This is a genomic window from Nonomuraea sp. NPDC049725 (genome assembly GCF_040674795.1).
Taxonomy (GTDB): Bacteria; Actinomycetota; Actinomycetes; order Streptosporangiales; family Streptosporangiaceae; genus Nonomuraea; species Nonomuraea ceibae.
In genome coordinates this window covers 56,457-111,805 of the sequence record NZ_JBFANJ010000020.1, presented here as the reverse complement: position 1 = coordinate 111,805, position 55,349 = coordinate 56,457, and the positions used below count along the sequence as shown (strand labels likewise).

Annotated in this window: 56 protein-coding genes (2 of these 56 cut by a window edge); 33 read left to right on the top strand and 23 right to left on the bottom strand. The window is 74.1% G+C overall.

The window, feature by feature from the left end; translation table 11 throughout:
* The 3 genes from AB0J53_RS38105 to AB0J53_RS38095 all read right to left on the bottom strand — a co-directional run.
* Positions 1-472 carry the 5' portion of a prephenate dehydrogenase gene (locus tag AB0J53_RS38105; RefSeq protein ID WP_364181445.1) on the bottom strand. It extends 500 nt beyond the left edge of the window, so 472 of the gene's 972 nt are visible here — the first part of the coding sequence; its start codon is at positions 470-472; the stop codon falls past the left edge of the window.
* A 120-nt stretch (positions 473-592) separates the two neighbouring features.
* Entirely contained in the window at positions 593-1,525 is a 933-nt protein-coding gene (locus tag AB0J53_RS38100; RefSeq protein WP_364181443.1) for a hypothetical protein, read from the bottom strand.
* Between the two features lie 93 nt (positions 1,526-1,618).
* The gene (locus AB0J53_RS38095) at positions 1,619-2,164 is read right to left on the bottom strand and encodes a hypothetical protein (protein WP_364181440.1); all 546 of its coding nucleotides are present in this window, start codon (positions 2,162-2,164) and stop codon (positions 1,619-1,621) included.
* 142 nt (positions 2,165-2,306) lie between these two features.
* Here AB0J53_RS38095 and AB0J53_RS38090 point away from each other — a divergent pair, with 142 nt between their 5' ends.
* A complete protein-coding gene (locus tag AB0J53_RS38090; RefSeq protein ID WP_364181437.1) occupies positions 2,307-3,551 on the top strand; it encodes a histidine kinase in 1,245 nt (414 codons plus the stop codon).
* Positions 3,548-4,150: a response regulator transcription factor gene (locus tag AB0J53_RS38085; protein ID WP_364181434.1), complete on the top strand. Its 603-nt coding sequence runs from the start codon at positions 3,548-3,550 to the stop codon at positions 4,148-4,150. The genes AB0J53_RS38090 and AB0J53_RS38085 overlap by 4 nt, the downstream gene beginning before the upstream one ends.
* Here the strand turns inward: AB0J53_RS38085 and AB0J53_RS38080 are convergent.
* Positions 4,147-5,505, bottom strand: coding sequence for an MFS transporter (locus AB0J53_RS38080; protein ID WP_364181432.1), 1,359 nt, complete (start codon positions 5,503-5,505; stop codon positions 4,147-4,149). The two genes, AB0J53_RS38085 and AB0J53_RS38080, sit on opposite strands and share 4 nt — an antisense overlap.
* 355 nt (positions 5,506-5,860) lie before the next feature.
* On the opposite strand from AB0J53_RS38080, the gene AB0J53_RS38075 reads away from it, so the two are divergent.
* The 11 genes from AB0J53_RS38075 (at position 5,861) to AB0J53_RS38025 (ending at position 15,169) form a co-directional block, all read left to right on the top strand.
* Positions 5,861-7,339, top strand: a complete 1,479-nt coding sequence (locus tag AB0J53_RS38075) for a hypothetical protein (RefSeq protein WP_364181429.1) — start codon at positions 5,861-5,863, stop codon at positions 7,337-7,339.
* A complete protein-coding gene (locus AB0J53_RS38070; protein ID WP_219515334.1) occupies positions 7,336-7,779 on the top strand; it encodes a roadblock/LC7 domain-containing protein in 444 nt (147 codons plus the stop codon). The genes AB0J53_RS38075 and AB0J53_RS38070 overlap by 4 nt, the downstream gene beginning before the upstream one ends.
* Complete coding sequence (locus AB0J53_RS38065) at positions 7,776-8,135, top strand: DUF742 domain-containing protein (protein WP_219515336.1); 360 nt, start codon at positions 7,776-7,778, stop codon at positions 8,133-8,135. Before AB0J53_RS38070 ends, AB0J53_RS38065 begins: the two co-directional genes overlap by 4 nt.
* Complete coding sequence (locus AB0J53_RS38060) at positions 8,122-8,709, top strand: ATP/GTP-binding protein (protein ID WP_219515339.1); 588 nt, start codon at positions 8,122-8,124, stop codon at positions 8,707-8,709. The genes AB0J53_RS38065 and AB0J53_RS38060 overlap by 14 nt, the downstream gene beginning before the upstream one ends.
* The gene (locus AB0J53_RS38055) at positions 8,706-9,980 is read left to right on the top strand and encodes a cytochrome P450 (RefSeq protein ID WP_364181424.1); all 1,275 of its coding nucleotides are present in this window, start codon (positions 8,706-8,708) and stop codon (positions 9,978-9,980) included. Before AB0J53_RS38060 ends, AB0J53_RS38055 begins: the two co-directional genes overlap by 4 nt.
* Positions 9,931-11,136: a cytochrome P450 gene (locus AB0J53_RS38050; RefSeq protein WP_364181421.1), complete on the top strand. Its 1,206-nt coding sequence runs from the start codon at positions 9,931-9,933 to the stop codon at positions 11,134-11,136. Before AB0J53_RS38055 ends, AB0J53_RS38050 begins: the two co-directional genes overlap by 50 nt.
* A gap of 33 nt (positions 11,137-11,169) precedes the next feature.
* Positions 11,170-11,655 (top strand): Rrf2 family transcriptional regulator, encoded by a 486-nt coding sequence (locus AB0J53_RS38045; protein ID WP_364181418.1) that lies wholly within the window; start codon positions 11,170-11,172, stop codon positions 11,653-11,655.
* A gap of 90 nt (positions 11,656-11,745) precedes the next feature.
* On the top strand, positions 11,746-12,180 hold the full coding sequence (locus AB0J53_RS38040) for a carboxymuconolactone decarboxylase family protein (RefSeq protein WP_364181415.1): 435 nt from the start codon (positions 11,746-11,748) through the stop codon (positions 12,178-12,180).
* Between the two features lie 70 nt (positions 12,181-12,250).
* A complete protein-coding gene (locus AB0J53_RS38035; RefSeq protein WP_364181413.1) occupies positions 12,251-14,017 on the top strand; it encodes a thiamine pyrophosphate-dependent enzyme in 1,767 nt (588 codons plus the stop codon).
* A gap of 61 nt (positions 14,018-14,078) precedes the next feature.
* A complete protein-coding gene (locus AB0J53_RS38030; protein WP_364181410.1) occupies positions 14,079-14,579 on the top strand; it encodes a hypothetical protein in 501 nt (166 codons plus the stop codon).
* Positions 14,576-15,169, top strand: coding sequence for a hypothetical protein (locus AB0J53_RS38025; protein ID WP_364181407.1), 594 nt, complete (start codon positions 14,576-14,578; stop codon positions 15,167-15,169). The genes AB0J53_RS38030 and AB0J53_RS38025 overlap by 4 nt, the downstream gene beginning before the upstream one ends.
* A gap of 16 nt (positions 15,170-15,185) precedes the next feature.
* On the opposite strand, the gene AB0J53_RS38020 is transcribed toward AB0J53_RS38025, so the two are convergent.
* Together AB0J53_RS38020 and AB0J53_RS38015 are read right to left on the bottom strand one after the other, a co-directional pair.
* The gene (locus AB0J53_RS38020) at positions 15,186-16,880 is read right to left on the bottom strand and encodes a DJ-1/PfpI family protein (RefSeq protein ID WP_364181404.1); all 1,695 of its coding nucleotides are present in this window, start codon (positions 16,878-16,880) and stop codon (positions 15,186-15,188) included.
* A 64-nt stretch (positions 16,881-16,944) separates the two neighbouring features.
* Entirely contained in the window at positions 16,945-19,722 is a 2,778-nt protein-coding gene (locus AB0J53_RS38015) for an AAA family ATPase (RefSeq protein WP_364181401.1), read from the bottom strand.
* Positions 19,723-19,842: 120 nt separating this feature from the next.
* Here AB0J53_RS38015 and AB0J53_RS38010 point away from each other — a divergent pair, with 120 nt between their 5' ends.
* The 7 genes from AB0J53_RS38010 to AB0J53_RS37980 all read left to right on the top strand — a co-directional run bounded on the left by AB0J53_RS38010 (position 19,843) and on the right by AB0J53_RS37980 (position 25,227).
* Positions 19,843-20,457, top strand: coding sequence for an SDR family NAD(P)-dependent oxidoreductase (locus AB0J53_RS38010; RefSeq protein ID WP_219515407.1), 615 nt, complete (start codon positions 19,843-19,845; stop codon positions 20,455-20,457).
* Positions 20,417-20,761 (top strand): VOC family protein, encoded by a 345-nt coding sequence (locus AB0J53_RS38005; RefSeq protein ID WP_364181397.1) that lies wholly within the window; start codon positions 20,417-20,419, stop codon positions 20,759-20,761. The genes AB0J53_RS38010 and AB0J53_RS38005 overlap by 41 nt, the downstream gene beginning before the upstream one ends.
* A 108-nt stretch (positions 20,762-20,869) precedes the next feature.
* The gene (locus tag AB0J53_RS38000; RefSeq protein WP_219515414.1) at positions 20,870-21,403 is read left to right on the top strand and encodes a 2,4'-dihydroxyacetophenone dioxygenase family protein; all 534 of its coding nucleotides are present in this window, start codon (positions 20,870-20,872) and stop codon (positions 21,401-21,403) included.
* 12 nt (positions 21,404-21,415) lie between these two features.
* Positions 21,416-22,687: an MFS transporter gene (locus AB0J53_RS37995; RefSeq protein WP_364181393.1), complete on the top strand. Its 1,272-nt coding sequence runs from the start codon at positions 21,416-21,418 to the stop codon at positions 22,685-22,687.
* A complete protein-coding gene (locus tag AB0J53_RS37990; RefSeq protein WP_364181391.1) occupies positions 22,684-23,760 on the top strand; it encodes a 2,3-butanediol dehydrogenase in 1,077 nt (358 codons plus the stop codon). Before AB0J53_RS37995 ends, AB0J53_RS37990 begins: the two co-directional genes overlap by 4 nt.
* Positions 23,761-23,812: 52 nt before the next feature.
* Entirely contained in the window at positions 23,813-24,784 is a 972-nt protein-coding gene (locus AB0J53_RS37985) for a helix-turn-helix domain-containing protein (protein ID WP_364181388.1), read from the top strand.
* A 212-nt stretch (positions 24,785-24,996) separates the two neighbouring features.
* Entirely contained in the window at positions 24,997-25,227 is a 231-nt protein-coding gene (locus tag AB0J53_RS37980) for a hypothetical protein (RefSeq protein WP_364181385.1), read from the top strand.
* Here AB0J53_RS37980 and AB0J53_RS37975 read toward each other — a convergent pair.
* The 6 genes from AB0J53_RS37975 to AB0J53_RS37950 all read right to left on the bottom strand — a co-directional run bounded on the left by AB0J53_RS37975 (position 25,222) and on the right by AB0J53_RS37950 (position 31,004).
* Positions 25,222-25,665, bottom strand: coding sequence for a proteasome activator (locus tag AB0J53_RS37975; protein WP_357592396.1), 444 nt, complete (start codon positions 25,663-25,665; stop codon positions 25,222-25,224). The genes AB0J53_RS37980 and AB0J53_RS37975 overlap by 6 nt on opposite strands.
* A 67-nt stretch (positions 25,666-25,732) precedes the next feature.
* Positions 25,733-26,878 carry an FAD-dependent monooxygenase gene (locus AB0J53_RS37970; protein ID WP_364181382.1) on the bottom strand — a complete coding sequence of 382 codons (1,146 nt, stop codon included), beginning with the start codon at positions 26,876-26,878 and terminating at the stop codon, positions 25,733-25,735.
* Between the two features lie 121 nt (positions 26,879-26,999).
* Complete coding sequence (locus AB0J53_RS37965) at positions 27,000-27,938, bottom strand: AfsR/SARP family transcriptional regulator (RefSeq protein WP_364181380.1); 939 nt, start codon at positions 27,936-27,938, stop codon at positions 27,000-27,002.
* Positions 27,939-28,078: 140 nt separating this feature from the next.
* Complete coding sequence (locus AB0J53_RS37960) at positions 28,079-28,750, bottom strand: response regulator transcription factor (RefSeq protein WP_364181377.1); 672 nt, start codon at positions 28,748-28,750, stop codon at positions 28,079-28,081.
* The gene (locus AB0J53_RS37955) at positions 28,732-29,853 is read right to left on the bottom strand and encodes a hypothetical protein (protein WP_364181374.1); all 1,122 of its coding nucleotides are present in this window, start codon (positions 29,851-29,853) and stop codon (positions 28,732-28,734) included. The genes AB0J53_RS37960 and AB0J53_RS37955 overlap by 19 nt, the downstream gene beginning before the upstream one ends.
* Positions 29,850-31,004, bottom strand: a complete 1,155-nt coding sequence (locus AB0J53_RS37950) for an ATP-binding protein (protein ID WP_364181371.1) — start codon at positions 31,002-31,004, stop codon at positions 29,850-29,852. Before AB0J53_RS37950 ends, AB0J53_RS37955 begins: the two co-directional genes overlap by 4 nt.
* A gap of 127 nt (positions 31,005-31,131) precedes the next feature.
* Between AB0J53_RS37950 and AB0J53_RS37945 the strand changes: the two genes are divergently transcribed.
* Positions 31,132-32,166 carry a hypothetical protein gene (locus AB0J53_RS37945; protein WP_364181369.1) on the top strand — a complete coding sequence of 345 codons (1,035 nt, stop codon included), beginning with the start codon at positions 31,132-31,134 and terminating at the stop codon, positions 32,164-32,166.
* Here AB0J53_RS37945 and AB0J53_RS37940 read toward each other — a convergent pair.
* A complete protein-coding gene (locus tag AB0J53_RS37940) occupies positions 32,138-33,088 on the bottom strand; it encodes a TauD/TfdA family dioxygenase (RefSeq protein WP_364181366.1) in 951 nt (316 codons plus the stop codon). The genes AB0J53_RS37945 and AB0J53_RS37940 overlap by 29 nt on opposite strands.
* A gap of 199 nt (positions 33,089-33,287) precedes the next feature.
* On the opposite strand from AB0J53_RS37940, the gene AB0J53_RS37935 reads away from it, so the two are divergent.
* From AB0J53_RS37935 to AB0J53_RS37905, 7 genes are all read left to right on the top strand, one after another.
* Complete coding sequence (locus AB0J53_RS37935; protein ID WP_364181363.1) at positions 33,288-34,037, top strand: GntR family transcriptional regulator; 750 nt, start codon at positions 33,288-33,290, stop codon at positions 34,035-34,037.
* Positions 34,028-34,255 (top strand): ferredoxin family protein, encoded by a 228-nt coding sequence (locus tag AB0J53_RS37930; protein ID WP_219510645.1) that lies wholly within the window; start codon positions 34,028-34,030, stop codon positions 34,253-34,255. Before AB0J53_RS37935 ends, AB0J53_RS37930 begins: the two co-directional genes overlap by 10 nt.
* An 8-nt stretch (positions 34,256-34,263) precedes the next feature.
* The gene (locus AB0J53_RS37925) at positions 34,264-35,652 is read left to right on the top strand and encodes an ABC transporter substrate-binding protein (protein WP_364181360.1); all 1,389 of its coding nucleotides are present in this window, start codon (positions 34,264-34,266) and stop codon (positions 35,650-35,652) included.
* Positions 35,649-36,425 (top strand): ABC transporter permease, encoded by a 777-nt coding sequence (locus AB0J53_RS37920; RefSeq protein WP_219510647.1) that lies wholly within the window; start codon positions 35,649-35,651, stop codon positions 36,423-36,425. The genes AB0J53_RS37925 and AB0J53_RS37920 overlap by 4 nt, the downstream gene beginning before the upstream one ends.
* The gene (locus AB0J53_RS37915) at positions 36,422-37,171 is read left to right on the top strand and encodes an ABC transporter ATP-binding protein (protein WP_364181356.1); all 750 of its coding nucleotides are present in this window, start codon (positions 36,422-36,424) and stop codon (positions 37,169-37,171) included. The genes AB0J53_RS37920 and AB0J53_RS37915 overlap by 4 nt, the downstream gene beginning before the upstream one ends.
* Positions 37,172-39,847 (top strand): fumarate reductase/succinate dehydrogenase flavoprotein subunit, encoded by a 2,676-nt coding sequence (locus tag AB0J53_RS37910; RefSeq protein WP_364181353.1) that lies wholly within the window; start codon positions 37,172-37,174, stop codon positions 39,845-39,847. It abuts the gene before it with no gap.
* A 163-nt stretch (positions 39,848-40,010) separates the two neighbouring features.
* Positions 40,011-40,919 (top strand): hypothetical protein, encoded by a 909-nt coding sequence (locus AB0J53_RS37905; RefSeq protein ID WP_364181350.1) that lies wholly within the window; start codon positions 40,011-40,013, stop codon positions 40,917-40,919.
* A 15-nt stretch (positions 40,920-40,934) separates the two neighbouring features.
* Here AB0J53_RS37905 and AB0J53_RS37900 read toward each other — a convergent pair whose 3' ends face one another.
* The 3 genes from AB0J53_RS37900 to AB0J53_RS37890 form a co-directional block, all read right to left on the bottom strand.
* Positions 40,935-41,885 (bottom strand): sulfotransferase, encoded by a 951-nt coding sequence (locus AB0J53_RS37900; RefSeq protein ID WP_364181347.1) that lies wholly within the window; start codon positions 41,883-41,885, stop codon positions 40,935-40,937.
* 104 nt (positions 41,886-41,989) lie between these two features.
* Positions 41,990-42,163, bottom strand: coding sequence for a CstA-like transporter-associated (seleno)protein (locus tag AB0J53_RS37895; RefSeq protein WP_364181345.1), 174 nt, complete (start codon positions 42,161-42,163; stop codon positions 41,990-41,992).
* On the bottom strand, positions 42,160-44,262 hold the full coding sequence (locus AB0J53_RS37890; RefSeq protein ID WP_364181342.1) for a carbon starvation CstA family protein: 2,103 nt from the start codon (positions 44,260-44,262) through the stop codon (positions 42,160-42,162). Before AB0J53_RS37890 ends, AB0J53_RS37895 begins: the two co-directional genes overlap by 4 nt.
* A gap of 165 nt (positions 44,263-44,427) precedes the next feature.
* On the opposite strand from AB0J53_RS37890, the gene AB0J53_RS37885 reads away from it, so the two are divergent.
* On the top strand, positions 44,428-45,168 hold the full coding sequence (locus AB0J53_RS37885; RefSeq protein ID WP_364181339.1) for a class I SAM-dependent methyltransferase: 741 nt from the start codon (positions 44,428-44,430) through the stop codon (positions 45,166-45,168).
* On the opposite strand, the gene AB0J53_RS37880 is transcribed toward AB0J53_RS37885, so the two are convergent.
* The 7 genes from AB0J53_RS37880 to AB0J53_RS37850 all read right to left on the bottom strand — a co-directional run bounded on the left by AB0J53_RS37880 (position 45,147) and on the right by AB0J53_RS37850 (position 51,951).
* Entirely contained in the window at positions 45,147-45,950 is an 804-nt protein-coding gene (locus tag AB0J53_RS37880) for an ABC transporter permease (RefSeq protein ID WP_364181336.1), read from the bottom strand. The genes AB0J53_RS37885 and AB0J53_RS37880 overlap by 22 nt on opposite strands.
* Positions 45,947-46,876: an ABC transporter permease gene (locus tag AB0J53_RS37875; RefSeq protein WP_364181333.1), complete on the bottom strand. Its 930-nt coding sequence runs from the start codon at positions 46,874-46,876 to the stop codon at positions 45,947-45,949. Before AB0J53_RS37875 ends, AB0J53_RS37880 begins: the two co-directional genes overlap by 4 nt.
* Complete coding sequence (locus AB0J53_RS37870) at positions 46,873-48,414, bottom strand: ABC transporter substrate-binding protein (RefSeq protein WP_364181330.1); 1,542 nt, start codon at positions 48,412-48,414, stop codon at positions 46,873-46,875. Before AB0J53_RS37870 ends, AB0J53_RS37875 begins: the two co-directional genes overlap by 4 nt.
* A gap of 61 nt (positions 48,415-48,475) precedes the next feature.
* Positions 48,476-49,126: a hypothetical protein gene (locus AB0J53_RS37865; protein ID WP_357592354.1), complete on the bottom strand. Its 651-nt coding sequence runs from the start codon at positions 49,124-49,126 to the stop codon at positions 48,476-48,478.
* On the bottom strand, positions 49,123-49,917 hold the full coding sequence (locus AB0J53_RS37860; protein WP_364181326.1) for a hypothetical protein: 795 nt from the start codon (positions 49,915-49,917) through the stop codon (positions 49,123-49,125). The genes AB0J53_RS37865 and AB0J53_RS37860 overlap by 4 nt, the downstream gene beginning before the upstream one ends.
* Positions 49,907-51,025: an ATP-grasp domain-containing protein gene (locus AB0J53_RS37855; RefSeq protein WP_364181323.1), complete on the bottom strand. Its 1,119-nt coding sequence runs from the start codon at positions 51,023-51,025 to the stop codon at positions 49,907-49,909. Before AB0J53_RS37855 ends, AB0J53_RS37860 begins: the two co-directional genes overlap by 11 nt.
* On the bottom strand, positions 51,022-51,951 hold the full coding sequence (locus AB0J53_RS37850; protein WP_219510663.1) for an NAD-dependent epimerase/dehydratase family protein: 930 nt from the start codon (positions 51,949-51,951) through the stop codon (positions 51,022-51,024). Before AB0J53_RS37850 ends, AB0J53_RS37855 begins: the two co-directional genes overlap by 4 nt.
* Positions 51,952-52,115: 164 nt before the next feature.
* Here AB0J53_RS37850 and AB0J53_RS37845 point away from each other — a divergent pair, with 164 nt between their 5' ends.
* The 4 genes in view from AB0J53_RS37845 to AB0J53_RS37830 are tightly spaced (at most 11 nt apart) and all read left to right on the top strand, a layout consistent with a single transcriptional unit that may run on beyond the window.
* On the top strand, positions 52,116-53,120 hold the full coding sequence (locus AB0J53_RS37845; protein ID WP_364181319.1) for a GNAT family N-acetyltransferase: 1,005 nt from the start codon (positions 52,116-52,118) through the stop codon (positions 53,118-53,120).
* On the top strand, positions 53,117-54,106 hold the full coding sequence (locus tag AB0J53_RS37840) for a hypothetical protein (protein WP_364181316.1): 990 nt from the start codon (positions 53,117-53,119) through the stop codon (positions 54,104-54,106). The genes AB0J53_RS37845 and AB0J53_RS37840 overlap by 4 nt, the downstream gene beginning before the upstream one ends.
* An 11-nt stretch (positions 54,107-54,117) precedes the next feature.
* On the top strand, positions 54,118-54,909 hold the full coding sequence (locus AB0J53_RS37835; protein ID WP_364181313.1) for a hypothetical protein: 792 nt from the start codon (positions 54,118-54,120) through the stop codon (positions 54,907-54,909).
* Positions 54,906-55,349 carry the 5' portion of a hypothetical protein gene (locus tag AB0J53_RS37830; RefSeq protein ID WP_364181310.1) on the top strand. It continues 732 nt past the right edge of the window, so 444 of the gene's 1,176 nt are visible here — the first part of the coding sequence; the start codon lies at positions 54,906-54,908; the stop codon falls past the right edge of the window. Before AB0J53_RS37835 ends, AB0J53_RS37830 begins: the two co-directional genes overlap by 4 nt.

The following is a 55,349-nucleotide window of genomic DNA, read 5'->3' as shown; positions in this document are numbered from 1 at the left end:
TGGCCGGGCACGGGCACAGCGCCCACTTGCGGCCGGTGAACAGGCCGGCGCGGGCGGCGGCCGCCCCCGGCGCCTCACGCCCGGCCATCGGGTGGCCGGGGACGTACCGGCTCAGGTCGCACCCGGCCAGCTCGGCGGTCGCCAGGATCCGCGCCTTGGTGCTGGCCACGTCGGTGTAGACGGCTCCCAGCTCTCTGGCCTGCGCGTCGCGCAGCACCTGGGGCACGGCGGACGGCGGGGTCGCGATGACCACGACGTCCGCGGGCGGCTCGTCGACGGTCAGCGGCGCGCCCGCCCCCAGGCGCACCGCCTCGGCCAGCGCACGCGGGTCGTGGTCGGCGAGCCGCACGCGGATCCCCTCGGCACGCAGCGCGAGCGCCACGGAGGTGCCGATCAGCCCGCACCCGATCACCGTGACCCGGCGGAGGGTGGATCGCGTGGTCCCGCTCGTCGTGGACGTCAAGATGGCCATGGTGACCGGTCCTTCCTCAGCATCGGTGCTTCCACTGCCATGCTGCGCCGGACCAGGGCCGAAAAGGGGGCGAGGTGACGTCCGCTTACTGCCGACGGGCAGCACGTTCCTGCCAGCGGGTCACGTCCACGGCGCCACCGGGTACCACGGGATGATCTCCCGCCGGGCCAGGAGCCTGACGTCCCAGTACAGGAACGTGAACACGCCGGCGACGATGAGCGCCGAGGCGGTCAGCACGGCGATCCGGTGCGGCTTGGCGGCCAGCCACCGGTGCACCCGCCCGCCGAACACCACGGCGGTGACCACCAGCAGCACCGCGAGCAGCACGATGTTGCCGATCGACTGCAGCGTGAACGCCGCGGCCCCGTACAGCGGGTTGCCGCTCTCGGCCGCGTCGCGGAACATCGCCCGGAACAGCCCGAACGGGCGGCCGATCAGGAAGCCGCCGATCAGCGCGCCCATGAAGACCGTGCGCGCGCCGGGCCGCCGCTCGAACGGGTCGGGCACCAGCCTGAGCGCGGCCAGCCCCAGGTAGAGCATCGCCAGCCCGACGATCCCGAACACCACCATCGACTGGATGCTGCGCGGCGACAGCCCGCCGGCGACGTTGGCCGCCGTGGAGAACTGCGGCATGCTCGTGCCGACGATCCCGACGAGCGCCCCGTACAGGGCGGAGACGGGGATCATGCCGGCGGCGAGCAGCCCGAGCGGCCGCAGCGCCGCCCGGAACCGCTCGCGGCGCCCGGCGCCGTCGCCGACCAGGGGAGCCAGCGCGCCGAACACCGCGATGTTGCACGCGGTGAACGTGCCGGCCATGCCGGTCACGAACGCGAACACGACCCCCGCCGCGATGCCCGCGATCGGCGCCTCCGCGGCGTCGTGCCCCAGCAGGGTGTCGGCGACGGTGCCGCCGATCGTCTCGTCCACGAACCGGGCCGACCACACGACCGTCAGCAGGAACCCGATCACCGCGCTGACCAGGACGACCCGGCCGCGCCGCACGGTCCGCAGCTCACCGTCGCGCGCCTGCCGGCCGCTCAACGTGTTCGCCATCACCCACCACCGTTCACTCGGAGTGTCACGTACGGTCAGGATGAACGGCGATCTTGGGGGCGATTTCTCCGAGAATGCTTAGTTTGTGGCCATTCATTGCCATACAGTCATTGCCACCAGCGCCACGCCGACCAGCGAGTCCAGCACGAAGCAGAACTCCGCCAGCGACCGCGCCACCACCTTCCCCGTGCGATGGTGGTGGACGTCCCACGCGGCGTGACCGAGCATCCCCGCCGCCACCAGGTACGCGCCCGCGTCCCCGCCGACCGCCAGCGTGACGACCGCGACCAGCCCGAAACCCGCCATCGCCAGCACCTGGCGCGACAGTCCCGCCGCCCGCGTGACCAGCCCGTACGCCGCCAGCCCGGCGGCCACGCCGAGCATCGGCCAGGTCGGGTCGACGCCCGGGAGCAGCGCCTTGGAGACGGCGATGACGGCGAAGCTCACCCCGAACAGCGGCCACGCCGCCGACGGCCGGCCCAGCGCGGCGGCGCCCAGGTAGATCATCCCCGAGGCGGCCAGGACCGGCGCGACCTCCTCCCCGCCCGCCAGCCCGTACACCATCAGCCCGGCCAGCACGATCCCGGCCATGGTGGGCCAGTGGCGCAGCGTCGAGACCCGTTCGGTCGTGTCGTTCACGGCGTCCTCCTTCGGTGAGGGCTCCAGCCTCGCCACCGGCGCTCGCCGCCAGTAGTGCCGGATGCGCACGGGCGCGCGTGGACGTGTCACATGATCGGGTGACATCTGTCATCCGCGCGTGCCTTGCTGCGACAATGGCCGCGTGCCTGACCTCCCGATCGACGAGGACGCCGGCCTGGGCCGCTTCCGCCGGGGCACCTGGTGGAGCGTGACCGCGACGACCGGGTTCTTCCTCGTCTTCGTCGCCGGGGCCTGGGTCCTCGACCCCGCCGTGGCCCTGTGGGCCCGCGTCACGGGCGCCGCCGCCCTGGCCGCCACGGGCCTGTCCGGCATGGCACTCCTCACCCGCCGCATGACCCCCTCCCCGGAAACCCCCGCGCCCCCGCCCCCGGACGCGCCTTCGCCTGCGTCCGTGCCTTCGGTCGTCCGGCTGCCTGTGGGGTGGACGGTCGCCGGGGGCGCGGGGGCGGCGGTGCTCGGCGGGCTCATGCTGGCCCACGGGGACGACGGGCGCTGGTCGCTGCCGGCCGCGCTCGTGGTGTCGATCGCCGCGACGTTCCTGCGCCCGGCGCCCCGGTGGGGGCTCATCGGGGCGGCGGCGCTGGCCGCCTCGGGCGTCGGCGCGCTCTCCGGAGCGCCGCTGCCCGGCGCCGCCGTGCTGCCGCCCGCCGTGGTGCTGGTCACCGCGTGGACGACCCTGGCCATGCTGTGGGGCTGGGACGTGGCCAAGCGGCTCAACGACGTGCGCAGGCTCGCCGCCGAGCTGGCGGTCAAGGAGGAGCGGCTGCGCTTCGCCGCCGACCTGCACGACATCCAGGGCCACCACCTCCAGGTGATCGCGCTCAAGAGCGAGCTGGCCGCCCGGCTCGCCGAGGCGGACCCGGCGCGCGCCGCCGCGGAGATGCACGAGGTGCGCCGCCTGGCCGCCGACGCGCTCTCCGACACCAGGGCGGTCGTGCAGGGCTACCGCCGCACCACGCTCGACGCGGAGATCGCCAACGCGACGGGCGTGCTGGCCGCCGCCGGCATCGACGCCCGGATGAGCGTGGAGCCCGCCGACGCCCGCCGTCTCCCCGAGGCCGGACGCCACCTGCTGGGCCTGGTCATGCGGGAGGCGACCACCAACGTGCTGCGCCATAGCCGGGCCCGGCACGCCGAGGTCGACTACCGGGTGACCGGCGACCTCGCCCGCCTGCGCGTGACCAACGACGGCGCCGGCGGGCAGCCCAGCGACCAGCACAGCGACCAGCCCAGCGCGGGCGGGACCGGGCTGCGCACGCTCGCCGAGCGGCTGGCGTCCGCGGGCGGCGAGCTGACCTGGGACCACGACGACGACCGCTTCGCCGTGGTGGCCCGCCTGCCCGCCCGAAGCGCGGAGGACCGATGATCCGGTTGCTGATAGCCGACGACGAGGACCTGCTCAGGGGCGCCCTGGCGGCGCTGCTCGGGCTGGAGGAGGACCTCGCCGTCGTGGCCGAGGCCGCCACCTCCACCGACGCGGTCCGCCTGGCCAGGGAGCACCGCCCCGACATCGCGGTGCTGGACCTGGAGATGCCGCCCGCCGACGGCCTGCGCGCGGCCGAGACGATCCGGGCGGAGCTGCACACCCGGATCGTCCTGGTCACCCGGCACGCCAGGCCGGGCGTGCTGCGCCGGGCGCTCGCGGCGGGCGTCAGCGGCTTCGTGCCGAAGACGACGCCCGCGACGAAGCTGGCCGAGATCATCCGGGCCGTCGCCGCCGGCCGCCGCTACGTGGACCCCGACATCGCCGCCTCCGCGCTGACCGAGGACGCCTGCCCGCTCACCGACCGGGAGCTGGAGGTGCTGCGGGCGTCGCGGACCGGCGCGTCGGTCAACGAGATCGCCGAGCGGGTGCATCTCGCGCCGGGCACCGTCCGCAACTACCTGTCGTCGGCGATGGCCAAGCTGGGCGCCGGCTCGCGGCACGCCGCCGCCCACCGGGCCTGGGAGGAGGGCTGGATCTAGAGGTCGCGGGCCTCGTCCAGGACCTTGGCCGACTCGCGCTCGTACGAGCCCCTGGCCGACAGCACGAGCAGGCCGCCGAGGACCATCGGGACGATGAGCGCGTACATGGCGGTGACGAGCGAGCCGGTGGCGTCGGAGGTGATGCCGACGATGAGCGGCCCGAACGCCGCGCCGAGCGTGAGCAGGAACTGCAGCACGGCGAAGCCGAGGCCGCGCGAGCGCGCGCCGACGACGTCGGCGACGGAGGCCGTGCAGGTGGGGATGGCGGTCGCCGACACCGTGACGGCCAGCAGCACACAGAGGATCATGGCGGTGGCCGACCCCATGAGCAGGGCGCCGCCGAGCAGCAGTGAGCCTGCGGTGATGCCGGCGCCGCCGACCAGCAGGAGCCCGGCGCGGTGGCGGGCGATGGCGCGGCGGCCGAGCCGGCCGCCGATCACGGTCCCGGCGACCACGCCGACGATGGTGACCAGGCCGCTCGTGGTGCCCGCGGTGCCGATGGGCAGGCCGTACGCGCGTGACAGGAGGGTGGGCAGCCAGTAGTAGATGCCGCCCAGCCCCAGCGTGAGGATCATGACGCCCACGGAGACCCGGACCAGCGTCCGGACGGCGAGGACCTCGCGGACCTGCCGCCAGAAGGGCGGCGAGGCGAGGGCGGGCCGGTCCGGGGGAGTGGCGCCGGTCGCAGGCGCGTCGCCGGCCGAGGCCCTGATCTTGTCGAGCCGGCCGCGTTCGGGCTCGCGCAGCCGCCAGACCAGCAGGGCGGTGAGGATGCCGGGGACCGCCATGCACAGGAAGGCGGCACGCCACCCGTACGCCTGGCCGATGACGCCGCCGACGATGGTGCCGAGCCCGCTCAGGTAGGTCGTCATGCGGGTCCAGCCGTACACGTGGACCCGGGCGGCGGCGGGGTAGAAGTCGGCGATGAGGCTGCCCATGGCCGGGTTGTCGATGTTCTCGGCGGCGGCGAGCAGCACGCGCATGAGGTAGAAGACGGCGAACCCGGCGGCGAGTCCCGAGCCGAGCGTGGCCAGCCCCCAGCACAGCACCACGACGGCGATGATCTTCGTGCGGCTGTAGCGGTCGGCGAGGTAGCCGGCGGGCAGCGCGACGGCGGTGGCGGCCAGGGCCCCGGCGGTGGGGATGGATCCGGCGGCCGTGTCGCTGAACCCCCACTGCTCCTGGATGAGCGGGAGCACGCCGGCCAGGAGCCCGGCCTCCATGCGGTCCACGATGCCGACGAGGAACAGCACGGCGAACGGCGCCCAGCCGTACGGGTTGGGGTCGGTCGGGCTGATCCCGCCCGCGGGTGGGGACCCGAGTCGCCGGCGCTCGCGGGTGACGGCCTTGACCATGGACTTCTCCTCCGCTGTGGCAGCCGGGTGCCCTAGAACAGGGTTCTAGGACCGAGTTCTGGTCAGAGTGTCGTACATCACATCGTGTTGCGCCAGGGGTGCGGCGTCAGGAAGTGGTCACGGCGGACCGGGACGGCGGGGCTCCGTGGCGGTACGGGCGTTTATGAATAAGTCTCGGGAATTTCCGGTTTAGTGCGGTATGTGATTGTCCCTGATAAGAAATAGCCGACGTTTTGACATGGCTGTAGGGACAAGGGCGTGTAAAGTCGTCAAGCGGCGACGCCCCAGGCTCATTTGACGGGTGTCGATTCCTCTGCCGTGCCCATATGGAGCTCCAGCACTTCAAAGGACGGACATGAACGGATCCGCGGATTTCACTGCCGGAGTGCTGCTGGCGAGCGTCATCTGCAGCGTGTTATTGCTGATGGTCTGCCTCGTGCTGCTGGCCATCCTGCTCATGCGCTCCCGGGCCCCCGAGCGCGGGCCCGCCCCCGCCGAGCCGCCCGCCGAGCGTCCCGCGCCCCCCGCCGAGCGCCCCGCCCAGGGAAACGACGAAACCGCCGGGCAGGCGCGTGCCGACGAACGGGCGCAAGCCGCAGAAAAGGCCAGAGTCAGTGCCGAACAGGCCAGAGAGGCCGCCGAGAAAGAGAAAGAACAGGCGCTGCAACAGGCCAACGCCAACCTCCAGTGGTACAACGCGGCCGTCGCCGAGACCGGCCGGCTCGTCGAGCGCCTCAACGCGGTGGCCGACGCCGAGGTGCGCGGCTACTCCGACGTCGTCGTGCCCGGCCTGCTGCACCCGCAGTTCGCGGGCACGCCGCTGAGCGACCACATCGCCGGCGCCGAGGAGCTGCTGCGCGAGGCCGTGCACGCCACCCGGGCCGACGTCAGCGGCGCCGCCCGCGCCGGCGTCCGGGGCATGGCCGAAGAGGTGCAGATGTACCTGGCCCGCCTCCAGATGTCCATCAACGAGGCGCTCGACCTGCCGCCCGGCACCGACCCCCACCGCAGCCTGGTCGAGATGGACGCCCACGCCACCTGGGCGCTGCACGCCGTCCAGCGGCTGCGCATCCTGGCCGGCTCCTGGCCGGGCGTGCAGCGCGCCGACTGCACCTTCCGCGAGATCGTCGAGAGCGCCCGCGGCCGCATCCCCGCCTACGACCGCGTCCACTACACGTACGTGCCCGACGTCGGCGAGCGGTGGGTCGAGGGCCGGGTGGTCGAGCCGATCGCCGTCGCGCTCGCCGAGCTGCTGGCCAACGCGACCAGCTACACCGGCGACCGGGTCAGCGTCTACGTCCGGGAGGTCCCCAAGGGCTTCTGCGTCGTCATCGACGACAAGGGCGCCGGCCTGAACTCCTTCCAGCTCGCCGAGGCCGAGCGGCTGCTGTCGCGCCAGACGACGCTCGACGCGGCCAACCTGGCCGACGAGCGCAAGCTGGGCTTCGCCATCATCGGCACCCTGGCGCACGACTACGGCTTCCACGTCGACGTCAGCGCCCCCTCGCCCAGCGGCGGCGTCCAGGCGTCCTGCCTCGTCCCGCACCACCTGATGAGCGCCGCCCCCGGCCTGGCCGCGCCCCCGCGCGAGACGGCCCCGCCGCAGCCCGCGCTCCACGCGGCCCCCGCGCCGGTCGCCACCTCCCACGGCCTGCCCAAGCGCGAACGCCGGCACGCGGTCGCGCCCCTCTCGGCCCAGCCGACCCAGCAATCCATCACCGACACCCGCGCGCCCGAAGACGTGGCCGCCGACCTCGGAAAGCTGAGCGAGCTGCTCAGCACGGGCCTCGCCACCGGCCGCGACAACGACGCCGAAGGACACTCGCAGCCATGACCATAGAGCAGCCCACCGCCGACGACACCAACATGAGCTGGGTCCTCAACAACCTCGTCGACCAGCAGTCGGACGTCATGAACGCGGTGCTGTTCACCTCCGACGGGCTGGTCCTGGCGCACTCGGCCGGCATGAGCCGCGACGACGCCGACCGCGCCGCCGCCGCCCTGTCGGCGATGAAGTCGCTGCAGCAGCAGCTGAGCGAGTTCTGCACCACCCCGTCACGTCACAGCGCTCCAGGGCCGCTACGCTACGTGATCGCCGACCTCGCGAACGTCACCATGGTGCTGTTCGCCGTGACCGAGCGCACCGGCATCGGCGTGTCCATCCGCGGCGAGTCCAACAGCGCCGCCACCCACATCGCGATCCAGGCGGCCACCAAGACCGTGCGCGGGCTCGGCCCGATCCTTGGCGCGCGGGAGCGGAGCAGCGGCGCATGACGCCGTCGCGGCACCGGCGGGCGGGCATGATCCGCTCCTACACCGTGTCGGGCGGCGACGCCTCCGCGACACGCGCCGGTCTCGACGCCGCCACGCTGCTGCTCGCCGACCCCGCCCGGCCGCTGGCCGGGCTCGCCGCCCACCCCCGGCGGGTGATGGACCTGTGCCTGCCCGGGGCGCTGTCGGTGTCGGAGGTCGCCGCCCACCTGGAGCTGCCGGGCGCGATCGTCAAGGTCATCGTGGCCGGTCTCGTCGACAGCGGCCACCTGGCCCCGCGCGCGCCGTTCGTCCCCGCCGCCTCCCCCTATAGCACCGACTTCCTGATGAAGGTGTTGAAGGCACTTGAAAAGCTCTGACCGTTACGTGCCGGCGACGGCCCGGCCGGTGAAGGTTCTCGTGCTCGGCCCGTTCGCCGTCGGCAAGACCACCTTCGTCAGGACCGTCTCGGAGATCCGCCCGCTGTCCACCGAGGAGCGGATGACGCAGGCCGGGCAGCTCGTGGACGACCTGCGCGACCTGCAGGGCAAGGACACCACCACGGTGGCGATGGACTTCGGCCGCCTCACGTTGTCTCCTGAGATCGTGCTCTATCTGTTCGGCGCGCCCGGCCAGCCGAGGTTCCACGGCATGGTCCGCTCCCTCATGGAGGGCGCGCTCGGCGGACTGGTCCTGGTCGACACGCGCCGCATCGACGACAGCTTCGACGCGATGAACCTGCTCGAAGAGGCGCAGCTGCCGCACGTCGTCGCCGTCAACCACTTCGACGGCTCGCCCCGCTACCGCGACGCCGAGCTGCGCGACAGCCTCAGCCTGGACGACCAGCCGCTGGTGAGCCTGGACGCCCGCCGGGCCGGCTCGGCCAAGCACGGCCTGATCGCCCTCGTCCAGCACATCCTCGACCACCACCGCCGCCTGGAGCATGCCCGATGACACCGCCCGCCCCCGTCCCGAGGCTGTTCGGCCCCTCGTTCGCCGCCCGGCCCGACGACGCCTACGACCTGCTGCGCGCCGCCGGCCCCGTCGCCTGGGCGGAGATCGCCGACGGCGTGCACGCGCTGGTCGTCACCGGCCGCCGCGCCGCCGTCGACGTGGTCACCGACACCGACACCTACTCCAAGGACAGCCGCCTGTGGGAGGCGCTGCAGCAGGGCCGCGTCCCCGCCGACAGCCCGGTGCTGGCGCTCATGGCCTACCGGCCCAGCCTCCTGTACGCCGACGGCGAGCGGCACGCCCGGCTGCGGCGCGCGATGGACGACTGCCTGCGCCGGATCAACATGCACGAGCTGCGCGAGATCACCCGCCGCCACGCGCTGCGCCTCATCGACGACTTCGCCGGAGAGGGCCGGGCGGAGCTGATGAGCCAGTACGCCGACATGCTGCCGCTGCTGGTCTTCACCGACCTGCTCGGCTGCCCGCCGGAGCTGGTCGAGCGCATGGTCACCGGCTGCCAGGGCATGATCAACGCCGGTCCGGAGGCCGCGCAGGGGGCCGCCGACCTGGCGCAGTGCCTGGCGGAGATCATCGCGATGAAGGACGGCTCGCCGGGGCGCGACTGCACCTCCTGGATGCTGGCCCATCCGGCCCGGCTCACGCACGAGGAGACCCTGCACCAGCTCGTCGTCCTGGTCGGCGCGGGCACGATCCCGACCTCGGCGTGGATCGCCTCGGGCCTGCGGCTGCTGCTGTCGGACGACCACTACGCCGGCGACCTGACCGCGGGCGCCGTCACCGTGCGCCGCGCCCTGGAGCAGGTGCTGTGGACGCAGTCGCCGATGGCCAACTTCTCCGTGCACTTCGCCCGCCACGACACCGCGCTGCACGGGGTGCCGGTCCCGCGCGGGGTGCCGATCCTGATCAGCCACGCCGCCACGGGTACCGACCCGGCGCTGCCGCCGCTCGGCTACGACAACCGCTCCCACCTGGCCTGGTCGGCCGGCCCGCACCGCTGTCCCGCCGACAGCCAGGCCGCCGCGATCGCCCAGACCGCGATCGAGACGCTGCTCGACCAGCTGTGGGACCTGGAGCTGGGCGCGGGCGGCGGAGCCAACCGGCCGGGCCCCTTCCACCAGTGCCCGGCGACGCTGGCCATCCGCTTCCGGCCCCGGCCCGCCGATGCTTCCCTCACCCCCACCGCGTCCACTGGAGGTAGTCGTGTCCAGCGAACCCCCGATTCTCGACCCCACAGGAAGGCGCCTTTATGAGCAGGTCGACGAGCTGCGCGCGGCCGGCCCGGCCGTCCGGGTGCGGCTGCCCGGAGACCTGGTCGCCTGGTCGGTGACCCGCGGCGAGGTCGCCAAGAAGCTCCTGGTCCACCCGGGCGTCTCCAAGAACGCCCGCACCTCCTGGCCGGAGTACAGGCCGTTCGCGATCGGCTGGCTGACCGCCTGGGTTGACGTGATCAGCATGTTCACCGTCGACGGCGACGACCACAAGCGGCTCAAGGACCTGGTCGGCAAGGCGTTCACCCCGCGCCGCATCGAGGCGATGCGGCCCGCGATCGAGACCATCGTCGAGGACCTGCTCGCCGACCTGGAGCTCGCCCCGCCGGGGCGGCCGGTCGACCTGCGGGCCTCCTTCAGCTATCCCATCCCGACCCGGGTGATCTGCGACCTGATGGGCGTCCCGCTGGAGCAGCGCCCGCAGATGCTGCGCTGCATCGACGCGGTCCTCGACACCAGCCTCACGCCCGAGCAGGCGAACGTCGTCCAGCGGGACATGTTCGCGGCGATGCACACGCTCATGCACTACCGCCGCGCCAACCCGGGGACGGACCTGACGAGCCTGATGCTGGCCGCGCAGGAGGAGGGCGCGCCGCTCAGCACGGAGGAGCTGGTCAGCACGTTGATCCTGATGATCGGCGCGGGCAGCGAGACCGCCGTGTCGCTCATCGACCACGCGACCGTCGCCATGCTGTCGCACCCGGACCAGCTCGCCGCCGTCCGCGCCGACCCGGCCCGCTGGGACGACGTCATCGAGGAGAGCCTGCGCCAGCACGCGCCGATCATGCACCTGCCGATGCGCTACGCCACCACCGACATCGACCTCGGCGAGGGCGTCATGATCGGCAAGGGGGAGCTCATCCTCATCGCGTTCGGCGCGCACGGCCGCGACCCGGCGGTCAACCCGGACCCGGACCGCTTCGACATCAGCCGCGCCGAGCGGCAGCACCTGGCGTTCGGGCACGGCATCCACTACTGCCTGGGCGCGCCGCTGGCCCGGCTGGAGGCGGCGATCGCGCTGCCGGCGCTCTTCTCGCGCTTCCCGGAGCTGCGGCTGGTGAGCAGGCCGGGGCGGCACACGTCGTTCATCGGCAACGACTACCCGTCGCTGCCGGTGGTCCTCGACCCGGCGGCGTGACACCCATAAACCTGGACGTGTAGTATCCAGGTTATGCGGATGAGCGAGGGCGTGGAGTGGGCGCTGCACAGCTGCCTGAACCTGACCTGGGTCGAGACCGGAGAGGCCATGACGGCGGCCCGCCTGGCGGCGTTCTACGAGCTGCCGGCGGCCTACCTGAACAAGCAGCTCCAGGCGCTGGCCCGGGCCGGGATCGTCACCTCCACGCCCGGCCCGCGCGGCGGGTTCCGGCTGGCGCGCCCGCCGGAGCGCATCACGCTGCTCGACGTGGTGACCGCGATCGAGGGGCCGGGGGAGGCGTTCCGCTGCGAGGAGGTGCTCCGGCAGGGGCCGGGCGGCCGCTCCGACGTCGACTACCGCAAGGCGTGCTTCGTCTCGCAGGCCATGCGCCGGGCGGAGCTGGCCTGGCGCAAGGAGCTGGCCGGTCAGACGCTGGCCGACATCAAGGAGATGGTGGAGCGCCACCTGCCCGGCACCCCGGCTGCCACGCGCGACTGGTTCGCCTCCCGCCGTCCCTGAGCGCCGCCGTGGGCGGGGTGCTCGATCGGCCCCGCCGCTCACCGTAATTCTGGATATCAAATATCAAAGATGGAGAGAATCATCATGCGCATGAGCATCCGCAAGCCCGCCGCCGACGGTCTCAAGGCCATGTACGCGCTGGAGGCCTACCTCAACGCCGGCCCCGTCCCGCGCGCCACCCTCGACCTGCTGCGGCTGCGGGTCAGCCAGATCAACGGCTGCGGCTACTGCGTCGACATGCACGCCCGCGAGGCCGCCGAGGCCGGCGTGAGCGACCGGCGCGTCCACGGGCTCGCCGCTTGGCGCGACACCCCCTTCTACAGCGACGCCGAGCGCGCCGCGCTCGCCCTCGCCGAGGCCGCCACCCGCATCGCCGACAACCCCGCGGGCGTCCCCGACGACGTGTGGGCCGAGGCCGCCGCCCACTACGACGAGGAGTCGCTGGCCGTCCTCGTCATGGCGATCGGCGCGATCAACACCTGGAACCGCATCAACGTGACCCTGCGCAACGCCCCGGCGGCCTGAGGACCCGCCTGCCCCGAAATTTGCAGGGACGTGGACGTTTGCCGAGACCCGCTGGGGCACGGCGGCAGGTATGACAACCATCGCTTCCGAAGTGCTCATCGAGCGGCTGGCCGAGTGGGGCGTCGACACCGTCTTCGGCCTGCCCGGCGACGGCATCAACGGCATCATGGAAGGGCTGCGCCGCCACGCCGACCGCGTCCGCTTCGTCCTGGTGCACCACGAGGAGGCGGCGGCGTTCATGGCCGCCGCCCACGCCAAGGCGACCGGGCGCGTCGGCGTGTGCCTGGCCACCAGCGGCCCCGGCGGCATCCACCTGCTCAACGGCCTGTACGACGCCAAGCTGGACCACCAGCCGGTGCTGGCCATCACCGGCATGCAGGAGACCAGCGTGCTCGGCACCGGCTACCAGCAGGAGGTCCACCTCGACCGGCTGTTCGAGGACGTCGCCGAGTACAACCTGGTCGTCGACAACCCGACCCAGCTGCCCGGCGTCGTCGACATCGCGATCAGGACCGCGTACGCCCGGCGCGGCGTCGCCCACCTGACCCTGCCGAACGACGTGCAGGTCGCCCCCGCCGACGCCGACCCGTACAAGCACGTCGCCCCCGCCCGGCCGCCGGCCACGGCCGCCGTCTACCTCAGCCCGCCCGGGCTGCCCCGCGAGGAGGACCTCCAGGCGGCGGCCGAGATCCTCAACCGCAGCGAGCGCCCGGCGATCCTGGCCGGCGCCGGGGCGCTGCACGCGCGGGCCGAGGTGCTCGCCGTGGCGGAGGCGCTCGGCGCGCCGGTGATCAAGACGCTGCCCGGCAAGGCCGTCATCCCCGACGACTCCCCGTACGCGGTGGGCGGCATCGGCCTGCTCGGCACCCACCCCGGCGAGGAACTCGTCGAGGACTGCGACGCCCTGTTCATGGTCGGCACGAACTTCCCCTACACCCAGCACCTGCCCCAGCCCGGTCAGGCCCGGGTGGTGCAACTGGAGGCCGACCCGGTCAGGGCCGGGGTGCGGCTGCCCACCGAGGTGCCGATGATCGGCGACGCCAAGGAGGGGCTGCGCGCCCTGCTGCCGCTGCTGAAGCACGACGGCGCCCGCGACCACCTGGACAAGTACGTCCGGATGACCGAGAAGTGGCGCTCCGACATGGCGGCGCTGGACTCGCCGGACCGCGACCCGATCGCGCCGCAGTATCTGATGGGCTGCGTCGACCGGGCCGCCACCGACGACGCCATCCTCACCTGCGACTCCGGCACGATCGCCACCTGGGCCGCCAGGCACTGGACGATCCGCGGCGAGCGCGGCTTCTACCTGTCGGGCAACCTGGCCTCGATGGCGCCCGGCCTGCCGTACGCGATCGCGATGCAGCTCGCCCACCCCGGACGGCAGGTCATCGCGTTCATCGGCGACGGCGGGTTCGCGATGCTCATGGCCGAGTTCCTGACGGCCGCCCAGCACGACCTGCCGATCAAGGTGATCGTCAACAATAACAACTCGCTCGGCCAGATCCTGTGGGAGCAGATGGTGCTCGGTTACCCCGAGCACGGCGTCCGCTTCGCGCGGCCCGCCGCCGACTTCTCCGCCTGGGCGCGCTCCTGCGGCGGCTACGGCCGCAAGGTCACCGAGCCCGGCGACGTGGCCGAGGCCGTCGCCCAGGCGCTCGCGCACGACGGCCCCGCCCTGGTCGACGTGGACGTGGACCCGAACGAGCCGCCGATGCCCGGCAAGGTCTCCTACCAGCAGGCCAAGAGCTTCGCCCAGGCGTTCCTGCGCGGCCAGCCGCACAAGGCGTCCATCGCCACCACCCTGTTCAAGGACAAGATCTCCCAACTGGGCAAGTGAGCACCCGCCAAGATCGGCCGGACTGTAGGATGCCGCCGTTCCCGGACGATCGAGGTGCCCGTTGCGCGCGTTACCCGAGGAGAGCCAGTGGGGCCTGCTGGCCGCCGCCGGTCTGGCCGAGCAGATCCACGCCTTCTGGATCGAGGGCGACGACCGCGCCGCGATCGCGGCCGGGCTGCGGATCGACCAGGCCAGGACGGTCGAGTGCGGCCTGGCCACCGCGCTGCGCTGGAACGGCGCCGGCTCGCGCACCCCGATCCTCTGGACGGGCCGCCACGCGCCCGGCTGGACGTTCGCCCTGGTGCTGAACTTCTCGCTCTGCGCCCTGGCGCCGCTCGACCGGCGGGTTCTCGAGTTCTGCTACGTGAGAGGGATCAACGAGTTCTACGGCGTGCCGGGCATCTACGGCGAGGACGGCCTCGACGACCTGTGGCTCAACGACGACCAGGGCGACGAGAGCGACCTCGACCCGCACCTGGTCGCGATCGGGCGGATCACCGGCCGGTTCGTCGACCGCGCCTGGCTCGCCGAGCGGCGGACCCTGTGCCGGGTGGCCGCGTGAAGCTCTGGGAGCAGTGGCCGCTGCTGGAGGCGCGCGGGTTCGGTGACCTGTTCGCCGGCACCTGGATCGAGGGCGACGACCCCGACGAGATCGCCCGCCTGCTCGGCGGCGACCCGGCGGCGGCGGTGCCCTGCGGCCTGGCGGAGGCGATGCGGCACTACGAGCCGTACGGGTTCGACGAGCTCGTCTGGATGGGCGCCCACGCCCCCGGCTGGATCCACGCCATCACCGTCGCCGGCCCGCGCCTGCGCACCGAGCCGCTGGCCGGGCGCAGGTACGTCCAGGTCGTGTGGGACGCCGACGGGCTCGGCGTGCACGATCTCTACTATTCGGACGGCGTCACGGAAGGGCGGCTCAGCCCGAGGGACGTCGCCGTCACCGGCTGGCCCTTCCACGAGCACGCCCACGGCCTGGCCGACGACCGGATGAGCCCCTTCAACGTGTTCGCCTGGCAGGAGGTCAGGCCGGATGGCGTGCTGAGGCTGTGGCTGGACAACTGGCTGATCGTGGCGGGCCGCCTGTCGGGGCGCTTCCTCGACGACGATTGCCTCGACGCGACCCGGCGGCTGTACCGCCTGCCGGTCGGCTGACGCGCCCGGGGGCTGGTCAGCGGTGGCGTCGCCGGAGCAGCAGGACGCCGCCGGTCGCCACGGCGGCGCCGAGCAGGACGAGCAGGCCGGCCACGGCGGTCGCCGGCCACGGCCAGGCGCTGCCGGTGAGCCCGAGGTCCTGCACCGGGTACTCCAGCGTCTTCGCCGTCCACCGGGCCGTCTGCACGTCGTAGGTGCGGGCGATGTCGCGCATCACCGGGTCGAAGGCGAACTCCCCGCCCGTGTGCGGGTACTCGGGCCGCAGGTCGCCCACCCCGGTCACCTGCCGCCGGGCCGCGTCCAGGCCGGGCACGATGAGCCGCCCGAGCTCCCCGGCAGCCTCGGCGGGCGTCGCCCGGGGCACGAACGTCAGCCCGTGGCGGGAGCGCACCGGGCCGTCGCCGATCGCGACCGTACGCCCGACCATCGCGTGCTCGGTGTAGGAGATGAACACCGAGGCCAGCTCCAGCTCGCCGACGCCGTCCACGAGCCGCACGCCGATGGCCGACGGCCCGGGCCGGTAGGAGGCGTTGATCCCCACGACCGCGTCGCCCGGCTCCAGCCCGGACTCGGGGATGGGCGCGGCGGCGCCGGGGGAGTAGTGCCGCCAGTGCACCCGCTGCGCCGCCTCCTGGGCCGCGTCGGCGCCGAGCAGCCGTTCGACGATCCGCAGGGCGCCGTCGATGCCGGACAGCACCCCGGCCGTGGTGATCACCTCGCCGTCGTCGACGTACCGGACGCCGCCGGTCCAGCCGACGGCGGGGAAGTCGGCACGCAGCCCGGACAGCCGCAGCCAGTGCGAGGTGGCGCGCCTGCCGTCGAGCAGCCCGGTCCCGGCCAGCACCCGGGCGCCGTTGCAGACGCTGACGACGATCGCGCCGCGCGCCGCGTGGGCGCGCAGCCAGTCGCCGGCCGCCGGGTACGGCTCCTGCATGGCGGGGATCACCACGGCGTCGAGCCGGTCGCGCCGCTCGTCCAGCAGCCGCGTCAGCCCGTCGAGCGTCAGGTCGGGCACCAGGTCGAGCCCGCCCGTCAGGGGCGCCGGGCCCGCGTCGGCGGCGACGACGTACGTGTTGACGCGGCCGGTGCCCGCCAGCACCTCGTACGGGCCGAGCAGGTCGGCCACGTTGGTGCCGCCGGGGCCGGTGAGCAGGGCCACGGTGGGCTTGGCCGGGTCGTGGCCGCCGGCCTTCGGGGCGGGCCTGGCGGTCACGGCGCCGGCGCGGACCGTGTAGAGGTCGCCGAACTTGCCCGTGGTGTTGACGGCCGACACCGAGGCCGGGACCAGCAGCGCGACCAGCACGACACCCGATCGCCTGAGCCACTTGGCCGGGATGCCGACCGGGTGGCAGGTGTACTCGGCGCGGCGCCACAGCATGGCCAGGGCCATGAAGACGAACATGAGCGTGTGCCCGAGGGACATCACGACATGTCCTGATAAGACGCCGAACCAGTAGGGGACGAGCAGGATGGGGAACGGCGCGAACATCGCCACGCTCATCTCCGCGATGCTCGCCCACCCGTGCCTGCGGACCAGCATCCAGGCGGCCATGCCGACGGTCATGTCGGCGGCCATGAGCAGCGTGTCGACGTCGAACCGGACCGGCTGCGGCAGCACCGCGTCCCACAGGAGGTCGAGCAGCAGCATCCCGGCGTACATGGCGATGACCATCTCGGCGTAGTGCCAGACGAACCTGATGACTTTCCGCATGTCCGTACTCCTGACGTGAGCGTGTGATGCCGCCGACGTTAGGAAGGGACGGGCAGGCGCCGAATCAGCGAACTCGCCGGTCCTCCGCCAGGACGAGCCGCATCAGCTCGGCGCGCGAGGTGATGCCGGCCTTCTGGAAGACCTTGCGCAGGTGGTAGTCGACCGTGCGCGGGCTGAGGAAGAGCTGCGCGGCGATCTCGCGGTTGGTCAGCCCCTCGCCGACCGCCAGCGTGATGCGCAGCTCCTGCGGGGTGAGCGTGCCGAGCGCGGCGGCCTCCGGGGCGCGGGTGCGCGCCTGCTCGCCGGTGGCGCGCAGCTCGCCCTGCGCGTGGTCGGCCCAGGCGAGCGCGCCCAGGCGGCGGAAGCCCTCGGCCGCCTCGCGCAGGTGCCGCCGCGCCTCGGACCGACGCCGGTCGCGCCGCAGCCGCTCGCCCAGCAGCAGCTCGGTGCGGGCCAGCTCCAGCGGCGAATCGGCCAGGGCGTGCAGGCGCAGCGCCTCGGCGAAGTGGCCGTGCGCGTCGGCGCCCTCGCTGACCAGCGCCCGGCAGCGGGCCGCCAGCGCGCCCAGCTCCGGCGAGCCGGTGTACGCGGTCCACCGCTCGTACCGCGCGGCAGCGGCGGCGGCCCCCTCCTGGTCCCCGGCCCGCACCAGCGCCTCGACCAGGTCAGGCGCCATCCCCATGGCCAGGTCGGCGGGCAGTTCCACGCCCGGATCGGCAACGAGGCCCGTGGCCGGATCGACGGGGGAAGCCGTGGTCAGGGCCGTGGCCGGGCCGGTGGTTCCGGCGAAGTGGTGGGCGGCCTCGTGGTGGCGGCCGGCGACGAGGTCGACGAGGCCGAGCGCGCGTCCGGCGTACGCCATCGCGTCCGGCAGGCGGCGGCCGGTCGCCTCGGCCAGCACGCCGGCGGCCAGCTCGGCTGCCTCCGGCCGCCCCCGGAGCGCCGCGCACAGGGCCAGCAGCGCCCGGTTGCGGCAGGCGGTGTTGGGCTGGCTGGCGTCGGCGGCGAACTGGCAGCCCTCCTCGGCGTGCGCCTCGGCGAGCCCGAACCGGCCGCGCGCGAGCTCGTCGGCGGCCTGGTACTCGAGGTTCCAGGCGACCGTGCCGAGCGATCCGCCCGCCCGGGCCAGCCGTCCGGCGTCGCGGATCAGGCGGCGGCTCAGCTCGTGCTCGCCGAGCTGCCCGGCGATCGTGCCGGCCAGCGTCATCGTCACCGGGTCGGTGAGCTCACCGGCCAGCTCGCGGTCGCGCGCCGCCGGTCGCGGGTCGTGGCCGGTGCGCGCCAGGCAGAGCGCGTGGAGCAGCCGCAGCACCGCGTCGCGCGGGTCGTCGCGGTCCGGCGCGACCTCGCCGAGCCAGCCCGCCAGCTCGGCCCACGCCCGGGGCCGGTCGGCGCGGCGGCCGAGGTCGGCGTACATGGCGACGGTCGGCGTGAACAGCCGCCTGTCCACCCGGAGCGCACGCGGGATCCACGGCCTGACCAGGTCGAGCGCGTCCTGCGTCGACCCGGCGAACTCGGCCACGATGGCGCGCAGCGCGGCCAGCGCGATCCGGTCGGCCTCAGCCAGGCGCGGCTCGCGTTCGGCCCGGTCGAGCAGCTCGCCGGCGGCGGCGGTGAACCCGCCCTGGACGGCGGCGCGCGCGGCGCTCCACAGCCGGCGGCCGCGGTCGGGCCCGTCGGGGGTGAGCTCGGCCGCCCGTGACAGCGTGGCCATGGCCGCGGCCGGGCCGCCGCGCAGGGCGGCCTGCTCGGCCGAGCGTTCCAGCTCCCCGGCGGCCACCTCGTCCTGGCCGACGGCGGCCTGCCCCAGATGCCAGGCGCGCCGGTGGTGGTCGGCGTCGGTGTCGAACGCCGAGGCGAGCGCCCGGTGGATGGCCACCCGCCGGTTGACGGTGGCGCTGTGGTAGACGGCCGACCGGATGAGCGGGTGCCGGAACACCAGCCGGGTCCCGTCGTAGGTGAGCAGTTCGTCCAGCTCGGCGCGGTGCAGCGGGCCGGCGTCGATCCCGAGGGAGGCGGCGGCCCGGCCGACGGTCTCGACGCTGCCGGAGCCGTCGGCGGCGATGAGCTGGAGCAGCGGCAGCGCGGCGCCGTGGCGGCCACGGATCCTGGCCAGGAACGAGCGGCCGAGTTCGTCGGTCAGCGCGGGCGGCTCCTGGGCGCCCTCCGGCGGCAGCTCCCGCCCGGCGAGCTCCAGCAGGGCGAGCGGGTTGCCGCCGGTGACGGCGAGAAGCTGCTCCTGCTCGCCGTGGGTGAGCCGCCGCCCGGCGAGCAGCGCGCGGGCGGCGTCCGGTTTGAGGCCCATGAGCGGGATGCGCCGCAGGTGGGGCAGGTCGGTGTCGTGTCCCTCGTCGGCCCGCGCCGCCAGCGCCACCGCGATCGGCTCGTTGTCCAGGCGGCGGGCCACGAACGCGAGCGTCTTCAGCGTGGGCCGGTCGGCCCAGTGGGCGTCGTCGACGACGCACAGCAGCGGACGCTCGCCGGCCCGCAGCGACAGCAGTGACAGCGTGGACAGGCCGACCAGGAACGGGTCCGGCGGCGTGCCGTGCGCCCGCCCGAACAGCACGCTCAGCGCCTGCGCCTGCGGGCCGGGCAGCTCGGCGACCGAGTCGAGGACGGGGAGCAGCAGCTCGTGCAGCGTCGCGTAGGCGAGGTCGGCCTCGGGCGCGACGCCGACCGCGCGCAGCACCCGGAAGCCGGTCGCGCGCTCCTCGGTGTGCGTCAGCAGCGCGGTCTTGCCGATGCCGGGCTCGCCGTGCAGCACCACGCCGCCGCCGTGCCCTTCGGCGGCACGCCGCAGCAACGTTGCGAGCAGCTCGATCTCGCTGTCTCTCCCCAGCACACGGTGAGCATAGAAAGCACCGCAAGCTGTGACAACGGGCACGGGACCGGCGACTTCACTGATGCGGGCCGGCGGCGGGCTGCCTAGCCTCGGAGATCCGCGGCAGAAGGGCAGGTCACCATGGGCGAGACGCTGCGCGGCAGGACCGCCATCGTCACCGGCGCCGGCCGCGCGATCGGCGCGGCGGCGGCGCGGGCGCTGAGCAGGGCGGGCGCCGGCGTCGTGCTGGCCGCCCGCGACGGCCGCGCGCTGGAGGCGCTGGCCGCCCGCATCGGCGCGGCCGGCGGCGCGGTGGTGGCCGTCCCCACGGACCTGTCCAGCCCGGTGTCGGTGCGGCGGCTGGTGGAGCAGACGCTCGGCGCGTTCGGCCGGCTCGACGCCGCCTTCAACCACTCCCGAGCCGCCCTGGCCATGCGGTACGAGCTTCCGCCCATGCGGCTGGCCGGGCGGGGCCGCATCGTCAACCTGGCCACCGGCCCGCGCGTGGCCGAGCTGACCCGCGCGACGGCCCGCGACCTGGCCGGCACCGGCGTCCGGGTCAGCGCCGTGACCCCGGCGTACGGCAGCGCCGAGGAGATCGCCGACGCGGTCGTGCGGCTGTGCTCCGAAGGGTGCTCGGACTGGTGCGCGGACGGGTGCGCCTGCTCGGACGGCTGCGGCTGTGGGTGCGCGGACGGCTGGCTACGCTTGCCCCATGCATCCGCGTCTCGGCCAGATCGTCATCGACTGCCGTGATCCACACGTCCTGGTCCGCTTCTGGGCTGCCCTGTTCGGCGGCGACCCGGTGGACCGCGCCGCCGACTGGTCCTACGTCGAGCCGCCCGGCGGCGTCCGCCTGGCCTTCCAGCAGGTGCCCGAGGGCAAGGCCGGCAAGAACCGGCTGCACCTGGACGTCGAGGTCGCCGCGATCGAGCCCGCCGCCGCCCGCGCGGTGGAGCTGGGCGCCACCCGCCTCGGCGCGACGGTCACCGACGCCCAGGGCTCCTTCCAGGTGATGGCCGACCCGGAGGGCAACGAGTTCTGCTTCGTGCACGGCTGACCAGCGGCATGTCCGCTTTGTGCAAACCGTGAGGTCCGCCAGGGGAAAGACGGGGACGGGCCCGCCGGGGTTCACTTCCGGGAAACATCCCAGAAAGGACCCGTCACCATGCCGGAAGCACCGAAGTCGGAGTTCTGGAAGGACCTGCGGCCCATCGAGAACTCCTTCCGACCGGACGCGCTGCCCGAGGTGTACCTCTCGCAGGTCGCCACCGACGACGACCGCTACTACGTGCCGTTCACCGACACCGTCGGCTCCCGTCCGCTGTGGATCAACGTCAAGGACAACAGCTGGGCCGACATCCTGCGGGCCAAGGAGGCCGGGCTGGTGAACCGGCACTACCACCCGCACGAGGTGTTCGCGTACACGATCTCCGGCAAGTGGGGCTACCTGGAGCGGCCCTGGACCGCGAGCGCGGGCGACTTCGTCTACGAGGCGCCGGGCGAGGGCCACACGCTGGTCGCCTACGACAGCGGCGAGCCGATGAAGACGTTCTTCATCGTCAAGGGCCCGCTCATCTGGCTGGACGAGAACGGCGACCCCGACGGCTTCTTCGACGTGCACGACTACATCGCGATGTGCCGCGAGCACTACGAGAAGGTCGGGATCGGCGCCGACTACGTCAACTCCCTCTTCCGCTGACACGAGGTCGTCATGGCTGACACCCCCACCGGGACCACGGCCGACAGGTACGAGAACCGCCTGCTGGTCATCCTGTTCCTCGCCTTCGGCTTCGTCTTCTTCGACCGCCAGGCGCTGTCGTTCCTGGCGCCGTACATGGACGCCGACTTCGGCCTGTCCAACGCCGAGCTCGGCACGCTGTCCGGCGTGCTGGCGCTCACCTGGGCGCTGGCCGGCATGTTCGCCGGCCGGCTCTCGGACGCGCTCGGCCGCCGCAAGCCCATCCTCATCGCGGCCGTGGTGCTGTTCTCGCTGTTCTCCGCCTCCTCGGGCCTGATGGCGGGCTTCGCCGGGCTGCTGGCGGCCCGCGCGCTCATGGGCACGGCCGAGGGCGCGGTGCTGCCGATGGCGCAGTCGCTCATGGTGGAGGCGTCGCGGGAGAGCCGCCGGGGCTTCAACATGGGCCTGGTCCAGGGCTCGTCCGCGGGCCTGCTCGGCGGCATCGTGGCCCCGCTGGCCGTGGTGTGGCTGGCGGAGACCTACAGCTGGCAGGTCGCCTTCTACGTCACGATCATCCCCGGCCTGATCATCGCGGCGCTCATCGCCAAGTTCGTGTACGAGCGCTCGCCCCGCACGCCGGACGCCCCCGCGGCGGCCGCCCCGAAGCCTGCCCGGGTGCCGCTGGGCGAGGTGATCAAACTGCGCAACATCGTCGTCTGCATGCTGATCGCCTGCTTCTACCTGACGTGGTTCATCACCATCATCACCTTCACCCCGACCTACCTGACCGAGGTGAAGGGCTTCGCGCCCGGCACGATGAGCGGCGTGATGACGTGCCTGGGCGTGGCCTGGGTGCTGTGGGGGTTCGCCACGCCGGGGATCTCCGACCGGCTGGGCCGCAAGCCCACGCTGATCGGCTTCACCGCGCTCGCGGTGTGCTGCCCGCTGTTCCTCGTGTACGTGGACAATCCCGTCCTGCTCGGCGCGCTCATGGTGGTCAGCTACACCGGGCTGGGCTGCTTCACGCTGTTCATGGCCACGATCCCGGCCGAGACCGTGCCGCGCGGCGCGCTCGCCACCGCCCTCGGCCTGATCATGGGCGTGGGCGAGCTGGCCGGCGGGTTCCTCGCGCCGATGATCGCGGGCTGGGCGTCCGACCAGTGGGGGCTGCAGACCGCGATGTTCATCGCGGCCGGCGGCGCGCTGCTGGTGGTCGTGCTCTCGTTCGCGCTGCGCGAGACCGCGCCCGCGGTCCTGCGCCGCCGCGCCGCCGCCGGACCGGCCCCCAGCGCGGCGGGCTCATGAGCGGCACCGCCCGCAGGCCCGCCGTCAAGGCCGCCGTCTGGTACGGCCCCCGCGACGTCCGGGTGCTCGACACGTACGTCCCGCCGCCCGGCCCGGGGGAGGTGACGATCGAGGTGGCGTACTGCGGGATCTGCGGCAGCGACCTGCACGAGTACGCCGACGGCCCGCACGCCATCCCGGTCGGCGAGCCGCACCCGGAGTCGGGCGTGGCCGCCCCGCTGGTGCTCGGTCACGAGTTCTGCGGCACCGTCGCCGAGACCGGCTCCGGCGTCACCCGCGTCGCCCCCGGCGACCGGGTGGCGGTCGAACCGCACTACCGCTGCGGCGACTGCCCCCGCTGCCGGGCCGGCGAGTACAACATCTGCCGCCACTTCGGCTTCGCCGGGCTGATGGGCCACGGCGGGCTCGCCGAGCGCGTCACCGTGCCCGCGTACATGCTGCACCGGCTGCCCGAGTCGGTGCCGCTGGAGCAGGCGGCGGTCTTCGAGCCCGCCGCGGTCGCGCTGCACGCCGTCAGGCGGGCCGCGGTGGCGCCCGGCGAGACCGTCGCCGTCGTCGGCCTGGGGCCGATCGGGCTGCTGGTGACGCGGCTGGCGGCCCGCGCCGGAGCCGGGCGGATCGTGGCGGCGGACCCGTCGCCTGCCCGGCGCGCGCTGGCCCGCGCCCTCGGCGCGACGGACACCGTGCCGGCCGGCGACTCCTGCGCGGCGCAGGTCAGGGAGGCGACCGGCGGCGAGGGCGCGGACGTGACGTTCGAGGCCGTCGGCTCGGAGGTGGCGCTCGGCACCAGCCTGGCCGCCACCAGACGGGGCGGGCGGGTGATGTTCCTCGGCCTGGCCGGCACGGTCAGCCTGGACGCCTTCGCCCTGGTCAACAACGAGCAGTCGATCCTCACCAGCGTCGGCTACCGGGACGCCTACCCGGAGCTCATCCGCATGGTCGCCGAGGAGGGCGTCGACCTGACCGGGATCGTCACCTCGACCATCCCGCTGGCCGACGTGGTGCGCGACGGCTTCGAGGCGCTGCTGAGCGGCGGGGAAGGACAGGTGAAAGTGCTGGTCCGGCCTGTGTGACAGATCACACCGGGTTGCTATCCTGTGCGTCCCGCCGGGGAAGGAGGGACACATGCCGGCCGACACCGTCACCGTGGTCTCCAGGGCCACGACCGAGCACGTCGCACCCGCCGAGCGCATCGACTACTGGGAGGACTACAACCGCAGGGCGCTGGTGGGCCTGTCCTGCACCTCCTACTCCGACCAGGGCCTGCTCGCCAGGCAGACCAACATCGAGCTGGCCGCGATCCGGCTGGCCGACATCGCGGGCAACGCCCACGCGATCGAGCGCAGCCCGCAGACCGTGCGGTCCGCGCCCAAGGACTCCGTCTTCGCCACCCTGCTGCTCACCGGCGACGCGGTGTTCCTGCACGAGCACGGCTGCCTGGCCGCCACCGCGGGGGAGCTCGTCGTCTACGACACGCGCAGCCCCTACCTGTTCGGGTTCTCCTCCAGCATGCGGCAGATGCTCGTCGACATCCCGCGCGACCTGTTCGACCGGGCGTGCCTGGCGGGCGGGCTGCCGGCGCCGATGCTGTTCGGCCGCGACACCGCCCGCGAGGGCACGCTGGTGGCCGCGCTCCGCTCGCTGCTGGGCGGGCTCGCCGCGCTGCGGTCCGGCTGGGAGCCCGACCACGCCGAGGCCGCCGTGCTCGACCTGCTGCGCCAGCTCGCCGCCGAGCGCACCGGCGGCCGGCCCGGCCACGACGGCTACCGCACCCAGCTCATCGTCGCCGAGGACTACATCGAGCGGCACCTGCACGACCCCGCCCTGAGCACCGCCCGGGTCGCCGGGGTCATGGGCATCTCCGTGCGGCACCTGGCGCGCATCTTCGAGTCCACCGGCAGGTCGCCGGCCCGGCACATCACCGAGCGGCGGCTGGAGGAGGCGCACCGCCAGCTCACCGGCGGCGGGGCGCGCGACACCACGATCGCCGACGTGGCGCACCGGTGGGGCTTCTCCAGCCAGGCGCACTTCGCCCGCCTGTTCCGGGCCCGCTTCGGCCGCACCCCCAGCGAGGCCCGCGCCGCCACGTCCGGCTGACCCGCCCCGGTGTGGCGTCCCGGGCACTGGGTAGCCACGCTCTGAGCAGCAGAAACGGGGGAGAACACGATGACCGAGCAGCCCGGGGAGCCGGCCGAGCAGGACCAGCCGGACGAGCTCAGCGACGAGGAACTGGACGAGGCCTTCCTGCGCCAGAAGGAACTCAATCCCGACGACTTCGAATAGCACGCCGGGGACGACGGGAGAACGAGATGACGGACGAGACCGGGCATGACGAGATGCCCGACGAGGTGCGGCGGGTGCTGGACGAGGTGTTCCGCGACCGGGGCGAGGTGACGCGGCGCGAGGTCTACTCGTGCGCGTCCGAGCACGTCAAGCTGCCCGCCGACACCCTCGGACAGCTCAACGAGCTGCCCGAGCGCTCCTACACCAGGCAGGAGCTCAGCGAGGCGCTCGCCCGCCTCTTCGGCGGGCACTCATAGGTACGGCCCGCCGCCGGCCGCCGGAGGCAGATCGGGCCGGGGCGGCGGCGGCAGCTGGTGGGCCGCCTGCTGCAGCGCCAGCCCGGTCTTGATGCCCTGGAAGACCCCCTCCAGCCAGCCGACGAGCTGGCTCTGCGTGATGCGGATCTCCGCCTGCGTGGGCGGCGCCGACGGGTCCGGCAGCAGGCGGGCCAGTTCCTCGCGCAGCTCCGGGTCCACGGAGTGGCCGATCTCCTTGACTGCCTGCTCCTGGATGTGCTGAAGCTGCTCGCGGGCGTGCTCGTCGAGCGGCACCGTACGGGCCTCGTCCAGCAGCGAGCTCACCATGGCGCTCACGCGAAGCAGCCGGGCCGGTTCCTCGACGCGCCTGATCTCCACCTCGGCGGCGGTCGCGGCCTCGTCCTCCGGCGGCCGGGGCTGATCTGGTGTCGGTGTCATGTCGGCGTCCTGTTTCGCTCGAGAGCCTGGGTTCACCTGGCCCTCTGCCCACGCACCCGTACCTCACTCACCAGGCGAACGGCCGGGCGATCCGCGAGCCGAGCCATCCGGCCCGGTAGTAGAGCCGGGGCGGGACGCGCGACAGCAGCGGCGAGTGGCGGCGGCCGAGCAGCGTGAGCAGGTGCTCCGGCGGCAGGCCGACGTAGCGGTCCAGGTTCTCGTACCAGCGGGCGCTGTAGCGGGCCGCCCGCTGCGTCGGCCGGATCGCGGCCATGCGCTCGCGCTCGAACCAGGCCAGCGCCTCGGGCAGCCGGGGGGTGTTGTGCAGCGCGTGGACCAGGAACGCCGCGTCCCCGAGCGCGAGCGCCGTGCCCGCGCCGATCGAGTAGTGCGTGGTGTGCGCGGCGTCGCCCAGCAGGACCAGGTTGCCGCGATGCCACGTCCGGTTCGTCACCGTGCGGAAGCGCTGCCAGCGCCCGCCGCCCCCGCCGATCAGCGGGTGCCCGTCGAGGACCTCGGCGAACAGCTTCTCCAGCAGCGCCAGCCCGTCGGCCTCGCCCGCCTCGTCCAGCCCCAGTCCCCGCCACGTCTGCGGGAAGCACTCCACCACGCAGGTGCTGTTCGCCTTGCCGTACGGGTAGCCGTAGCACCAGATCCAGCCGTGCTCGGTCTCGGTGAAGGCGAAGGTGAAGGCGTCGAAGACCTTGGTGGTGCCCAGCCACACGTACGGGTCGCGGCCGGTCGCCACGTCGGTGCCGAAGTGGTCCGCGTGGCGTTCGCGCAGCGCGCTGCCCGCGCCGTCACCGGCGATGACCAGGTCCGCCCCGGCCAGCTCCTCCTCGGCGGCGATCTCGTGCTCGTACGCGATCCGCACGCCGAGCGAGCGGGCCCGGTCGGCGAGGATGGCCAGCAGCTCGCGGCGGCCGATGCCGAGCCCTTCCTCGGCGTTCTCCAGCGTCACCGTCGCGCGGTCGTGGACCCGCATCAGCCAGCTGTCCCAGTGGACGGAGCCGTCCACGATGGCCCGCGCGGTCTCGGGGTCGGTGCTGAGCAGCCTGTCACGCAGGTCGCCCCAGAACGTCACGCCCCACCCGTAGGTCGAGCCCTCGGGGTTGCGCTCGTAGACGGTGATGTGCCGGGCGGGGTCCACCAGCTTCATCAGGATCGAGAAGTACAGGTTGGCCGGCCCGCCGCCGACGCAGGCGATGTGCACGAGGAACCCCTAGGTCACTGAACGTCACTTCTTATGACGCACAGTAACAGCCAGTCGGGCGGGGCCTCCGGCAGCGGCCGTGGCCCGGCGGGTTCGAGCGGGCGCACGCGCGGCAGGCCGGTCAGCGCCGCCGCGGCGAGCGCCGGGCACGGCGGCGGGTCCGGCAGCCCGGGCAGGAGGAACACGTGACCGGCGGGCTCCACCGGCAGGCGCCGGAGGCCGGCCGCGATGCCGCCGGGACGACGGGCGCGGCCACCGTCACCCGCCGGGGCGGGACGTCCAGGCCGCAGCCCAGATCCGGAGCGGGGTCGAGAGCGGGGTCGCGGCGCAGGACCGCCTGCTGCAGCCGGCGCAGCAGGGGCCCCGGCTCGATGCCCAGCTCGTCGATCATGACGCGGCGGGTCTCCTGGTAGACCTCCAGCGCCTCCGGCGACCGCGAGGCCCGGTACAGCGCCAGCATGAGCTGGGCGCGCGGGCGCTCCCGCAGCGGGTGCGCCCGGACGTGCGCGAGCAGCACCGGCACCACCGCGTGGTGGTCACCGGCCGCCAGCCGCAGGTCGACGTGGTCCTCCAGCGTTGTCAGGCGCTCCTCCTGGAGGCGGGCCGACTCGGCGTGCGCCCACGAGGCGTTCATGCCCGCCAGCGCGTCGCCCCGCCACAGCGCCAGGGCCCGCCGGAACAGGCCGTCGGCCGCCGCGACCTCGCCCCGCGCCCGCGCCTCCCGCGCCCGCCGGGCCAGCAGCGAGAACAGGTGCGCGTCGACGCTCTCGCGGGCCAGGTTCAGCTGGTAGCCGCCCGCGACCGTCGCGATGATCTCCTCGTCCTGGTGCGGCGCCAGCAGGCCGCGCAGCTTCGACACCACGATGTGCAGCTGCTTGCCGGCCGTCGTCGCCGTGCTCTCACCCCACACCTGGGCCAGGAGCTGCTCGGCCGGAACCGGCCGGCCGGCGCTCAGCGCCAGCCGCGCCAGCACGCCGACCCGCCGCTCACCGGCCAGCCCGGCCGGCTCGCCGTGCGCGGTGATCTCCCAAGGCCCCAGGATCTTGATCTCCAGCCCCACGCGGGCTCTCCCTGTCGCTCGCCGACGGCGGGGGAAACGGAGAACGAAGGGACACCCCCTCGCCCCCGCCGCAGTGGGTGTCCGCGCCACCGGGGGAAACACTACGCAGGCGCGGCCGGGCCCGGTGTCGGGTGAACGCCCTACAAAACGGGCTCGTTGAGCTCGGCCAGCGTGATCACGCCGTCGTCGAGCGCCCGCCCGACGAGCTCGCTCTTGGTACGGGCCGCGCGCCCCGCGTTGGCGTACTTGATCCGGACGCGCGTGATGTAGGTGTCGACCGTCTTGACGGTGATGTTGAGCTTCGCGGCGACGAGATCCTTGGACGAGGACACGAACCAGGCCCGCAGCACCTCGGTCTCGCGCTGCGACAGCCGGGGCCGGTCGGGGGAGTCGTCGGCGATGATCGCCCCCGACAGCGACGGACCCGTGTACGGCTCGCCGCGCGCCGCCGCCCGGATCGCCGGCACCAGATGCTCGGGGCCCTCGCGCTTGGTCAGGTAGGCCAGCGCGCCCAGGTCGACGCACTTCATCGCGGTCGCGTCGTCGGTGTGCTGCGAGTAGACGATCACCCGCCTGCCGTTGTCGACCAGCCGGCGCAGCTCGCCGAAGTCGGGCCGGCGCGGCACCAGCTCCAGGTCGAAGATCACCACATCGGCGGAAGCGCCGGGGCCCGTCCACACCTCGGCCAGCCGGTCGCCCGCGTCGATGAGCTCGATCGGCGGCACGGCCTCCGCGCACCAGAAGCGGACCCCCGCGGCGATCGCCGTGTGGTCGTCCACGATCACCGCGGTGATCAGGTCGTCGCCTGCCATTGGGCCTCCATCCACACCGTGTCGTCGTCGTGCAGCGCCTCCACCCGCACGCCGGGCGTCGCCGGGCTCGGCACGCCCACCTCGCCGCAGTCGGCCACCACGCTGACCGACACCAGCCCGGCGACCCCCGTGACCGTGACGCGGGCCTTCGAGGCCGCCGTGGCGAGCATGACGACCACGGCCTCGGTCAGGTCGCGGCGGACGGCCAGCGGCGGCGCCGGCCACTGACCCCGCGTGTCGAGCTCCACCACGACGCCCCGCCGGTCGGCCACGTCGACGCAGTGGCGCAGCTCGTGCAGCAGCGGATCGGCGACCGTGTCGGTCTCGGCGAACAGCCGCCGCATCCGCGCCGCCTCGATCGCCGAACGCCGCTGCACCTGCGGGTCCTCCGGGCGGAGCGAGCCGTCGGCCAGCCCCTCCAGCAGCGGGATCGTCGTCGCCGACAGCTCGGCGAAGCGCTGCTGCCTGCGCCGGTGGGACTCGGCGGCGACCGCCTCGGCGACGCGTACCCGCTCGATCTCCGCGCGGGAGGCCGCCGCGGCGGCGCTGAGGCCGTGCAGGAGGCCCGCGACCACGGCCACGCAGAGCGGGAAGCCGATCACGGTCACCGAGCCGGTGGCGAACCGGGCCAGCGCGGCCCGGCTCGGCTCGTGCAGCACGAGCACGTTCAGCAGCGCGGTCAGCTCGTGCGCGAGCAGGAACGACACCGTGACGCGCAGTGGGCGGTCCAGCAGCACGACGACGCCCACCCAGTTGGCCGCGCCGAAGATCCAGTCGACGGTGGTCGAGGTCCGCCCGTCGGGCAGGGTCGCGTACGACAGCAGGGACGCGGCCAGCACGACGGCGACGGCGGGCAGGCGCAGCCGGCCCCACGAGCGCCGCCGCACGAGCAGCGCCGCCTCCCCGGCCAGCACCGCGACCAGCAGGCCCAGCGCGGCGACCTGGGCGAGCGGCGTCCCGTACTTGTCCAGGTGGCGCAGCAGGTTGGCGAGCCCGAGTCCGGCCACGATCGCCAGCGCGACCAGCAGCGTCGCCACGCGCAGGCCGCGCCGCAGCCGCGCCCGCGTCGCCTCCTCCTCCACGGCCTCGCCCATCGGGGTCATCGGTCCGCGCCACCGGCCGGGGCGGGCCATTCCAGGCTGACCAGGGTGCCCTCGCCCTCGGCGGAGGTGATCGTGGCGGTGCCGCCGACGCGGCTCATCCGGCCGCGCAGCGACTCGCGGATGCCGCGCCGGGTGAGCGGCACCCGCGCGGGCGCGAACCCCCGGCCCCGGTCGGCGATGTCGAGCCGCAGCGCCCGCGCGTCGCCCTCCAGCCGCACGCTCGCCCGGCCGGTGCCCGCGTGGCGGCGCACGTTCGTGAGGGCCTCCCCGGCCGCGTCGGCGAGCGCCCGCGCCACGTCCGACGGCAGCCGCAGGCGCTCAGGGGCGTCGAACTCCACGGCCAGCCGCGCCTCGCCGAGCCCGGCCCGCAACCGCTCGACCAGGTCGTCCTCGCCGCCCGGCCGCTGCGGGTCGTCCTCGCCCGGCGGGCGGCCGGCGTCGGAGCGCAGGCGGTCGAGGTCGCGGCGGGCCTGGGGAGCCAGCCAGCCGTCGTCCGAGCGCACCTGGCCGGTGCCGACCATGAGCAGTGTCGTCGCCGCCGTGTCGTGCAGGGAGTTGGCCAGCTCGCGCTCCTCGGCGCGGACCGCCTCGGCCACCAGCGACGCGCCGCGCGCCCGTACGGCCTCGGCCGCCGCCCGGTCGGCGCGGCCGGCGGCGTGGTGGACGAGCACCCAGGCCAGCCGGGACAGCGCCGCCGCCGCGGTCGCCCACATGGCCTCCCTGATCAGCGACTCGCCGCCGGCCAGGGCGACGATCAGCGCCGCCCCGCCTCCGGCGGCCACCGCCGCCGCACCGCCGGCGGCGGGCGGGGTGTGCCACTGCCAGGTCACGCAGGCGAAGGTCACCAGCAGCCGCAGCCAGCCGGTGTTGGTGTCCTCGATGGCGCCGGTCCACGGCACGCTCGAATACAGGCCCAGCAGGACGAGCACGTCGAGGGCGACCGGCCAGGACCCCCGCCCGGCGCGCAGCCACCACGAGAAGCCGCAGGTCCAGGCCGCCGCGACGGCGACGACGGCCGCGGTGGCGGCGAGCTGTTCGCCCTGGGCGCGGAACAGGGCGATCCCGCAGATCGGCGCCAGCGTGGCCAACCGCACCGCGGCCGCGTAGCGGCGGCCGAAGCGCACCAGCAGCAGCGCCGCCTCCCCAGCCACCCGTCACCCTCTCCGCCGGCACCCGCGCGATCTCCGTGACGAAGCCTAACGAGGAAGAGCTCTCATGTTCGCGCTATCGCCAAGCTGCCCGGTTGCCCGGTTTACTCGTACGACGTAGTTTTTACTCATGCGAGTAAACGGAGGCAGGCGGGCGGCGTGGACGCTGGCGGCGCTGGCGCCCCTGTGCGCGGAGCTGACGTTCGGCGCGATCCCGCTGACGATGATCTGGCTGCTGCCGCTGCTGATGCCGATGTACGGCGCCGGCGTGCTGCTGATCAGGGAGGCGGTCCGGCGCACCGGCGGCGGCCGGCCGAGCCTGGTGCTGCTCGGCCTGGTCTACGAGCTGGTCGAGGACGGCGCCGGGCTGCAGGCGCTGACCAGCCCGCGGCTCTACCAGGCCGCCGAGTGGGGGCCGCGCGTGCTGGGCTTCAACACCGGTTACTGGGAGGCGCAGGCGGGCTACCACGTCGTGTTCAGCGTGCTCGTCCCGATCGCGCTCACCGACCTGCTCCATCCCGCCCACCGCGACCGCCCGTACCTGCGGCGCGGCGGGCTGATCGGCGTGGGCGCGATCGCGGTCGCCGGAGTGGTGATGGTGCGGCTGCTCGTCCCGCCCGTCATGGACCCCGGCTACCAGGCGCCGTGGCAGGCGCTCGCCGTGATCGCCGGGGTGAGCGCGCTGCTCGCGGTGCTCGCCCTGCGGGTGCTGCCGGGCCGCACGCCGATGCCGCCGGTGGGGGTGGGCGTGCCGTGCCCGCCGCTCGCCGGGCTGCTCGCCGCGCTCGGCACCGGCGCGTTCCTGGTCCTGCTGATCCCGTACGGCACGCCGCCCGCGTTCGGCGACGGCTCCTGGACCCTGCTGCCGATGGCCCTGGCCGCGCTCGTCGCCGGTGGGGCCGGATGGCTGTTCCACCGCTGGTCCGGCGGCTGGACGGACCGGCACACGATCTGGGCCGCCGGGGGCGCGCTGGTCACGCACACGCTGTTCGGCGGCGTGGTGTTCGCCACCGCGCCCGCCGACCGGCTGGGGCAGCTCGCCCTGGCCGTCCTCACCGTGCTGCTGCTGGTGCTGCTGGCTCGGCGGTCGCCTGCGCGGGCGAGCCCCCCGGCCCCGCCCGCGCGCTCGTGGGTCGTCAGGCGACGACGAGGGACTCGGCGGTGAACTCCCGCCCGGCGACGATCTCGGAGACGAAGCCGTCGGGCCCGACGGGACGGTCGCCGATCAGCGTGACCCGGTGCAGGGTCCGCTGGACGTCGAGGTGGTCGAGGTCCGAGGGGGCGAGGTGGGCCGTGGCCCGGTTGTCCCAGAACGCCAGGCTGCCCGGCTGCCAGCGCCAGCGGACGGTGTACTCGGGACGGGTGATCTGCTCGTAGAGCAGGTCCAGGACCCGCCTGCTCTCCGGCTCGGACAGGCCGACGATGTGGTCGGTGAAGCCCGGGTTGACGAACAGCGCCCGCTCCCCGGTCTCGGGATGCACCCTGACCACGGGATGCACCGAGACCAGCAGGTTGTCGTTGATCCGCTTGGTGAGCCGGCCGTCCTCCTCGTCCGGCCGGTATCCGGCCAGGAAGCGGTGCTCGGCGCGCAGCCCGTCGACGAACGCCCGCAGCGGCGCGGACAGCCCCTCGTAGGCGGCTGCCAGGTTGGTCCAGGTGGTGTCGCCGCCGAACTCCGGCACGGTCTCGGCCCGCAGGATCGAGGCGGCGGGCGGGTTGACCGCGGCGGTGACGTCGGTGTGCCAGCCGGAGGCGTAGGAGTAGCGCTTCTTGCGGTACAGCTCGCGGTAGCCGGGGCCGTAGCGCTCCTCGTAGCGGCGCGGGTCGATGGTGAGGATCTGCGGGAACCGCTCGGGCGGGGCGTCCTCGTGCGGGTGGGCGTGGGTGAGGTCGCCGAACTGGCGGGCGAAGGCGATCTGCCCGGCGTGGTCGAGGGTCTGGCCACGGAAGAAGAGCACCTTGTGGGCGAGCAGGGCCTGGCGGATCTCCTGGACGGTGGTGGGGTCCAGCGGGTGCGCGAGGTCGAGGCCGACGATCTCGGCGCCGATGTGCCCGGCCACGCGTTTGACGGTCAGGATGCTGGTCATGGCCTGATCGTGCGCCATATTCCCTACAAAAACAATAGGCAATTAGGGGAATTCGGGTGGCGGATCTTCCGGCGTCCCCGCGGCGAGCCGCTGCTCGCGCGGCGGGTGGGCCGGGCCGGGTGTGGCGCAATCCTTCCGTTATCCCTATTTACCTACCTGCTTGCTAGGTTATAGCCCAGGCCGAACGGGAGGTGTGGAGATGGGACAGGTCGCGCGACGCCGGGCGGACCGGGCCAGACAGGTCGCCGACCTGCTCAGGCGCCAGATCGTGCACGGAGGCTTCCCCCAGGTCAGGCTGCCGCCCGAGGCCGCGCTGGCCCGCGAGTTCGGCGCCTCGCGCAACACCGTGCGCGACGCCCTGCGCCTGCTGCGCGAGGAAGGGCTGGTCGAGCGCTGCCCCGGCGTCGGCACCACGATCGCCGGCGAGAAGTACCCGCACGGCCTGCACCGGCTGCTCGGCCTCGCCGAGACGCTGGACGAGCACGGCCGGGTGACCAACCAGGTCAGGACCATGACGCTGATCGAGCCGCCGCCCGCCGTGCGCGCCCGGCTCGGCCTGCCCCCGGGCGAGCCCGTCGTCTACCTCGAACGGCTGCGCAGCCTCAACGGCCTGCCGCTCTCGCTCGACCTGACCTACCTCGTCCGCGACGCCGGCGAGCCGCTGTTCGACGCCGACCTGACCAGCAACGACATCTTCGTGCTGCTGGAGCGGATCACCGGCAGCCCGCTCGGCACCGCCGAGCTCACGCTGGAGGCGGTCAACGCCGACCCGCACACCGCGGCCGTGCTCGCCGTCCCGCGCGGAGCCGCGCTGCTCATGGTCGAGCGGCTCACCCACCTGGCCGACGGCAGGCCCGTCGACCTGGAGTTCATCCGTTTCCGCGGCGACCGGCTGACCATGCGCGGGCAGCTCGACCGCGCCACCCAGGAGGAGGGGCGATGGCCCTGATCGACCAGCGGGTCGAGGTGCCCGTGACCATCGACGAGGCGCTGTGCGTCGAGGGCTGCACGCTGTGCGTCGAGGCGTGCCCGCTCGACTCCCTCGCGATCAGCGACGAGACCGGCAAGGCGTACATGTACGTCGACGAGTGCTGGTACTGCGGCCCGTGCGCCGCCCGGTGCCCGGTCGACGCAGTCACCATCAACATCCCCTACCTGCTGCGATGAGGACGACGATGACGCGCGTGCTTCTGGCGGCCCTCGTCCTGCTCGCCGCCGCCGGCTGCTCGGTCACCGGCGGCGGCGCCGACAGGACGACGGTCGTCGTCGGCTACCAGTCCAAGACCATCAACACCGTCACCGCGGGCACCCTGCTGCGCTCGCTCGGCTACCTGGAGAAGCGGCTCGGCGACCGGTACGCCGTCGAGTGGCAGGACCACGACACCGGCGCCCCGATCACCGCCAAGATGGTCGCCGGGAAGATCGACATCGGCTCGATGGGCGACTACCCCCTGCTCATCAACGCCTCCCGCACCCAGGGCGTCCCCGAGGCGCGCACCGAGCTGATCTCCACCACCGGCTACAACCTGCGCGGCGGCCTCAACATGGTCGTCGTGCCGCCCGGCTCCCCGGCGACGACCCTGGCCGACCTGCGCGGGGCCAAGGTGTCGGCCAGCGTCGGCTCCGCCGGGCACGGCACGCTGGTGCAGGCCCTGGAGAAGGCGGGCGTCTCCGGGGTCGAGGTGGTCAACCACCAGCCCGCCGTCGGCGCCTCGCAGCTGGAGGCGGGCGGCGTCCAGGCGTACGCCCAGTTCGTCGCCTGGCCGGGGCTGGTGGTCTTCCAGGGCAAGGGCCGCCTGATCTACGACGGCTCCGCGCTGGACGTGCCGACCTTCCACGGCGTGGTGGTGCGGCAGGCGTACGCGAAGGAGCACCCGGAGGTGGTGGACGCCTTCCTCAAGGCGCAGCTGGACGCCACCCGCTACCTGCACGAGCACCCGCTGGAGGCGGCCGAGACCGTCGCGCGGATCACCGGCCTGCCGCCCGAGGTCGTCTACCTCTACAACGGCCCCGGCGGCATCTCCACCTTCGACGTCACGCTCAAGCCGCAGCTCAAGGCCGCCCACGAGCACGACGTGCCGTTCCTCAAGCGCATCGGCGACGACTTCGCCGGCGTGGACGTCGCCGCCTTCGTCAACGACTCCTACCTGCGCAAGGCGTACGGGCCGGACTACGACAGGGACGTGGCCGCCACCGCGAACCCGGCCGCGATCACCGGGACGGACCCGGTGTGCGGCGGCCCGGTCACCGACCCGGCGACGGCCTCGGAGCTGTGGCTCGACGGCGCCGCCACGACGCGGCCGGCCGCCACGCCCGCCTGCCTGCTGCGCCAGATCGCCGCCGCCCGGGCCGCCGGGACGGCCGTGCGCGCCGCGTACGTGCCCGACACGGTCACGGGCACCCGCTGGTTCGCCGGCCACGCCGTGTGGCTGCGCGCGGGCGCGGACTTCCTGCCCTTCACCACCGCCGAGGGCGCCGCCGCCTACCGCGCGGCGCACCCGGACGCCGAGCCGATCACGTACGAGGACGCCGTGAAGGCGGCGGGCAAGGGGGGCGACACGTGACCGGCTGGGCCGTCAGAGCGGCCTCCGTGCTGGCGGCGGCCGGGCTGTGGCAGGCGCTCACCGCCGCCGACGCCCGGCTGTGGCTCAGGTTCGACCGGCTGCCCACGCTCGACGAGATCGCGGGGGAGGCCGCCCGGCAGCTCGTCACCCCGGTGTTCGCGCTCGACCTGCTGCAGAGCCTGATCCGCATCCTCACCGGGTTCGGGCTGGCCACGGTCGCGGGCGTCGCCGCGGGCATCGCGCTCGGCAGGTCGCCGCGGACCCGGGACGTGCTGCTGCCCCTGCTGGAGGCGGTCCGGCCGATCCCGGCGATCGCGCTGGTCCCGGTGGCGATCCTGCTGTTCCCCACCGACGAGCAGGGCATCGTGTTCATCACCTTCGTCGCCGCGTTCTTCCCGATCCTGGTCAGCACCCGGCACGCCGTCCGGGCGCTGCCCACCCTGTGGGAGGACGCCGTCAGGACGCTCGGCGGGCGCCGCCTCCACGTGCTGCGGCACGTCGTGCTGCCCGGCATCCTGCCCGGCGTGTCCGGCGGGCTGTCGGTCGGGATGGGCGTGTCGTGGATCTGCGTGATCTCGGCCGAGATGATCTCGGGGGAGTTCGGCGTCGGCTACCGCACCTGGCAGGCGTACACGCTGGTGGACTACCCGGCGGTGATCGTCGGGATGCTCACCATCGGCCTGCTCGGCTGGCTCACCTCGGCCGCCGTGGAGCTGGCCGGGCGGCGGGTCACCCGCTGGCTGCCCCGGGCCGCGCGGGACGGTGTGTCATGACCGCGGTGCTGCCCGCCGTCGGGGCCGCCCCCGCCGGGATCGGGTTCACGCTGGAGGGGCTGGCCCTCGGCTACGGCCGCGACCCGGTCGTGCGCGGCGTCGACCTGGACATCGAGCCGGGCGAGGTGCTGGTCGTCGTGGGCGCGTCCGGCTCCGGCAAGTCCACGCTGCTGCGCGCCCTGGCCGGGCTGCTCCCGCCCGCCGCCGGGACGGTCCGCGCCGGCGGCGCCGAGATCACCGGCACCTCGGCCGAACGGGCCATGGTCTTCCAGGACGACGGGCTGCTGCCCTGGCGCAGCGTGCTGCGCAACGTCGAGCTGCCGCTGCGCATCCGCAAGGTCGGCAGGCGGGAGCGGACCGCGGCGGCGCTGGAGTGGATCGACCGGGTGGGGCTGGCCGGGGCCGAGGGCAAGCTGCCGCGCGAGCTGTCCGGCGGCATGCGGCAGCGCGTGCAGCTCGCCCGCGCGCTCGTGGCCGCGCCCCGCGCGGTGCTGATGGACGAGCCGTTCGGCGCGCTCGACGCCCAGACCCGCGCCCAGATGCAACGCCTGCTGCTCGACGTGCTGGCCGGCACCCGCGCGACCGTCGTCTTCGTCACCCACGACGTGGACGAGGCGCTGCTGCTGGCCGACCGGATCGTGGTGCTCGGCGGACCCGGGAACGGGCACGGCATTCGCGCGTCCTTCGCCGTACGCGGCGCCGGCCGGGACGCCGGGCTGCGCGACAGGATTCTGAAGGAGCTGTAGATGGAGATCCCCTCGATCGACGACCGCCTGCACCTGGAGTGCGAGGTGCTCGTCGTCGGCGGCGGCACCGCGGGCACGATGGCCGCGATCACCGCGGCGGAGCGGGGCGCCCGCGTCCTGCTGCTGGAGAAGGCGCACGTCCGTCACAGCGGCGCGCTCGCCATGGGCATGGACGGGGTGAACAACGCCGTCATCCCCGGCAAGGCCACCCCCGAGGACTACGTCGCCGAGATCACCCGGGCCAACGACGGGATCGTCAACCAGCGGACGATCCACCAGACCGCCACCCGGGGCCACGACATGGTCCGCCGCCTGGAGCGCTACGGCGTCAAGTTCGAGAAGGACGAGTACGGCGAGTACGCGGTGCGCCGCGTCCACCGCTCCGGCAGCTACGTGCTGCCCATGCCCGAGGGCAAGGACGTCAAGAAGGTCCTCTACCGGGTGCTGCGCCGCCGCGACATCCGCGAGAAGGTGCGCATCGAGAACCGGGTCATGCCCGTACGGGTGCTCACCTCCGGCGGCCGGGCCGTCGGCGTGGCCGGGTTCGACACCCGGTCCGGGCGGTTCGTCACGGTGAGCGCGGGCGCGGTCATCCTGGCGACCGGCGCCTGCGGCAGGCTCGGCCTGCCCGCCAGCGGCTACCTGTACGGCACGTACGAGAACCCCGCCAACGCCGGTGACGGCCACGCCATGGCCTACCACGCGGGGGCCGAGCTCAGCGGCATCGAGTGCTTCCAGATCAACCCGCTGATCAAGGACTACAACGGCCCGGCCTGCGCCTACGTGGCCAACCCGTTCGGCGGCTACCAGGTCAACAACCGGGGGGAGCGCTTCGTCGACTCCGACTACTGGTCGGGCCAGATGATGGCCGAGGTGGCCGCCGAGATCGCCTCCGCGCGGGGGCCGATCTACCTCAAGCTCACGCACCTGCCGGAGGAGTCCATCGGGGCGCTGGAGAACATCCTGCACACCACCGAACGGCCCACGCGCGGCACCTTCCACGCCGGGCGCGGCCACGACTACCGCACCCACGACGTGGAGATGCACATCTCGGAGATCGGCCTGTGCGGCGGCCACTCGGCCTCCGGGGTGTGGGTGGACGAGCACGGCGCGACGACCGTGCCCGGCCTCTACGCGGCCGGGGACCTGGCCTGCGTGCCGCACAACTACATGATCGGCGCGTTCGTCTTCGGCGACCTGGCCGGCGCGCACGCCGCCGCCCGGGTCGCCGGGTCCGGCGGGTCGCCCGACGCGCTGCCCGCCGATCAGGTCGCCGCCGCCCACGAGCTGGTCTACCGCCCGCTGCGCCACCCGGACGGGCCGCCGCAGCAGCAGGTCGAGTACAAGCTGCGCCGGTTCGTCAACGACTACGTGACGCCGCCCAAGACCGCCGCCAAGCTGGACCTCGCGCTGGAGTCGTTCGAGCGCATGCGCGAGGAGGTCGCCGCGATGGGCGCGCGCACCCCGCACGAGCTCATGCGCTGCGTGGAGGTCGACTTCATCCGCGACTGCGCCGAGATGGCCGCCCGCGCCTCGCTGACCCGCACCGAGAGCCGCTGGGGCCTCTACCACGAGCGGGCCGACCTGCCCGCCCGCGACGACGCGACCTGGCTGTTCCACCTCAACCTGCGCAAGCGCGACGACGGCGCGATGGAGTTCGTCAAACGCCCGGTCGAGCCCTACCTGGTGCCCGTGCCCGAGTACGCGCCCGTGGCCGCCGAACCGGTCGTGCTCGGCGCGCACACCGCCACCCCCGTACGGCGTGCCGCCGCCGCGCCCACCGGCCGGGCCGCCGTCGGCCGCTCGCCGCGCATCCTGGAGCTGCACCGGCTGGCCGAGGAGCAGCCCACCGCCGACCGGCTCGGCCCGTACCTGTCGGACCCCGACCCCAAGGTCAGGCGGGCCGCCGTCGCCACGCTCACCGAGGTCGTCCCCGAGGGCACCGGCGCCGCGCTGGCCGCCGCGCTCGGCGACGCCCACGGCACCGTGCGGCGCGCCGCCGCCACCGCGCTCAAGGAGCTCGTCGAGGTGCTGCCCGCCACGCCCGAGCTGGGCGCCGCCCTGGCCGGGCAGCTCGGCGGGGCCGACGCGGTGGTGCGGGCGTGCGCGCTCGACGTGCTGCGCGCCCTGCGGCTGGCCGGGGCCGAAACCTTCGCCGCAGGGCTCGCCGACCCCGACCGCCGGGTCCGCGTCGAGGCGATCCGGGGGCTGGTCTCGCTCGACGAGGCCGACCGCGTCGCCGGGGCCGCCGCCGACCCGTCGCGCGAGGTGCGCGTGTGGGTGGCCAAGGGGCTGGGGCTCATCGGCAAGCCGTCCGCCGCGCTCGCCGCCCTCTCCGCGCTCGCCGCCGACGCCGACCCGCTCGTACGCGCCGCCGCGCTGGAGGCGTCGGGGGCGACCGGCGCCCCGCTCACCGCCGAGGCGGCGCGGGCGCTCCGCGACCCCGCCTGGGAGGTACGGGTCGGCGCGGCCCGCTGCCTGGCCGCCGCCGAGGCGGAGACCGCCTGCGGGCCGCTCGCCGGGGCGCTGTCGGACGCCAACCTGGACGTGCGCAAGGCGGCCGTGCTCGCGCTGTCGCGCTGGGCGGGCAGGCCCGAGGTGGCCGAGGCGTTGCGCGCCGCCCTGTCCGACCCGGACGCCGACGTCCGCGCCCACGCCCGCGCCGCTCTCCCCTGAGCCGGCCCGTACGCCACCGACGACCACGAGCCCCAGGAGACCCCGGGGCGGACAGGAACCCCCGAGGGGTTGCGGAAGGGAACGACTATGCGTGGAGCAGGGAACGTCCAAGGGAGGGTCAGGGTCCGTGAAGCGCCGTGCGTCGTCGCCTAGTGTCGCGCCCATGTCGATCGATGAGAACGCCTTCCTGCCCGACCCGGACCGCTCCGTGGTGGCGGTCGCGCCGCCGTCACCCGGTGAGGGGCACTGGGCGGGCGCGCCGAGCGCCGTCGCGGCGGACGGGCTGATCTACCTCGCCTACCGGCTGCGCCGCCCGGTCGGGCAGGGGCGCGGGTACGCGGTGGTGGTCGCCCGTTCGGCGGACGGCGAGCGGTTCGAGACGCTGACGACGGTCACGCGCGAGCAGATGGACGCCGAGTCGCTGGAGCGGCCCGCGCTGGTGCGCCTGCCGGACGGGCGCTGGCGGCTCTACCTGAGCTGCGCCACCGAGGGCACCAAGCACTGGCGGGTGGAGGTGCTGGAGGCCGCGGACCCGGCCGGGTTCGACCCGCGCTCGCGCGTCACCGTCCTGCCCGGCGACCCGAAGACCGGGGTGAAGGACACGGTCGTCGTCCAGCGGGACGGCGTCTGGCACCTGTGGGCCTCCTGCCATCCGCTGGCCGACCCCGACGAGGCCGACCAGATGGTCACCGACTACGCCACCAGCGCCGACGGCCTGGAGTGGACGTGGCACGGCACGGCGCTCAGCGGCAGGCCGGGCCTGTGGGACGCGCGCGGGGTGCGGGTGAGCGCGGTGCGGTTCGCCGCAGACCGGGTGCTGGCCTTCTACGACGGCCGGGCGGACGCCGCGGAGAACTACGAGGAGCGCACCGGCGTCGCCGTCGGCGCGGGCCCGGCCGAGCTGACGCCGGTGGGCGGGGCGCCCGCGGCCGCCTCCCCGCACGGCGGAGGCGGCCTGCGCTACCTGGACATCGTCGACCTGCCCGGCGGCGGCGTACGGCTGTACTACGAGTTCACCCGCGCGGACGGCGCGCACGAGCTGCGCACCGAACTGCGCACCGAACTGCGCTGACCGGGCGGCGCGGCGTCAGCTCCGGCGGCCGTTGCGCGCCTGCCGCTGGCCGGGCGGCCGGACGCCGACGAGGCCGCCGGAGCGCGGCCGGTGCCGGAGCCAGTCGCCGTAGTCGTCGCCGGTGAGCTCCTGGAGCAGCCGGATGTCGTCGGCGAAGCAGGGGATGAGCCGCTGCCGCTGCTCCCACTCCAGCGGGCGGCGGGCCTGGCCGCGCCGCTGGAGCAGGCCCTCGACGGGCCCGGCCAGGGGCGCGGGCAGCCGTCTGCGGAGGGTGGCGAGCACGGCGTGCCGGGCGCCGGCCTGGGGGTGGGCGGTCACGTTCTGCCGGGGCACCTCGGTGAGCACGCCGGTGCGGACGCCGAGGAAGGCGCAGACCTGGTCCAGGGTGGCGGCGGGCCGGTCGACGACGTCGCGGTAGCGGAAGATCAGCACCTGCTCGCGGGGGAACAGGCTGAACAGGTGGGCGAGCTGCTCGCCGTAACGGCCGAGGCCGGTGTAGTGCCAGAAATGCCCCCAGCCGTCGGCGATCCGCTTGGGCTCGGCCTCGCAGGCGCGCACCAGGTCGCCGATGGGCTCCAGCCCGGCCGACCAAAGGTGTGTCCAGTTGGAGTGCGCCCGCTCGACCGGGTCCCGTAACGTCAGGATGATCTTGACCTCAGGGATGAGGGCGTGGATGCGCCGCTGGGCGGCCGTGTCGTACAGGTAGAAGGGGGTGGACTCGCCGGTGAGCGCGCCCGGGGGAGCGTCGGCGAACAGCGCCTCGTAGTCCGTGCGGCGCCAGACGTGCTCGCGGTAGGTGTCGGCGTCGCCCGGGCCGCCCGTGTGCGGGGGCGGGCCGTCGGTGAGGAAGAACTTCGGCTCCTTGACCCGGGACAGGAACAGGTCCGGGTGCCGCCGCAGCGCGGTGTGCAGGGCGGTGGTCCCCGCCTTGGGCACGCCGGCGATCAGGAAATCAGGCAGAGGCACGATCTTTCCCTTCACGAAGGAATAGATGCCTGATTTTCCTACCAATAGTGTGGGTTATTCAAGAGGGCCGGCCGTACGTCCCCGCTGAGGCCGAAAGTTCCGGGTCAGCAGCAGCGGCTCTCCGGCGCCGCCTCGCGCAGGTCCGATCGCCGCCGCTCGTACTCGCGCCGCGACATCGGCGTCCCGCCGTGGGCCGCGTGCGCGTCCGTGTACCGCTCGTAGGCCGCCGTCCCCGTCAGCTCGCGCACGTACCAGCGCAGGAAACGCAGCGCCTTCACGACGACCGCGAGCCCGGGGTGGCGAACAGCCCCGACGGCGCGACGAGGGCCGACTCCACGTACGGGGCCTCCTTGAGCGGCAGCGGCTCGCGGGAGCGGAGCGCGCGCACGCACACCACGGCCGCGTCGGCGATGACGACCAGCACGAGCACGGCGAACAGCGCCGCCAGGACGCCGTCCACGGTGGAGTTGGTGACGACGGTCCGCATCTGGTCGAGGCTCCGCGCCGGGGCCAGCACCCGGCCCGCCGCCAGCGCCTCGGCGTACAGCTCGCGCTGCGCGAAAAAGCCGATCTTCGGGTCGGCGTCGAACACCTTCTGCCAGCTCGCGGTGAGCGTGACCGCGACGTCCCAGGCCAACGGCACGCCGGTCACCCACGCCCAGCGGAGCTTGCCCGACTTGATCAGCAGCGTCGTCGCCAGCGTCAGCGCCACCGCCGCCAGAAGCTGGTTCGCGATGCCGAACAGCGGGAAGAGCTGGTTGATCCCGCCGAGCGGGTCGTTGACCCCCGCCCACAGGAAGTAGCCCCACGCCAGCACCACCACGGCGCTGGTCGCCCACAGGCCCGGCTTCCAGCTCACCCGCCCGATCGGCTTCCATACGTTGCCCAGCGTGTCCTGGAGCATGAACCGCCCGACCCTGGTCCCCGCGTCGACCGTCGTGAGGATGAACAGCGCCTCGAACATGATCGCGAAGTGGTACCAGAACGCCTTGAACGCCGCGCCGCCGAACACCGCCGCCATGATCTCGGAGATGCCGACGGCCAGCGTGGGCGCCCCGCCGGTCCGCGCGATGATCGTGCTCTCCTCCACGGCCGCCGCCGCTGCCGTCAGGTCCTCGGGCGAGATCGTGAACCCGAGCCGCGCCACCGCCGCCGACGCGCTCTCGGCGGTGGACCCGAGCAGCCCCGCCGGGGCGTTCATCGCGTAGTAGAGCCCCGGCTCCAGCACGCTGGCCGCGATCAACGCCATGATCGCGACGAACGACTCGGTGAGCATCCCGCCGTAGCCGATCAGCCGGATCTGCGACTCCTTCTGGATCATCTTCGGCGTGGTGCCCGACGAGATGAGCGCGTGGAAGCCCGACAGCGCCCCGCAGGCGATCGTGATGAACACGAACGGGAACAGCGCCCCGGCGAACACCGGCCCGTCCCCGGTCAGCGCGAACTCGGTCACTGCCTCGTTGCGCAGCACCGGGGCCGCGACCACCACCCCCACCGCCAGCAGCCCGATCGTGCCGACCTTCATGAACGTCGACAGGTAGTCGCGCGGCGCCAGCAGCATCCACACCGGCAGCACCGAGGCGAAGAACCCGTACACGACCAGGCAGACGACCAGCGTCTGCGGGCTGAGCGTGAACACCCCGGCCAGCGCGGAGTCCTGCACCCAGCTGCCGCCCACGATGGCCAGCAGCAGCAGCGCCACCCCGATGACCGACGTCTCGACCACCCGGCCGGGCCGCAGGACCCGCAGGTAGAAGCCCATGAACAGGGCGATGGGGATGGTCATCGCGATGGAGAAGGCGCCCCAGGGCGAGGCGGCCAGCGCGTTGACGACGACCAGCGCCAGCACCGCCAGCAGGATGATCATGATGGCGAAGACCGCGACGAGCGCCGCCGCCCCGCCGATCGGCCCGATCTCCTCGCGCACCATCTGGCCCAGGCTCTTGCCGTCGCGCCGCAGCGAGAAGAACAGCACCACCATGTCCTGGACGGCCCCGGCCAGGATCACCCCCACGATGATCCAGATGGTGCCGGGCAGGTAGCCCATCTGCGCCGCCAGCACCGGCCCCACCAGCGGCCCCGCCCCGGCGATGGCCGCGAAGTGGTGGCCGAACAGCACCCGCCGGTCCGTCGGCTGGAAGTCCACGCCGTTGTCGAGCCGCTCCGCCGGCGTGGCCCTGCGGTCGTCGACGCCGAGCACCGTACGGGCGATGAACCGGGCGTAGAACCGGTACGCGATCGCGTACGAGCCGAGCGCGGCGGCGACCATCCAGACCGCCGACACGCTCTCGCCCCGCGACAGCGCCAGGACGCCCCAGGCGACCGCTCCGGCGATCGCGACCGCCGTCCAGACGACGATCGATCTGACCCTCGACATACGTGATCCTTTCTGACTGCGGGCGGGGGAGCGGCGCTCCTGTCGCAACCTAGAGAAAACTGCGCAGCGTAGTCAGCCGATCACCAAATCCGGTCCTCACGTGTCGCGCTCACCCGGCCGTGAAGCGGTGGACAGCCCGGACGCCGCCGGGTCAGGGTGGGGAGCATGCGACAGGAGGAGATCTGGGACGCCGAGACCGCGCGCCGCTACGACACGCCGGGCACCGGCATGTTCGCGCCGGAGGTGCTCAAGCCCGCGGTCGACCGGCTCGCCGCGCTCGCGGGCGGCGGGCGGGCGCTGGAGTTCGCCATCGGCACCGGCCGGGTCGCGGTGCCGCTGGCCGAGCGGGGGGTGCCCGTCACCGGCATCGAGCTGTCCCGGCCGATGATCGACCAGTTGCGCACCAAGGCCGGCGAGGCGGCGATCCCGGTGGTCGCCGGCGACATGGCGAGCGCGGTCGCCCCGGGCGCGTACTCGCTCGTCTACCTCGTCTACAACACGATCGGCAACCTGCTCACCCAGGCCGAGCAGGTCGCCTGCTTCCGCAACGCGGCCCGGCACCTGTCGCCCGGCGGCCGGTTCGTGATCGAGCTCTGGGTGCCCGAGCTGCGCAAGCTCCCGCCGGGCCAGCAGGCGATGGTCTACCACAGCGAGCCCGGCTACATCGGGCTCGACACCTACGACGTGGTGCGGCAGCTCGTCGTGTCGCACCACTTCACGTTCGGCGACGGGCGGCAGGCGGAGCTGTTCCGCACCCCGCAGCGTTACGTGTGGCCGGCCGAGCTCGACCTGATGGCGCAGCTCGCCGGGTTCGAGCTGGAGTCGCGGCACGCCGACTGGAGCGGGGCGGAGTTCACCGCCGACTCGCGCTCGCACGTGTCGGTCTACCGGCTCCCGCCCGCCTGAGCCGACTGAGCCGCCCGCCGCGCGTCGGCCACGAGCGCGACGGCGAGGCCGGTGACGGCCAGGGCGAGCGCGGGCACGACGGCCAGCCGGGGCGCGGCCACCAGCAGCGGCGTGGCCTCGCTCACCATGCCGCCCCAGTCGGTGTCGGGCGGCGGCAGCCCGGCCCCCAGGAAGCTCAGCGACGTGACCGCGACCAGCGCCCTGGCGAAGTCGGCCGTGGCGACGGTCAGCAGCGGACCGGCCAGCTCCGGCCCGATCGTGCGCCGCAGCAGGTAGAGGCGTGACGCGCCGATGGCCCGCACCGCCAGCACGTGATCGGAGGCGGCCGCCTGCCGGGTCGCGGTGCGGGCGACGAGCCCGCAGCTCACCCAGCCGAGCGGCACCAGCGCGGCCAGCACCGTGCCGTACCCGGGCCGCAGCACGCCCGCCAGCGCGAGCGCCAGCGTGAGCCCCGGCAGGGCGAGCGCCACGGTCGCGGCGAAGCCCAGCAGGCGGTCCGCGACCCCGCCGGCCAGCCCGGCGGCGGCGCCCGTCACCGCGCCGAGCGCCGTCGTGGCCGCCGTCACCGCCAGCGCCACCAGCAGCGACGTACGGCCTGCGGCCGCCGTCCTGGTGAGCAGGTCGCGGCCGAGCTGGTCGGTGCCCAGCCAGTGCTCGCCACCGGGCGGCAGCATGGCCCGCCCCAGGTCGGGCGCGTGCGGATCGTGCCCCGACACCAGTGGCGTGACCAGGCAGAACAGCACGACCGCCGCGAGCAGCGCCTGCCCGGCGCGTCCCCTCATCGCCGCCGCACCCTCGGGTCGCACGCCGCCAGGCACAGCTCCACGCACGCCAGCAGCAGCACGATCGCGGCCCCGGTGACGAGCACGTACGCCTGCACCACCGGCACGTCGCGCTGCCGGATCGCCGTCACCGCGAGCTGCCCCAGGCCCGGCCAGGCGAACAGCGTCTCCACCACCACCGCCCCGGCCAGCAGCTCGGCGAGCACCACCCCGGCGGCGGTGACGGCGTTCGGCGCGGCCACCCGTACGGCGTGCACCAGGACCGTCCGCCGGGCACGCAGCCCCTTCGCGGCGGCCAGCCGGACGAACGGCTGCCGCAGCGCGTCGGCGAGGTCGGCGCGCAGCAGCCGCAGCAGCGTCGCCGCGCCCGCCAGCCCGAGCGTGAGCGCGGGCAGCACCACCGCGCCCGGGCCGGTGTCGCCGCCCGTGGGCAGCGCACGCAGGCCGACCGCCACGACGCTGATCAGCAGGATGCCGACGATGTACGGCGGCACGCCCGTCAGCGCCACCGTCACCAGCGCGATCGCCCGGCTGAGCGGCGCGCGCGGCCGCAGGGCGAGGCGGACCGAGGCGAGCACCGCGAGCCCCACCGCGACCAGCGCCGACGCCCCCGCCAGCCGCAGCGTCGCCGGGACCCGCGAGAACACCTCGGCGGCCACCGGGGACCGGTCGGCGTAGGACCGGCCGAGGTCGCCGCCCGCCACCCCGCCCAGCCAGCGCAGGTAGCGGGTGAACAGCGGCTGGTCGAGGCCGAGCTCGGCCCGCAGCGCCGCCACGCCGGCCGCCGTCGGCTGCACGCCGCCGCGCCGCAGGATCTCCTCAGCCGGGTCGCCCGGCGCCAGCGACGTCAGCAGGAACACCAGCATCGACACCGCCAGCAGCGCGAGGAGCAGCTCCGCGCCGCGCCGCAGGACGACGGCCGTCACCGTCGCGGGACGAGCGCGCCCAGGTCCACCACGTACGCCACGCTCTGCCGCACGCCGCCGACCCGGCTCGTCGTGACGATCGCGTTGTCCTGGTAGGCCAGCGGGATCATCGGCCGGTCGGCCGCGAGCATCCGCTGGACGCGGTGGTACAGCTCGCGCCGGGCGCCCGGATCGGTCTCGACGGCGGCCTCGTCGACCAGGTCGTCGAAGGCGGCGCTGCGGTAGCCGAGCCGCCGCTCGGTGTTCCACGCCGCGTCGGAGCGCAGGAACCGCCGGAACAGGTAGTCGGGGTCGCCGTTCGGCACGCTGTACGCGCTCAGGAAGAGGTCGTAGTCGCCGGCCTCCATCACCGCCTTGGTGGCCTCGGCCACCGTCACGCGGGCGGGCAGCCCCGCCTGCTCCAGCGCGGCCCGCAGCACCTCGGCGATGCCAGGGTACGGGAACTGCCCCGTCTCGGCGGACGAGACGAGGATCGACACCGGCTCGGCCGGCGCGCCGGCGGCGGCGACCAGCTCGCGGGCCCGTCCCGGGTCGTGCGGGGCGCCCAGGCCCGGGGCGGCGAGCTCGCCGAAGACCGGCGACAGGAACGCCCCGCCCGCCGTCGCCGTGCCCCCGAGCAGCGTGCGCGCGACGGCCCGCCGGTCGACGGCCAGCTCGGCCGCCTCCCGTAACCGGGCGTCGGCGAACGGGCCGCGCGAGGCGTTGAACGTCAGGTAGTGCGTCAGCACCGACGGGCTGCGCACCACCCGGAAGCCGGGGTCGGCGGCCACCGCGCCCACCTGCCCCGGCAGCAGCGCGCCCTTGTCGATCAGCCCGTCGACCTCGCCCGCCCGCAGCGCCGCCACGCGCGCGTTCGCGTCGGGGATCACCCGGACCACGATCCGGTCGTAGGCGGGCGCGCCGCCGTGGTGGTGCGGGTTGGCGGCCAGCACCGCCCGCTGCCCCTTCACCCACTCCACGAGCCTGTACGGGCCGGTCCCGACCGGCTGGCCGGTGAAGTCGCCCGAGGCGGCGAACGCCTTCGGCGACTGCACCATGCTGAAGAACCCGGCGATCCTGGCCGGCAGGTCGGCCACCGGTTCGGCCAGCTCGAACGTCACCCTGCCCGCCTCGGCCCGCACGTCGCGGAGCTTGCCGTAGGCCGCCTCCATCCCGGCGTCGAGGCTGAAGAACGCCGACTGGCGGGGCGCGATCCGCAGGAACCGGCGGACGTTGGCGACCACGGCCTCAGCCGTCAGCGGCGACCCGTCGCTGAACCGCACCCCGTCGCGCAGCGTGAACGTCCAGCGCCGCCCCCGCTCGGCCCGCTCCCACGAGACGGCCAGCGCCGGGACCGGCCGCAGCCGGTCGTCCACCGTCACCAGCGGCTCCCACACGCCCAGCGTCTGGTGCGCGTAGTACGGGTCCTGCGGCCCGGCGACGAGGTCACGCGGGGCCGCCAGCGTGAGCTGCCCGGCGCCTGCCTGCTCCGGCGCGCCGCAGCCCGCCAGGACCGCGCCCAGCAACGCCAGCAGCAGGATCGTGGCTCGTCCTCGCACCCTGATCTCCCGTCCGCGTCCCGGCCGGTCGGCATGCCCGGCACGCAAACGATAACCGTATTCAGTCGGTTTGAGGAGATCTCCGGAGCCATCGCCGCGGCACGAACAGCACGAGCAGCGCCGCCACCACGTGCACGGTGATGAACACGTACACCTCGGTCCTGGTCGCCGGGTGGCCGAGGCGCACGGTGATGTGGTCGGCCCACGCCCACACCTCGGGGATGGTCTCCAGGCTGCGGTTCATCAGGACCGCCACCAGGTCCTCAAGCCCCGACACGTGCAGGATCGACATCGCCAGGCCGGTCCGCAGCACGCCCTCCCGCGACCCGCCGCCCAGCCGGTAGGCCAGCAGCAGCGCCACGATGAGGAACGGCACGAACACCACGACGTGCAGATAGAGCTCCTCGAAGGTGCTCAGGCCCTCCTCGATGTCCATGGCCGCGATGAACGTTCCGGGCACGAAGTAGAGCAGGAAGCCCAGGAACAGCGCGGGCAGGACGACCAGGTGCAGCCGAAGCCTGCGCGCGGTCTCCACGTCCAGCCACGCGATGGCCACGATCGCGGCCAGTTGCGGGGTGAGCTTGACGAGGAAGCCCCACAGCGTGGTGATGTCCTGCTCGTACGGCAGGACGAAGCGGACCAGCCCGGCCAGTGCGACGGCCACGAGGCCGGCGACGAGCGTCACCAGGTTGGCCCTGATCATGGTGATCACGGGGTCACTCCAAGGGTCGGGGTGCCGTGGCCGGGGCAGCGGCCGAGTGCGGCGGCCCCTTCCGGGACCACGTCGACCAGCGTCGGCCTGCGCCTGAGCAGCGCGGTGACCGCGGGCGAGCCGGCCGCGGGCCGGGCGTGGAAGCGCCGCCACAGCAGGTGGATCTCGCCGCACGCGGCGCGCGCGGCGTAGTAGCCGAGGTGCGGGTCGTGGATCAGGTCACCGGCGCCCGCCAGGCCGGTCCGCTCCAGCACGCGCGTCTCGACCCCGGCCAGCGCGGGCAGGAACTCCGCCACGGCCTCCCGCTCGCCGACCACGACCGCCCGCCCGGCCGTCTCGGCCAGGCGCAGGGCGGGCTCGTTCAGCTCGCGCCGCCGCCGCTCGTGCACGACGTCGGCGTCCGGATGGAGCAGCACGCCGTAGCGCCGGCCCGGGCCGAGCGCGCGGCGGTCGAGCACGGCCCGGCGCACCTCCAGCACCGGCGCCCGGCCGCCCGCGCCCGCCACGGCCAGCGCGGCCCGCAGGTCACCGGCCGGGCCGATCCACGGGCTCGCCTCCGCGCCCTGATCGTAGGGCCGGGCGAACGGGCACAGGCGGTGGAGCTGACCAGCCAGCTCGGTGCTCGGGGTGGGCACCGGCTCACCGAGCGCCCGCCCGGCCCGTACCCACTGGTCCCGGTAGAAGGGGACGCGGGCGAACGCGGCGCGCACCGCGCGCCGGTAGGCCCGCTCCCACCTCACCGGGGAGAACCTGACCGCCGGGACTCCCGCCGCCATGACCTCAACGGACATCGACGGTGATCAGCGCGTCGAGGTCGGGCGGCTCGTGGTCGACGACGTAGCCGAGCTTGGCGCGGCACTCGGTGTACGGCGCCACCGGGTCTCCCGGCCTGGCCACCACGACGACCTCGGCGCTGCCGGGCAGCGACTCCAGGCCCCGGATGGCGACCAGGGTGCCGGCCACGGGCGCGCGCAGCACCCGTACCGAGGCCGGCCCGCACCGGGCCGGCGTCAGGTCGGGACGCTCGCCGATCGCCATGCGGACGGTCGCCTCGACGGTGTCCACTCCGTGCATCAGCCCGAGCGCCTCGCCCAGCCCGTTGCCGCCGATCCGCGCGCCCATCTCGATCAGCCGGACCTCGCCGCCGTCGGCGAACAGGTCGGCGTTGAGCGGGCCGTCGGTGTAGCCGATCTCCGCGCAGAGGAGTTCGAGCTGCCGGGCGACCTCCTTGTCGAGGGCGCCGGGGGGCAGCATGTCGTGGCCGACGGCGACCACCCCGGGCGGCTCGGTGACGCGCCTGCTCAGGCCGAGCAGGGCGATCCTGCCGTCCTGCAGCATGGCCTCCGCGCAGAGGTCCTGCCCGGTCAGCAGCTCCTCGATGACGAACCGGCCGCTGGGGGAGACGGCCGCCGCGTGCTCGATCGCCGGGCCCAGCTCGGCCTGCTCGCGGATGACGGTGATGCCGCGCGAGCTGCCGGAGTCGACGGGCTTGACGATGACCGGCAGCGGCGGCCGGTCCTGCGGCCGATCGGCGTAACGCGGTCCGGGCAGGCCGATCCGCTCGCACACCCGGCGGAAGTAGATCTTGTCCGTGGAGGCGCGCAGCGTCTCCTCCGGCACCCCGCAGGGCAGGCCGAGCAGGCCGGCCAGCTCGACCAGCGACGGAAGGTTGATGTCGCTGCCCGGAGCCAGGATGCCGGCCAGGTCGGCCCGGCCCCGCAACGCGGCCGCGACGGCGGCCACGTCACGGGTGCTGACGTGCAGGAACTCGTCGGCCTCCACGGCCCCCGGCGCGTCGGCCCGCATGTCGACGCAGATCGTCGCCAGGCCGAGCCGCCGGGCGGCGCGGAAGGCGCTGACCGTGCCGTCCGAGCCGCCGAGGACCACCAGGTGTCTCATGAAGGGCTGTTCCAGTGGGTGCCGCGGTTCTCGATGAACCAGTCGACGGTCTTGGCCATGCCCTCCGACAGCGACACGAGGGTGGCGGGGTCGATGCCGACCGCGCGCAGCGTCTCCGGGTCGGCGGTGACGGCGGTGTCCGGGGTCTCGCCCGGACGCATCGGCAGGTCGACGATCGGGACGCGGTCGTGCCCGCGCTCCACGCACAGGTCGATGATCAGCTCGGCGATCGTGCGGATGCTCGCGGACTCGACGGGGCCGACCTCGACGACGTGGTCCAGGGTGTTGCCCGCGGCGGCGGCCTCGAGCGCCGACACCAGGCCGCGGGCGACGTCGCCGACCCAGACCATGTCGGAGATCTGCGTGCCGCCGCCGTAGAGCTCGACCGGCATGCCGGACAGCGCGCGGCAGATCACCGCCGGGGTGATCTTGCGTACCTTGCCGGGAGCGAAGGGCGGGGCGGCCATCTGGCGGGGGCCGTAGGCGTTGACGACGCGGACCTGGTTGACGCGGGTGCCGCGGTGCGCGTTGAACATGCGCACGAAACGCTCGACGGCGGTCTTGGAGATGGAGTAGCTGTTGTCCATCCAGTGGTTGCCGACGCAGATGTAGACGCCGGGCAGGTCGTACTGGGTGACGGCCTCGAGGAAGTTCAGGCCGCCGGAGAGGTTGGTCTCGGCCGCGGGGCGCGGGTTGTCGATGGTCTCCTGGGTGCCGAGGACGGCGGCGAGGTGGATGATCGCGTCGGTGTGCGCGGCCAGCTCGACCATCGCCGTGGCATCCCTGATGTCGCCGAGCATGAACTCGAAGCTTCCGGCGCCGCGATCGCGGTGGTCGAAGACGACGGGGGTGTGACCGCGGGTGGCTAACTCCTCACAGACGTAGCGGCCGATGAAGCCGTTACCTCCGGTGACGCCAACTTTCATGCTGTTTCCCCTGGTGAAACGCCGTGCACTGGTGATGCTCGGGCAGCAGATTCACGCACCAGGTGTTGATGCGCGTCCATGATCAAAGCAGACATATACTGCGATTCTTAACAGGCCATAAGTCTGATGCAGAGTTGTTATGCCTAATCCGAATAGGGCACATCGTGAAGTTCAGCTTCTTACAGCCAGGGCGAGACCCCGAGCCCGACGGCTGGGAAGACTTCCGCCGCAGCCACGACCTGACGGCCATCTGGTCCTATGACGTGATCCGCGCCTCCTTCGAGCGATCGTGGGCCCGGCCCCTCCTGTGCGTCGTCCACGAGGCGGGGCGCATCGTCGGCGCGGTGGGCGCGATCCGGTCCGGACGCGGGCCGCTCGTGCTCGACGTGCGCCTGCCCGCCCACTCCAACGGCCCCACCTGGTGCCTGCCCGGCGGCGCCGAAGGGCGCGAGCTCATCAGGGGCTTCGAGCGGGCCGCCGCCGCCGAGTTCGGCTGGCGGCTGGCCGGGGTCGTCTACCGGATGGTCACCGAAGCCGCGCTGCCGCTCGTCGCCAGGGCCGGCGCCCTGGTCCGCCAGTCCCCGGGCACCACACAGCTTCCCGTACGCTGGCCCGCCCGCGACGGGTGGATCGCCACGCTCAGCCGCAACCGCCGCTCCACGCTGCGCCGCCAGATCAGGCGGATCGAGGAGGACGGCACGCTGACCGTCGTGGAGGGCAACGGCCGCGCCGACCTCGACCCCGCCGAGCTGGCCCGGCTGCACGAGCGCCACGCCGCCCGGCTGACCGCGCCCACGACGCCGCAGGGCTGGGTGGCCGCCGCGCTCGACCGCCGCCTGCCGCTGACCGCCGCCTACTTCGCCGAGCTGATCCGGCGCGACGACGTCCGGACCGTCTCCTACCACGAGGGCGACCGGCTCCTGGCCTTCGCCGTCGTCTACGACCATCCCACCACGCCCATGTACGGGCCCTGGGCGGCCCTGCCCGCCGAGGAGGGCGGCCGGAAAGACCTGTACTTCGACAGCTACGTCCGGATCATCGCCCACGCGACCGCCGGCCGCGCCGAACGGCTGTTCGCCGGCCGCGGGTTCGTCGACGTGAAGCGCTCGCTCGGCTTCGACTACCTGCCCATGCGGCTGGTGGCCGTCCCCCGGTGGGCGATCGGATGAGGGTCGAGCTGCTGGACCCGCGCCACGACCCCGAGCCCGGCGACTGGGAGGAGTTACGCCAGGCCGCCGGCCAGCGGGTGACCTGGCGGTACGACCTGCTGCGCGCCTACGCCTGGAGCGCGCAGGCGCCCCTCGCGCTGGCGGTGGCACGACGCGACGGCCGGGCCGTGGGAGCGGTGGCGGCCTCACTGCGCTCACCCAGGCTGCGGCGCGGCGCCTACGCCGACCGGCGCGGGCCCGCCGGCGTCGTGGACGTGCACGCGCCCGCCAACCGGTCGCAGAAGGGCTGGTGGTGGCGCGGCGACCCCGACCCCGACCTGCTGCCCGCCTGCACGCGCGCGCTGCGCCGCCACCTCGGCCCCGGCTGGCGGGGCACCGTCTGGCGTGAGGTGTCGGACGGCGAGGCCGCCCGGCTGCCCGGCCGGCTCAGGCTCCGCCTGCCGACCGCGCCGCTGGCCACGCTCGCCCTGCCCTGGCCCGACCTGGACCAGTGGTACGCCGTGCTCGACCCGCGCCGCCGCGACTCCCTGCGCAGGCGCGCCCGAACCATCGCCGCCGAACTGTCGGTTCGCGTCGGTCCGGCCGGCGAGCTGGTCAGCGCCGACGAGGCGGCCCGGATGCGCGCCGAGAACGACCTCAAGCACCGCAGCCGGCTCACCCCCGCCCCGCCGCTCCCGCTGCCCTACCTGGAGGCGCTGATCGGCAGCGGCGAATGCGTCGCGCTGACGTACCGGCGGCGCGGGAGGCTGCTCGGCCTGTCGCTCATCCTCGACCACGCCGCCTGGCCCATCTGCCTGAGCTGGGGCGCCGTCCCCGTCGAGCAGGGCGGGCGCAAGCACCTGTACTTCGACGGCTACGTCCGCATGATCGAGTGGGCCATCGGCGCGGGCAGGCGCGGCCTGGTGCTCGGCAAGGGGCAGGCCGAGGTCAAGAGCGACCTGGGCGCCGAACTGGTGACCTCCTCGGCGCTGGCGGTGCCGTGGTGAAGGGAGCCGCCGTGAGGTGCGTCCAGTGCGGGGACCCGCATCCCGTGCCGCTGCCGGGCCGCCTGCCGAACCGGCGGCGGCACGCCTGCCGCGCCTGCGGGGCCGTCTTCCGCGCGATCCCGGTCGTGCTCCGGTCCGTGGCCGGCGATCCGCTCGAACCGTACCTGCCCGCCCGGATGATCCGCTGGCTGCGCGAGCGCGGCGACGACGGCCCGCCCGACCGGGCCGCGATGAACCGCTGGTACCAGGAGTTCGACGCGTTCGTGGCCAAGGCCAGGACCGACGACGCCGCCGCGGCGCTCCTCGCCGAGATCAGCGAGATCCCGCTCGCCGACCTGCCCGCCAAGCCGCCCGCCTTCTCCCAGGTGTGCGCCGCCCTGCACGCCACCTGCTACGACCTGCCGCTCGCCGAGGCCCGCCTGGCGCCGGGCGACCCCTGGGCCGCCGAACGGCTCGCCCACGTGCGCGCCTGGTTCGCCGGGCCCGGCCGCCCGGCCACCTGGCCGGCGGCGCCACCGGCGGAGCCGCCGGACCCCGAGCTCGTCGCCGGCCTCCTCCCGCTGCCGGAACGCCTCGAATCCGCCCAGGTCAGAGCGCTGTTCTCGGCGCTGTTCCAGGTGGAGAGAGGGCCGTCGCTGGCCGGGGTGCTCGGCCGCTTCGGCGCCGCCGAGATCGAGGACGCGCTGCGCGCCTACCTGCGCGACGGCTCACGCCCGCTCCGCGACCGGGTGCTCGCCGACCTGCCCGCCGGCCAGCCCGCCGAGCAGCCCGCCGGCCTGCTCGCCGGCCAGGACGCCGGATGACCGCCGCCGCCCACCGCATCGGGCTGCCCCGGCTCGTGACGCTCCTGGCCGGCCGCGCCGCCTTCCGGGTGATGCTGTACGGCTCGGCGGCCCTGCTGGCGCTGGCCTGGAGCCGGGCCGAGTTCGACGCGTACGGGGCGGTGATGGGGGCGGCCGGCTGGCTGTGCATGGTCGTCCAGTCGGGCGGCGAGAAGGCGGCGCTGAAGCTCATCCCGCGCGCCCGGCGCACCCGGGACGACCTCGCCGGGATGCTGCGCGTCCTGGTCGCCTACGTGCCGTTGCCGCCGCTCGCGGCGGCGCTGGCCGCGCTGGCCCTCGCCCCGGGGGAGCCGGTCACGCTCTACCTGCTGGGCGTCGCCTACTACGTGGCGCTGGGCTGCGGCATGCTCGGCGTCGCCCTGCACCGCGCGCTCGGCCGCTACACGCGCGACACCGTCCAC

Excerpts from the sequence above, each read along its gene's own strand:
- AB0J53_RS38100 (WP_364181443.1), bottom strand. The coding sequence starts at position 1,525 with ATGGCGAACACGTTGAGCGGCCGGCAGGCGCGCGACGGTGAGCTGCGG.
- AB0J53_RS38085 (WP_364181434.1), top strand. The coding sequence starts at position 3,548 with ATGATCCGGTTGCTGATAGCCGACGACGAGGACCTGCTCAGGGGCGCC.
- AB0J53_RS38080 (WP_364181432.1), bottom strand. The coding sequence starts at position 5,505 with ATGGTCAAGGCCGTCACCCGCGAGCGCCGGCGACTCGGGTCCCCACCC.
- AB0J53_RS38075 (WP_364181429.1), top strand. The coding sequence starts at position 5,861 with ATGAACGGATCCGCGGATTTCACTGCCGGAGTGCTGCTGGCGAGCGTC.
- AB0J53_RS38070 (WP_219515334.1), top strand. The coding sequence starts at position 7,336 with ATGACCATAGAGCAGCCCACCGCCGACGACACCAACATGAGCTGGGTC.
- AB0J53_RS38065 (WP_219515336.1), top strand. The coding sequence starts at position 7,776 with ATGACGCCGTCGCGGCACCGGCGGGCGGGCATGATCCGCTCCTACACC.
- AB0J53_RS38055 (WP_364181424.1), top strand. The coding sequence starts at position 8,706 with ATGACACCGCCCGCCCCCGTCCCGAGGCTGTTCGGCCCCTCGTTCGCC.
- AB0J53_RS38045 (WP_364181418.1), top strand. The coding sequence starts at position 11,170 with ATGCGGATGAGCGAGGGCGTGGAGTGGGCGCTGCACAGCTGCCTGAAC.
- AB0J53_RS38040 (WP_364181415.1), top strand. The coding sequence starts at position 11,746 with ATGAGCATCCGCAAGCCCGCCGCCGACGGTCTCAAGGCCATGTACGCG.
- AB0J53_RS38035 (WP_364181413.1), top strand. The coding sequence starts at position 12,251 with ATGACAACCATCGCTTCCGAAGTGCTCATCGAGCGGCTGGCCGAGTGG.
- AB0J53_RS38020 (WP_364181404.1), bottom strand. The coding sequence starts at position 16,880 with ATGCGGAAAGTCATCAGGTTCGTCTGGCACTACGCCGAGATGGTCATC.
- AB0J53_RS38010 (WP_219515407.1), top strand. The coding sequence starts at position 19,843 with ATGGGCGAGACGCTGCGCGGCAGGACCGCCATCGTCACCGGCGCCGGC.
- AB0J53_RS38005 (WP_364181397.1), top strand. The coding sequence starts at position 20,417 with ATGCATCCGCGTCTCGGCCAGATCGTCATCGACTGCCGTGATCCACAC.
- AB0J53_RS38000 (WP_219515414.1), top strand. The coding sequence starts at position 20,870 with ATGCCGGAAGCACCGAAGTCGGAGTTCTGGAAGGACCTGCGGCCCATC.
- AB0J53_RS37995 (WP_364181393.1), top strand. The coding sequence starts at position 21,416 with ATGGCTGACACCCCCACCGGGACCACGGCCGACAGGTACGAGAACCGC.
- AB0J53_RS37990 (WP_364181391.1), top strand. The coding sequence starts at position 22,684 with ATGAGCGGCACCGCCCGCAGGCCCGCCGTCAAGGCCGCCGTCTGGTAC.
- AB0J53_RS37985 (WP_364181388.1), top strand. The coding sequence starts at position 23,813 with ATGCCGGCCGACACCGTCACCGTGGTCTCCAGGGCCACGACCGAGCAC.
- AB0J53_RS37980 (WP_364181385.1), top strand. The coding sequence starts at position 24,997 with ATGACGGACGAGACCGGGCATGACGAGATGCCCGACGAGGTGCGGCGG.
- AB0J53_RS37975 (WP_357592396.1), bottom strand. The coding sequence starts at position 25,665 with ATGACACCGACACCAGATCAGCCCCGGCCGCCGGAGGACGAGGCCGCG.
- AB0J53_RS37960 (WP_364181377.1), bottom strand. The coding sequence starts at position 28,750 with ATGGCAGGCGACGACCTGATCACCGCGGTGATCGTGGACGACCACACG.
- AB0J53_RS37955 (WP_364181374.1), bottom strand. The coding sequence starts at position 29,853 with ATGACCCCGATGGGCGAGGCCGTGGAGGAGGAGGCGACGCGGGCGCGG.
- AB0J53_RS37945 (WP_364181369.1), top strand. The coding sequence starts at position 31,132 with ATGCGAGTAAACGGAGGCAGGCGGGCGGCGTGGACGCTGGCGGCGCTG.
- AB0J53_RS37940 (WP_364181366.1), bottom strand. The coding sequence starts at position 33,088 with ATGACCAGCATCCTGACCGTCAAACGCGTGGCCGGGCACATCGGCGCC.
- AB0J53_RS37935 (WP_364181363.1), top strand. The coding sequence starts at position 33,288 with ATGGGACAGGTCGCGCGACGCCGGGCGGACCGGGCCAGACAGGTCGCC.
- AB0J53_RS37930 (WP_219510645.1), top strand. The coding sequence starts at position 34,028 with ATGGCCCTGATCGACCAGCGGGTCGAGGTGCCCGTGACCATCGACGAG.
- AB0J53_RS37925 (WP_364181360.1), top strand. The coding sequence starts at position 34,264 with ATGACGCGCGTGCTTCTGGCGGCCCTCGTCCTGCTCGCCGCCGCCGGC.
- AB0J53_RS37915 (WP_364181356.1), top strand. The coding sequence starts at position 36,422 with ATGACCGCGGTGCTGCCCGCCGTCGGGGCCGCCCCCGCCGGGATCGGG.
- AB0J53_RS37910 (WP_364181353.1), top strand. The coding sequence starts at position 37,172 with ATGGAGATCCCCTCGATCGACGACCGCCTGCACCTGGAGTGCGAGGTG.
- AB0J53_RS37905 (WP_364181350.1), top strand. The coding sequence starts at position 40,011 with ATGTCGATCGATGAGAACGCCTTCCTGCCCGACCCGGACCGCTCCGTG.
- AB0J53_RS37890 (WP_364181342.1), bottom strand. The coding sequence starts at position 44,262 with ATGTCGAGGGTCAGATCGATCGTCGTCTGGACGGCGGTCGCGATCGCC.
- AB0J53_RS37885 (WP_364181339.1), top strand. The coding sequence starts at position 44,428 with ATGCGACAGGAGGAGATCTGGGACGCCGAGACCGCGCGCCGCTACGAC.
- AB0J53_RS37880 (WP_364181336.1), bottom strand. The coding sequence starts at position 45,950 with ATGAGGGGACGCGCCGGGCAGGCGCTGCTCGCGGCGGTCGTGCTGTTC.
- AB0J53_RS37860 (WP_364181326.1), bottom strand. The coding sequence starts at position 49,917 with ATGTCCGTTGAGGTCATGGCGGCGGGAGTCCCGGCGGTCAGGTTCTCC.
- AB0J53_RS37855 (WP_364181323.1), bottom strand. The coding sequence starts at position 51,025 with ATGAGACACCTGGTGGTCCTCGGCGGCTCGGACGGCACGGTCAGCGCC.
- AB0J53_RS37850 (WP_219510663.1), bottom strand. The coding sequence starts at position 51,951 with ATGAAAGTTGGCGTCACCGGAGGTAACGGCTTCATCGGCCGCTACGTC.
- AB0J53_RS37840 (WP_364181316.1), top strand. The coding sequence starts at position 53,117 with ATGAGGGTCGAGCTGCTGGACCCGCGCCACGACCCCGAGCCCGGCGAC.